The 47,516-nt window shown below is 64.1% G+C and carries 49 protein-coding genes and 1 pseudogene; 24 read left to right on the plus strand and 26 right to left on the minus strand.

Annotation, left to right across the window (positions count from 1 at the left end; translation table 11 throughout):
* The 6 genes from purQ to Q0S16_RS04715 form a co-directional block, all read left to right on the plus strand.
* Positions 1–487 (plus strand): phosphoribosylformylglycinamidine synthase subunit PurQ (gene purQ, locus Q0S16_RS04690; protein WP_295845606.1); only part of this gene is annotated, 487 nt, incomplete at its 5' end.
* 35 nt (positions 488–522) lie between these two features.
* Complete coding sequence (locus Q0S16_RS04695) at positions 523–1,458, plus strand: tripartite tricarboxylate transporter substrate-binding protein (protein ID WP_295845707.1); 936 nt, start codon at positions 523–525, stop codon at positions 1,456–1,458.
* A gap of 358 nt (positions 1,459–1,816) precedes the next feature.
* Positions 1,817–2,857, plus strand: a complete 1,041-nt coding sequence (gene dctP, locus Q0S16_RS04700) for a TRAP transporter substrate-binding protein DctP (protein ID WP_295845609.1) — start codon at positions 1,817–1,819, stop codon at positions 2,855–2,857.
* A 117-nt stretch (positions 2,858–2,974) separates the two neighbouring features.
* Positions 2,975–3,517, plus strand: coding sequence for a TRAP transporter small permease subunit (locus Q0S16_RS04705; RefSeq protein WP_295845612.1), 543 nt, complete (start codon positions 2,975–2,977; stop codon positions 3,515–3,517).
* A gap of 15 nt (positions 3,518–3,532) precedes the next feature.
* Positions 3,533–4,855, plus strand: coding sequence for a TRAP transporter large permease subunit (locus tag Q0S16_RS04710; RefSeq protein WP_295845615.1), 1,323 nt, complete (start codon positions 3,533–3,535; stop codon positions 4,853–4,855).
* 77 nt (positions 4,856–4,932) lie between these two features.
* Positions 4,933–6,531 carry an ABC transporter substrate-binding protein gene (locus Q0S16_RS04715; protein ID WP_295845617.1) on the plus strand — a complete coding sequence of 533 codons (1,599 nt, stop codon included), beginning with the start codon at positions 4,933–4,935 and terminating at the stop codon, positions 6,529–6,531.
* A 154-nt stretch (positions 6,532–6,685) separates the two neighbouring features.
* Here Q0S16_RS04715 and Q0S16_RS04720 read toward each other — a convergent pair whose 3' ends face one another.
* Positions 6,686–7,615: a LysR family transcriptional regulator gene (locus Q0S16_RS04720; protein ID WP_295845619.1), complete on the minus strand. Its 930-nt coding sequence runs from the start codon at positions 7,613–7,615 to the stop codon at positions 6,686–6,688.
* Between the two features lie 93 nt (positions 7,616–7,708).
* Between Q0S16_RS04720 and Q0S16_RS04725 the strand changes: the two genes are divergently transcribed.
* Entirely contained in the window at positions 7,709–8,581 is an 873-nt protein-coding gene (locus Q0S16_RS04725) for an aldo/keto reductase family oxidoreductase (RefSeq protein WP_295845622.1), read from the plus strand.
* A 173-nt stretch (positions 8,582–8,754) separates the two neighbouring features.
* Positions 8,755–9,810 (plus strand): diguanylate cyclase, encoded by a 1,056-nt coding sequence (locus Q0S16_RS04730; protein WP_295845626.1) that lies wholly within the window; start codon positions 8,755–8,757, stop codon positions 9,808–9,810.
* A gap of 17 nt (positions 9,811–9,827) precedes the next feature.
* Here the strand turns inward: Q0S16_RS04730 and Q0S16_RS04735 are convergent, their stop codons facing one another.
* The 3 genes from Q0S16_RS04735 to Q0S16_RS04745 all read right to left on the minus strand — a co-directional run bounded on the left by Q0S16_RS04735 (position 9,828) and on the right by Q0S16_RS04745 (position 13,279).
* A complete protein-coding gene (locus Q0S16_RS04735) occupies positions 9,828–10,988 on the minus strand; it encodes an acyl-CoA dehydrogenase family protein (RefSeq protein WP_295845628.1) in 1,161 nt (386 codons plus the stop codon).
* A 192-nt stretch (positions 10,989–11,180) separates the two neighbouring features.
* Entirely contained in the window at positions 11,181–12,149 is a 969-nt protein-coding gene (locus Q0S16_RS04740; protein ID WP_294940428.1) for a tripartite tricarboxylate transporter substrate-binding protein, read from the minus strand.
* A gap of 56 nt (positions 12,150–12,205) precedes the next feature.
* A complete protein-coding gene (locus Q0S16_RS04745) occupies positions 12,206–13,279 on the minus strand; it encodes a tartrate dehydrogenase (protein ID WP_295845630.1) in 1,074 nt (357 codons plus the stop codon).
* Between the two features lie 134 nt (positions 13,280–13,413).
* On the opposite strand from Q0S16_RS04745, the gene Q0S16_RS04750 reads away from it, so the two are divergent.
* Positions 13,414–14,319, plus strand: coding sequence for a LysR family transcriptional regulator (locus Q0S16_RS04750; protein WP_294940424.1), 906 nt, complete (start codon positions 13,414–13,416; stop codon positions 14,317–14,319).
* A 75-nt stretch (positions 14,320–14,394) separates the two neighbouring features.
* Here Q0S16_RS04750 and Q0S16_RS04755 read toward each other — a convergent pair whose 3' ends face one another.
* Both Q0S16_RS04755 and Q0S16_RS04760 read right to left on the minus strand, forming a co-directional pair.
* Positions 14,395–15,879: a L,D-transpeptidase gene (locus Q0S16_RS04755; RefSeq protein WP_295845709.1), complete on the minus strand. Its 1,485-nt coding sequence runs from the start codon at positions 15,877–15,879 to the stop codon at positions 14,395–14,397.
* Between the two features lie 140 nt (positions 15,880–16,019).
* Positions 16,020–16,505 carry a PaaI family thioesterase gene (locus tag Q0S16_RS04760; RefSeq protein ID WP_294940422.1) on the minus strand — a complete coding sequence of 162 codons (486 nt, stop codon included), beginning with the start codon at positions 16,503–16,505 and terminating at the stop codon, positions 16,020–16,022.
* Between the two features lie 202 nt (positions 16,506–16,707).
* On the opposite strand from Q0S16_RS04760, the gene purL reads away from it, so the two are divergent.
* Positions 16,708–18,927, plus strand: a complete 2,220-nt coding sequence (purL, locus tag Q0S16_RS04765) for a phosphoribosylformylglycinamidine synthase subunit PurL (RefSeq protein WP_295845632.1) — start codon at positions 16,708–16,710, stop codon at positions 18,925–18,927.
* A gap of 143 nt (positions 18,928–19,070) precedes the next feature.
* Here purL and Q0S16_RS04770 read toward each other — a convergent pair whose 3' ends face one another.
* The 3 genes from Q0S16_RS04770 to Q0S16_RS04780 form a co-directional block, all read right to left on the minus strand.
* A complete protein-coding gene (locus Q0S16_RS04770; RefSeq protein ID WP_295845634.1) occupies positions 19,071–20,006 on the minus strand; it encodes a glyoxylate/hydroxypyruvate reductase A in 936 nt (311 codons plus the stop codon).
* Between the two features lie 44 nt (positions 20,007–20,050).
* Entirely contained in the window at positions 20,051–21,226 is a 1,176-nt protein-coding gene (locus tag Q0S16_RS04775; RefSeq protein WP_295845637.1) for an acyltransferase, read from the minus strand.
* Positions 21,227–21,467: 241 nt separating this feature from the next.
* Positions 21,468–21,830 carry a DUF427 domain-containing protein gene (locus Q0S16_RS04780; protein ID WP_295845639.1) on the minus strand — a complete coding sequence of 121 codons (363 nt, stop codon included), beginning with the start codon at positions 21,828–21,830 and terminating at the stop codon, positions 21,468–21,470.
* 179 nt (positions 21,831–22,009) lie between these two features.
* Between Q0S16_RS04780 and Q0S16_RS04785 the strand changes: the two genes are divergently transcribed.
* Positions 22,010–22,246 (plus strand): BolA family transcriptional regulator, encoded by a 237-nt coding sequence (locus Q0S16_RS04785; RefSeq protein WP_295845643.1) that lies wholly within the window; start codon positions 22,010–22,012, stop codon positions 22,244–22,246.
* A 79-nt stretch (positions 22,247–22,325) separates the two neighbouring features.
* On the opposite strand, the gene egtD is transcribed toward Q0S16_RS04785, so the two are convergent.
* Both egtD and egtB read right to left on the minus strand, forming a co-directional pair.
* A complete protein-coding gene (gene egtD, locus Q0S16_RS04790) occupies positions 22,326–23,291 on the minus strand; it encodes an L-histidine N(alpha)-methyltransferase (RefSeq protein ID WP_295845645.1) in 966 nt (321 codons plus the stop codon).
* Positions 23,292–23,327: 36 nt separating this feature from the next.
* Positions 23,328–24,554, minus strand: coding sequence for an ergothioneine biosynthesis protein EgtB (egtB, locus tag Q0S16_RS04795; protein ID WP_295845648.1), 1,227 nt, complete (start codon positions 24,552–24,554; stop codon positions 23,328–23,330).
* 317 nt (positions 24,555–24,871) lie between these two features.
* On the opposite strand from egtB, the gene grxD reads away from it, so the two are divergent.
* From grxD to Q0S16_RS04810, 3 genes are all read left to right on the plus strand, one after another.
* Positions 24,872–25,207, plus strand: a complete 336-nt coding sequence (gene grxD, locus Q0S16_RS04800) for a Grx4 family monothiol glutaredoxin (RefSeq protein WP_295845650.1) — start codon at positions 24,872–24,874, stop codon at positions 25,205–25,207.
* A gap of 260 nt (positions 25,208–25,467) precedes the next feature.
* Entirely contained in the window at positions 25,468–26,763 is a 1,296-nt protein-coding gene (locus Q0S16_RS04805; protein WP_295845651.1) for a serine hydrolase domain-containing protein, read from the plus strand.
* Positions 26,744–28,006, plus strand: coding sequence for a serine hydrolase domain-containing protein (locus Q0S16_RS04810; RefSeq protein WP_295845653.1), 1,263 nt, complete (start codon positions 26,744–26,746; stop codon positions 28,004–28,006). The genes Q0S16_RS04805 and Q0S16_RS04810 overlap by 20 nt, the downstream gene beginning before the upstream one ends.
* Before the next feature lie 65 nt (positions 28,007–28,071).
* Here the strand turns inward: Q0S16_RS04810 and Q0S16_RS04815 are convergent, their stop codons facing one another.
* The 8 genes from Q0S16_RS04815 to murI all read right to left on the minus strand — a co-directional run bounded on the left by Q0S16_RS04815 (position 28,072) and on the right by murI (position 34,178).
* The gene (locus Q0S16_RS04815; RefSeq protein WP_295845654.1) at positions 28,072–29,139 is read right to left on the minus strand and encodes a threonine aldolase family protein; all 1,068 of its coding nucleotides are present in this window, start codon (positions 29,137–29,139) and stop codon (positions 28,072–28,074) included.
* A 215-nt stretch (positions 29,140–29,354) separates the two neighbouring features.
* Positions 29,355–29,972: a 30S ribosomal protein S4 gene (rpsD, locus tag Q0S16_RS04820; protein ID WP_295845657.1), complete on the minus strand. Its 618-nt coding sequence runs from the start codon at positions 29,970–29,972 to the stop codon at positions 29,355–29,357.
* 326 nt (positions 29,973–30,298) lie between these two features.
* Positions 30,299–31,141 carry a LysR family transcriptional regulator gene (locus Q0S16_RS04825; protein ID WP_295845660.1) on the minus strand — a complete coding sequence of 281 codons (843 nt, stop codon included), beginning with the start codon at positions 31,139–31,141 and terminating at the stop codon, positions 30,299–30,301.
* Between the two features lie 259 nt (positions 31,142–31,400).
* Positions 31,401–31,682 (minus strand): preprotein translocase subunit YajC, encoded by a 282-nt coding sequence (gene yajC, locus Q0S16_RS04830; RefSeq protein ID WP_295845662.1) that lies wholly within the window; start codon positions 31,680–31,682, stop codon positions 31,401–31,403.
* A 66-nt stretch (positions 31,683–31,748) separates the two neighbouring features.
* Positions 31,749–32,015: a hypothetical protein gene (locus Q0S16_RS04835; protein WP_295845664.1), complete on the minus strand. Its 267-nt coding sequence runs from the start codon at positions 32,013–32,015 to the stop codon at positions 31,749–31,751.
* Between the two features lie 268 nt (positions 32,016–32,283).
* Entirely contained in the window at positions 32,284–32,544 is a 261-nt protein-coding gene (locus Q0S16_RS04840; RefSeq protein WP_295845666.1) for a hypothetical protein, read from the minus strand.
* Between the two features lie 347 nt (positions 32,545–32,891).
* Positions 32,892–33,275 carry a cupin domain-containing protein gene (locus Q0S16_RS04845; protein WP_295845668.1) on the minus strand — a complete coding sequence of 128 codons (384 nt, stop codon included), beginning with the start codon at positions 33,273–33,275 and terminating at the stop codon, positions 32,892–32,894.
* Positions 33,276–33,377: 102 nt separating this feature from the next.
* Positions 33,378–34,178 carry a glutamate racemase gene (gene murI, locus Q0S16_RS04850; protein ID WP_295845671.1) on the minus strand — a complete coding sequence of 267 codons (801 nt, stop codon included), beginning with the start codon at positions 34,176–34,178 and terminating at the stop codon, positions 33,378–33,380.
* 215 nt (positions 34,179–34,393) lie between these two features.
* Between murI and Q0S16_RS04855 the strand changes: the two genes are divergently transcribed.
* Positions 34,394–34,939, plus strand: a complete 546-nt coding sequence (locus tag Q0S16_RS04855) for a cytochrome b (RefSeq protein ID WP_295845674.1) — start codon at positions 34,394–34,396, stop codon at positions 34,937–34,939.
* Positions 34,940–35,090: 151 nt separating this feature from the next.
* Here the strand turns inward: Q0S16_RS04855 and Q0S16_RS04860 are convergent, their stop codons facing one another.
* Both Q0S16_RS04860 and purB read right to left on the minus strand, forming a co-directional pair.
* Positions 35,091–35,648: an MOSC domain-containing protein gene (locus Q0S16_RS04860; RefSeq protein ID WP_295845677.1), complete on the minus strand. Its 558-nt coding sequence runs from the start codon at positions 35,646–35,648 to the stop codon at positions 35,091–35,093.
* A gap of 109 nt (positions 35,649–35,757) precedes the next feature.
* Positions 35,758–37,065 carry an adenylosuccinate lyase gene (purB, locus tag Q0S16_RS04865; protein WP_295845679.1) on the minus strand — a complete coding sequence of 436 codons (1,308 nt, stop codon included), beginning with the start codon at positions 37,063–37,065 and terminating at the stop codon, positions 35,758–35,760.
* A gap of 275 nt (positions 37,066–37,340) precedes the next feature.
* On the opposite strand from purB, the gene Q0S16_RS04870 reads away from it, so the two are divergent.
* Together Q0S16_RS04870 and Q0S16_RS04875 are read left to right on the plus strand one after the other, a co-directional pair.
* Positions 37,341–37,496: a hypothetical protein gene (locus Q0S16_RS04870; protein WP_295845681.1), complete on the plus strand. Its 156-nt coding sequence runs from the start codon at positions 37,341–37,343 to the stop codon at positions 37,494–37,496.
* 182 nt (positions 37,497–37,678) lie between these two features.
* A complete protein-coding gene (locus Q0S16_RS04875) occupies positions 37,679–38,014 on the plus strand; it encodes a hypothetical protein (protein WP_295845684.1) in 336 nt (111 codons plus the stop codon).
* A gap of 452 nt (positions 38,015–38,466) precedes the next feature.
* On the opposite strand, the gene Q0S16_RS04880 is transcribed toward Q0S16_RS04875, so the two are convergent.
* On the minus strand, positions 38,467–38,649 hold the full coding sequence (locus tag Q0S16_RS04880) for a hypothetical protein (protein WP_295845686.1): 183 nt from the start codon (positions 38,647–38,649) through the stop codon (positions 38,467–38,469).
* A gap of 73 nt (positions 38,650–38,722) precedes the next feature.
* Between Q0S16_RS04880 and Q0S16_RS04885 the strand changes: the two genes are divergently transcribed.
* From Q0S16_RS04885 to Q0S16_RS04895, 3 genes are all read left to right on the plus strand, one after another.
* The gene (locus tag Q0S16_RS04885; RefSeq protein ID WP_295845688.1) at positions 38,723–39,061 is read left to right on the plus strand and encodes a hypothetical protein; all 339 of its coding nucleotides are present in this window, start codon (positions 38,723–38,725) and stop codon (positions 39,059–39,061) included.
* A gap of 383 nt (positions 39,062–39,444) precedes the next feature.
* The gene (locus Q0S16_RS04890; protein ID WP_295845690.1) at positions 39,445–40,185 is read left to right on the plus strand and encodes a metallophosphoesterase family protein; all 741 of its coding nucleotides are present in this window, start codon (positions 39,445–39,447) and stop codon (positions 40,183–40,185) included.
* Positions 40,186–40,187: 2 nt separating this feature from the next.
* Positions 40,188–41,591: a bifunctional serine/threonine-protein kinase/universal stress protein gene (locus Q0S16_RS04895; RefSeq protein ID WP_295845712.1), complete on the plus strand. Its 1,404-nt coding sequence runs from the start codon at positions 40,188–40,190 to the stop codon at positions 41,589–41,591.
* A gap of 125 nt (positions 41,592–41,716) precedes the next feature.
* Here Q0S16_RS04895 and Q0S16_RS04900 read toward each other — a convergent pair whose 3' ends face one another.
* Together Q0S16_RS04900 and rpe are read right to left on the minus strand one after the other, a co-directional pair.
* Complete coding sequence (locus Q0S16_RS04900; RefSeq protein WP_295845693.1) at positions 41,717–41,869, minus strand: type II toxin-antitoxin system MqsR family toxin; 153 nt, start codon at positions 41,867–41,869, stop codon at positions 41,717–41,719.
* A complete protein-coding gene (rpe, locus tag Q0S16_RS04905) occupies positions 41,866–42,564 on the minus strand; it encodes a ribulose-phosphate 3-epimerase (RefSeq protein ID WP_295845694.1) in 699 nt (232 codons plus the stop codon). Before rpe ends, Q0S16_RS04900 begins: the two co-directional genes overlap by 4 nt.
* Positions 42,565–42,813: 249 nt before the next feature.
* Between rpe and Q0S16_RS04910 the strand changes: the two genes are divergently transcribed.
* From Q0S16_RS04910 to Q0S16_RS04920, 4 genes and pseudogenes are all read left to right on the plus strand, one after another.
* Positions 42,814–43,602: an EF-hand domain-containing protein gene (locus Q0S16_RS04910; protein WP_295845696.1), complete on the plus strand. Its 789-nt coding sequence runs from the start codon at positions 42,814–42,816 to the stop codon at positions 43,600–43,602.
* A 497-nt stretch (positions 43,603–44,099) separates the two neighbouring features.
* Positions 44,100–44,267: pseudogene (locus tag Q0S16_RS26390) on the plus strand (VOC family protein); the annotation flags it as partial.
* A gap of 77 nt (positions 44,268–44,344) precedes the next feature.
* Positions 44,345–44,521 (plus strand): hypothetical protein, encoded by a 177-nt coding sequence (locus tag Q0S16_RS26395; protein WP_366517804.1) that lies wholly within the window; start codon positions 44,345–44,347, stop codon positions 44,519–44,521.
* 242 nt (positions 44,522–44,763) lie between these two features.
* Positions 44,764–45,942 (plus strand): outer membrane beta-barrel protein, encoded by a 1,179-nt coding sequence (locus Q0S16_RS04920; RefSeq protein WP_295845700.1) that lies wholly within the window; start codon positions 44,764–44,766, stop codon positions 45,940–45,942.
* Between the two features lie 41 nt (positions 45,943–45,983).
* On the opposite strand, the gene Q0S16_RS04925 is transcribed toward Q0S16_RS04920, so the two are convergent.
* The gene (locus tag Q0S16_RS04925; RefSeq protein ID WP_295845703.1) at positions 45,984–46,262 is read right to left on the minus strand and encodes a hypothetical protein; all 279 of its coding nucleotides are present in this window, start codon (positions 46,260–46,262) and stop codon (positions 45,984–45,986) included.
* A gap of 212 nt (positions 46,263–46,474) precedes the next feature.
* Positions 46,475–47,470, minus strand: coding sequence for a P1 family peptidase (locus Q0S16_RS04930; protein ID WP_295845705.1), 996 nt, complete (start codon positions 47,468–47,470; stop codon positions 46,475–46,477).
* Positions 47,471–47,516: the final 46 nt, after the last annotated feature.

Here is a 47,516-nt window from a genome sequence, read left to right on the forward strand (position 1 = left end):
GGTGCGGGCCTTCGCCGCCGATGGCGGGCTGGTGCTCGGCGTCTGCAACGGCTTCCAGATCCTGTGCGAGAGCGGATTGCTGCCGGGCATCTTGATGCGCAACGCGAAACTGAAATTCATCTGCCACGACGTGCATCTGCGCGTCGAGCGCTCCGACACGGCCTTCACCAGCGGCTACAATGCCGGGCAGGTGATCCGGGTGCCGATCGCGCATGGCGAGGGCAACTACACCGCCGATGCCGAGACCCTGAAGCGTCTCGAGGGCGATGGCCGCGTATTGTACCGCTATTGCAGCCCGACCGGCGAGGTCAGCGACACTCACAATATCAACGGCGCGGCTGCCTCGATCGCCGGCATTGTCAGCGAACACGGCAACGTGCTCGGCATGATGCCGCATCCGGAAAATCACGTCGAGGACATCATGGGCTGCACCGACGGCCGCGGCCTGTTCGCCGGCCTGGTGGCGCAGCTGGCGCGCGCTGCGTGAGCGCGGTGTTCTTCAAGATCGCCGCCGCAGCGGCCATGGCCGCGTTCTCCGCGGTGACGGCGCAGGCGCAGGATTATCCCAAGCGGCCGATCACCATGATCGTGCCGTTCGCGGCCGGCGGCACCTCCGACGTGATCGCCCGCGTGGTCGCCGAGCAGATGGCGGTCACGCTGCACCAGACCATCATCATGGAAAACGTGGTCGGCGCTGGCGGCTCCACCGCGCTGGCCCGCGCGGCGCGCGCCGAGCCGGACGGCTACACCATCGCGATCGGCAATGCCGGGACCAGTGCCGCGACCTACACCATCTATCCGAAACTGCCGTTCACGCCGGATTCCTTCGCGCCGATCGGCATGGTTGCCAAGACCTTCGGCATCGTCGCGCTGCGCAAGGATTTTCCGGGCGCGACGCTGAAGGATTTCGTCGCCTACGCGAAAGCCAACCCCGGCAAGGTCAATCTCGGCCATGCCGGCGTCGGCTCGTCGAACTACCTGATCTGCAAGAGTTTCGTCGCGGCCGCCGGCATCGACGTGACGCTGGTCGGCTATCGTGGCGCGGCGCCCGCGCTGACCGATGCGATCGGCGGCCAGATCGACGGCGTCTGTGACTCCGCCGCCTCGGTCTCGCAAGCGATCGACGACAAGCTCGTGCGCGGCATCGTGGTCGGCTCCACTGTGCGGCTGGGCTCGCTGCCGGATCTGCCGACCTCGGCCGAAGCCGGGCTGCCGGAATTCGAGGCGCAGGGCTGGAACGGATTGTTCGCGCCAAAAGGCACGCCGCCGGAGATCATCGCCAGGCTCAACGCCGCGGCGCGCACGGCCGTCGAAAGCGACTTGGTGAAGAAGCGCTTCGGCGATCTCTCCACGGTCGCGCCGGATGCCAACGAGCATACGCCCGAGATGCTGCAGCAACTGGTGACGCGCGACGTCGCGAAGTACCGCGCGATGCTGGCGGGCGACAAGGCGCAATAACGCGCCGCCTGCATGGTTCCTGACCATGCCTGACTCCGCGTTTCATCCCGCGGTTCCGCGCAGCCATTCGTTCGCAATTTCCGCCCTGCCATATTGCCGCGGTAACACGCGCGACGCCGTGCGATCGAACAGTCCGTGGCCTGCATGCTTTCATGCCAGACATCGCGGCGCAGCTCATATCACAACCGACCACCGTGCGGTGTATCAGCGCATAGTCGCCAAACACCTATTTTCATAGACGTTTCGCGATCGTGACGGTCGAGCCAATGAGGGCCGATCGATTGACCTGCCTGTCCCTCCCGTGGTCTGCTGCCATAGAGAAAAAAATCTTAGCGAGACAAATCTGGGAGCGCGGCGCATGTCGGAAACCAAGACCATCAATCGTCGCAGCCTGGTTGCGGGAACGCTTGCCGCGGCCGTTGCGATGCCAGCCATCATCGGTCCGGCCAACGCGCAGGCCAAAGTGTCGTGGAAAGTGCAGGCGCACTGGCCGAAAGCCTCGAGCTCGTTCAATGACAGTCTGGTGGTGCTGCAGAAGGAACTCGATGAGCGCACCGGCGGTCGGTTCAAGCTCGAATTGTTCGGCGCCGGCGAGATCGCCAAGGATCGCGAGATCTACAACATCGTGCGGCGGGGCGTCGTGCCGATGGGAACCATCTCGCCGGGATATGTGCTCGGCGAGGCGCAGGCGATGGGACTGTATTACGGCGTGCCCGGCGCGTTGCGCGAGAGCTGGGAGATGATGCATCTCGTCAAGAATCTCGGAATCGAGAAGATGGTCAATGACGAGCTTCGGCCGAAGGGCGTGATGATGCTCGGCGACAAGGCCTATCCGACCGAAATCGTGCTGAAACGGAAGATCACCTCGCTGGCCGATCTCGGCTCGCTCAAGGTGCGCTCGGCCGGCACGATGCTGGAATATCTCGCCGCCGCCGGCACGGCGCCGCAGCAGGTCGCGGGGCCCGAGATCTACCAGGCGATTTCGACCGGCGTGGTCGATGGCGCGCATTGGGGCGCCGCCGTGGGCGCGCTGTCGATGAAGTTCTGGGAGGTGGCACCGTTCCACATGAAGCCGGCGCTCGGCTTTACGACCGATGCCTTCATTCTCAATATCGCGGCGCTGGACAAGCTTCCGGCTGATCTCCGTCTGATCCTGCTGGCGTTGCTCGAGGAACGCTATTTCCGACGGTCGGTCGAATACCAGCACCAGGAAGCGCTGGCGCTGACGATTGGGCGGACCAAGATGAATGTCGAAGTCGTGCGCTTCCCCGATGACGTCATGGCGAGGTTCAACGAGGCCTCCAAGGTCATCATGCAGAAGGAAATCGCGAAGGGGCCGGTCGCGGCCGCGGGCGCCGCGACGATCACCAAGCTGATGACCGACCTCGGTTACGTCTGATGCATCCGCCACTTTGCGCGGACGCGGCTGGCGTCTCGATCGTCATTTCAACTGGAGCGCGGCGGATGCGGCATGGCGCTGCGTCGATGCCGCCGTCCAACGAGCGTGGATGACCCTATGCTGAAAATCGCCAGGTCGGTGACCTCCGTGAATTCCTGGGTCGGACGGGCCGCCGCCTGGCTGATCGTTCCGATGTTCGTGCTGCTGCTGGCCGACGTGGTGATGCGCTATCTGGTCGGCAGCGCCGCGATCTGGACCGCCGAGCTCGCGCAATTGATCTTCGCCGTCTATGCCGTCATCGCCGGCGGCTATTTGCTGGTCGAGCGCGCGCATGTCAATGTTGACATCATCTATGGTCGCTTCAACCGCGTGAAGAAGGCGATCGTCGATCTGTCGACGTCGGTGCTGTTCTACATCTTCATGGCCGTGCTGATCTACCAGGGCATCGACATGGCCTGGGAATCGGCGACCAAGCTCGAAACCTCGTCGAGTATCTGGGATCCCCATATCTGGCCGGCCAAGATCGTCATCCCGCTCGCCGGCATCCTGCTGTTGCTGCAGGGCGTCGTTCGCACGGTCTCGGATATCCGCACCGTGTGCGGGCTGCGGAACGATCCGGCGGCGTTCGGCAAGCAGGCCACCGACGATCCCTCTCATTGAACGAACGGACCCATCGTGTCAGTCGAGTTTCTTACGCTGCTGTTCTTCGGCTCTTTGCTGTTCTTCCTGTTCATCGGCACGCCGCTGGTTTTCACCCTTGGCGGCATCTCCAGCATCTTTCTGTATTTCACGATGGGGCCGGTCGGCTTCTACATCGTGGCGTCCAAGTTCTGGGAGTCGATGATGAGCTTCACGCTCATCGCGATCCCGATGTATGTCTATATGGCCATGCTGCTGGAGAAGTCCGGCGTTGCGAACAATCTGTACCGGATGATGCATGTCTGGTTCGGTGGTTTTCGCGGCGGCCTTGCCATCGGCACCGTCGCCATCTGCGCGATCTTCGCGGCGATGAGCGGCATCAGCGCCGCCGCGGTGGTGACGATGGGCACCATCGCCTTGCCGCGGATGCTGGAGCGCGGCTACGACAAGCGGCTCGCGCTCGGCGCGATCAATTGCGGTGGCGGCTGGGGCATCCTGATTCCGCCGTCGATCCTGATGGTGCTGTACGCGATGCTCACCGAAGTCTCGGTGGGACGTCTGTTCGCGTCGGGCATCGGTCCGGGGATGCTGCTGTTCACGCTGGTGACGATCTATATCGGCGTCCGCGCCTGGTGGCAGCCATCGCTGGCGCCGGCGCTGCCGGTCGAGGAGCGCGGTGACTGGAAGCTCAAGCTGCGGTCGCTGAAGGCGGTATTCCTGCCGATGTTCATCATGGTGCTGGTGCTGGGGGCGATCTTCGGCGGCTTCGCGACGCCGACCGAGGCCGCGGCGCTTGGCGTGTTCGGGGCGCTGGTGGCATCCGCCGTGCAGCGCAAGCTGACGTTCCAGATGCTGAGCGAGTCCGGGATCCAGACGCTGCGGCTGACCGCGCTGGTGATGTGGATCCTGTTCGCGGCGCACGCCTTCTCGACCGCCTATACGACGCTCGGCGCCAATGAACTGATGAACGATCTGATGACGCTGATTCCGGGCGGCAAATGGGGCTCGCTCGCGTTCATGCTCGTCGTTCTGCTGGTGCTCGGCATGGTGCTCGATCCGGTCGGGATCATGTTGATCACGCTCCCGGTATTCCTGCCGGTCATTCATGCCTCGGGCTTCGATCCGATCTGGTTCGGCGTGGTCTTCATCATCATGATGGAAATCGGTTACATGACACCGCCATTCGGGTTCAACCTGTTTTATCTGAAGGGCGTGGCGCCGCCGGACGTGACCATGAGCGACATCTACTGGTCGGTCATTCCCTACGTCTTGGTGACCATGTTCGGCGTGTTGCTGATCATCCTGTTTCCGCAGATCGCGCTGTACTTCCCGAACCTGTTCTTCGGGCCCGCCAGATAGCGGGCGGAGCCCCGCCCGCCCGCGCTGGCCCGGAACTTGCTGGTGTCTCCACGCCATTCCTGAACGCTGGAGAGACCATGCTCATCCGTCACGCTTCCAAGGCCCTTGCGATCGCGGCATTGCTGCTGGCGCAACCGGCGGTCGCCGAAACCACGCTGCGCATCGCCATGACCGCCTCCGATATCCCCACCGCGACCGGCCTGCCAAATAACGGTTTCGAGGGCATGCGCTTCATGGGCTACCCGATCTTCGAGGGCCTGGTGCTGTGGGACCTGACCAGGACCGATCAGTTGGCGCCGCTGCGCCCGGGCCTCGCCGAGAGCTGGGAGCAGGCGCCCGACGACAACAAGACCTGGATCTTTCACTTGCGAAAGGGCGTCAAATTTCATGACGGCGGCGATTTCAACGCCGACGCCGTGATCTGGAATCTCGACCGCTTCTTCAAGAACGACAGCCCGCAATTCGAAGTCGCGGCCTCGGCGATCTCGCGCGCGCGCGTGCCGGTGATGGGTAGCTACAAGAAGATCGACGACTTCACCGTCTCGATCTCGACCACTTCGGCGGCGTCGTATTTCCCCTATATGGCGGTGTATCTGCTGTTCACCTCGCCGGCGTCGTTCGCCAAGGCCGGTGACTGGGCCAAGGTCGCGACCTTGCCGGCAGCCGGTACCGGCCCGTTCAGGATCACCAAGGTGGTGCCGCGCGAGCGCGTCGAACTGGCGCGCCATGACGGCTATTGGGATGCCGCTAAAAAGGCCAAGGTCGACACCGTGGTGCTGATGCCGGTGCCGGAGGCCAATGCGCGGCTGGCGGCGTTGCGTTCCGGTCAGGTCGACTGGATCGAGGTGCCGCCGCCCGACGGGCTGGCGTCGCTGAAAGCCGCCGGCTTCACCATCACCACCGGCTCCTATCCGCATGTCTGGCCATGGTTCTACAACATCGGCGCCGCCAACAGCCCGTTCAAGGACGTGAAAGTCCGGCAGGCGCTGAACTATTGCGTCGACCGCGATGGGCTGGTGTCGCTGCTGTCCGGCACCGCGGAGCCGTCGGCCGGCTGGCTGAAGGCCAGCGATCCCAATTTCGGCAGTCCGGTGAACCGCTACAAGTTCGATCCGGCCAAGGGCAAGGCGATGCTCGCCGAGGCTGGCTTCACCGCCGCCAAGCCGCTGTCGTTCAAGGTGCAGATCTCTTCCTCCGGCTCCGGCCAGATGCTGCCGCTGCCGATGAACGAATTCCTGCAGCAGAACCTGAAGGAAGCCTGCGGCGTCAATGTCGAGTTCGACGTGATCGAATGGCAGCTGCTGCTCAACAATGCGCGCGCGGTGCCGGACGCTCCGGGCTTGAAGGGGGCGATGAGCCTCAACATCTCGTCGCCATCTTCCGATGTCGGCGTCATGGCACGCTATTTCGCGGCGGCCAACGCCTCGCCCAAAGGCTTCAACTTCGAACAGTTCAACGATCCGGAGTTCGAAACGGCTCTGCAGACGCTGGCCGAGGCGACAGACCCCAAGGTGATCTCGGCCGCCACGCGCAAGGCGCATGAGCGCCTGGTCGACAACCCGCCCTGGCTCTACATCGTGCACGACCTCAATCCGCGCGCGATGAGCACCAAGGTGAAGGGATTTGTGTCGCCGCAATCCTGGTTCGTCGACCTGACGACGGTGAGCATGCAGTAGCCGCTCTACGTGTCCCGGACGCGATGCAGCGCGCCCGCTTGGGCGTGGTGCTTCGCAGCGTCGGGACCCTACCAAACGCCGGCGTTCGCGACGGTCCCGGCTCTGCGAAGCAGCACTTTGTGCTGCATCGCGTCCGTGACACGTGCGGCTCGGTTCAATCCGTTACGATCCCGCTCGAGCCCTTGCCCGCCTTCGCCTTGACGAAATCGACGAAGGCCCGCAGCGGCGCCGGCACCAGCCGGCGCCCGGGATAATACAGATACGGCCCGTCGAAGCCTGGCCACCATGGTTCGAGGACGCGTTCGAGCGCGCCGCTGTCGAAATGCGGGCGCAGCCAGTCCTCGAACAACGGTACGATGCCGGTGCCGGCGATCGCGACATCGACCAGCAGATCGGTGGCGCCGCTGATGTCCACCAGCAGGGGACCGGTGACGTCGACCTTGACGGTCTCGCCGTCGCGCTCGAACTCCCACGCCATCATCGCGCCGCTGGGAAACCGGCCGCGCAGGCAGCTATGGCCGAGCAGATCGCGCGGATGCGACGGGCGTCCGCGCCGATCGAGATAGGACGGCGCGGCGCCCAGCGCAAAGCGCTGCTGGCGCGGACCGATCGGCACCGCCACCATGTCCTGTTCCAGCCGCTCGCCATAGCGGATGCCGGCATCGCACCCGGCCGCCAGCACATCGACGAAACTCTCCTCGACCACGATCTCCAGCCGGATATCGGGATAGGCCGCCAGGAAGCCGGGCAGGATCGCCGGCAGCACCAGCCGCGCCGCGCTGACCGGGACATTCAGCTTCAGCGTGCCCGCCGGCAGCCCGCGCAGGCCGTGCACCACGTCGATGGCGGCCTCGACCTCGCTGAGCGCCGGGGTCAGGCGCTGCAGCAGTCGTTCGCCGGCCTCGGTCGCAACCACGCTGCGCGTGGTGCGGTTGAGCAGCCGGACGCCCAACTGGGCCTCGAGTCTTCGGACCGCCTCGCTCAGGCCGGAGGCGCTGAGGCCGGTGATGCGCGCGCCATCGCGAAAGCCGCCGGCGCGGGCGACTGCGACAAAGGCCTGGAGGTCGGCGAGGCTGGTTTTCATTGTGCGAATTTTCGTACGAGCTGTGCAGACTGTGCCTATTCTAGCGCATGTCCGCATCGTCTAAGTCAAGCTGGTCACATCAGGGAGATCGACATGACCAGCCTTCGGAATTCCGCCAGCTTCGCGCTCGGCGACCGCCATGTTCACCGCCTCGGCTACGGCGCCATGCAGCTCGCCGGCCCCGGCGTGTTCGGGCCGCCGCGGGACCGCGACGCGGCGCTCGCAGTGCTGCGCGAGGCGGTGGCGCAGGGCGTCAACCACATCGACACCAGCGATTTCTACGGGCCGCATGTCACCAACCAGATCATCCGCGAGGCGCTGCATCCGTACCGGGATGATCTGACCATCGTCACCAAGATCAGCGCCCGGCGCGGCGCCGACGGATCATGGATTCCGGCGATGTCCCGGGAAGAGCTGACGCAGGCGGTGCACGACAATCTGCGCCATCTCGGGCTTGACGCGCTCGACGTCGTCAATCTGCGCAGCATGCTGGACGTGCACGGCCCTGTCGAAGGATCGCTGGAGGCGCCGCTCACGGTGCTGGCGGATCTGCAGCGCCAGGGACTGGTGCGACACATCGGGCTCAGCAATGTGACGCCGACCCAGGTCGCGGACGGCCGCAGGATCTGCGAAATCGTCTGCGTGCAGAACTACTATAATCTGGCGCATCGCGACGATGACGCGCTGATCGACGACCTCGCGCGTGCCGGCACCGCTTTTGTGCCGTTCTTCCCGCTCGGCGGTTTCAACCCGCTGCAATCCTCCAGCCTGTCTGCCGTAGCCCTGCGGCTGGGTGCGACGCCGATGCAGGTCGCGCTGGCCTGGCTGCTGCGCCGGTCGCCCAACATCCTGCTGATCCCCGGTACCGCGTCGGTGGCGCATCTGCGGGAAAACCTGGCGGCGGGGCAGTTGGTATTGCCCGACGATGCGATCCGTGAGCTCGACGGCGTCGCCGTCGCCGCCTGAGGGATCTGCGAGCGATACCGCGTATCGCACCGGGCTGGGGGCGACTGACCCTGCCGAGCGACGGCCACGAGGTGGTGTTCCTATAACCGGTACCGTATTCGTACGTGGTGAAGCTTTAACTGCGGGTTGACGCCGGTCGCACAGGCTGCGGCGGAAAATCTGGTCAGATCTGCATGTTTCCCAGTCATCCCTCGCGCGCGGCACTTTTGGATCATCGACCGGCCGCGCCGGAGGTCGACGATCTTCGACGCGATTTGCGCAAGCGCTCCAGCCAGGAACTGGAGTCGCTTGTGCTGGAGCGGACGGTTGACCTGGTCGAGAGCCAGCAACTGCTGCGTACGACGCTGGAGCAGATGGATCAGGGTCTGGTGCTTCTCGACAAAAGCCAGACCGTGCGTCTGTGCAATCCGCGCGCCCTTGAGCTGCTCCGCCTGCCAGACACTGTGCTGCATGAAAACGCGGCGTTTCTTGATATCCGCGAGTTTCAGAATGGCCGCGGCGATTTTTCGCTGATGCCCGCGGCGACGTTCGAGCTAATCAGGGGGAGCAATTCACGCCTGTTTCCGCTGGTCTATGACTGGCCGCGTCCTGACGGCCTGACCCTGGAAGTGCGCCGGGTGCAATTCGCCGATGGAGGCTCGGTCAATACCTTCACCGACGTCACCGAGCGCCGAGCCGCCGAAGCTGCCGTCCGCGACAGCGAGGCGCGTTACCGGTTGCTGGCCGAACGTATCGAGCGACTGGCGTGCATCGACGAACTGACCGGCGTGTTGAACCGCCGCTACATCATGCGGGCACTGAACGATGAAACGGCGCGGGTGCGGCGGAGCAAGGAACCTTGCTCGGTCGCCATTATCGATCTGGATTTCTTCAAGCGGATCAACGACCGGTTCGGCCATCCGGCTGGCGACGAAGTGCTTCGCAGCTTTGCGATCGCAGTCACTGCGAATGTGCGCGAGGTGGATCAGCTCGGCCGCTACGGCGGCGAGGAGTTTCTTCTCGTACTGCCGCATGTCTCAAACGACCACGCCGCCGCGACCGTGAACCGGTTGCGCAATATCGTCGCCAATCTGGAATGGACCGGCATTTCAGACAGCCTGGTCGTGACGATGTCGGCGGGCCTCACCCAGATACGCACGGATGAAGCGCCCGATGTCACCCTCGCACGGGCCGACGCGGCCCTGTATCGCGCCAAGGATGCAGGGCGGAATTGCGTGATCAGCGCGTAGACGACGCCCCTGGACGATTACTGCTGCGCGGTCTTCCAGTCGCGCTTGATCTTCTTGGCGAGTGACCATTTGTGCACTTCGGTCGGGCCGTCATAGATGCGGAAGGCGCGGACCTCGCGAAACGCCTGCTCGACGATGGTGTCGCCGGACACGCCATTGCCGCCCATCACCTGCACGCAGCGATCGGCGATCCGCATCAAGGCTTCCGACACCGCCACGTTGGCCATCGAGCTCTCGGCGGTGCCGAGCGAGCCGGTGTCGAGCACGCCGGCGCACCAGTCGATCATCAGTTCCGATGCCTTGATGTCGATCAGATTCTCCGCCAGCATGAAGCCGACGCCCTCGTGATCGACCAGCGGCTTGCCGAAGGCGTGGCGGCGGCAGGCATAATCGGTGGCGATCTCGTGGGCGCGGATCACCAGCCCGAGCCAGCGCATGCAATGCGACAGCCGCGCCGGGCTGAGCCGGATCTGGGCATATTTGAAACCATCGCCGGCGGCGCCGAGCATCTGGTCGGCCGGCACGCGCAAATTCTCGATGGCGATCTCGGCATGGCCGCCGGGCATCGAATTGTCGATCGTGTCGAGCACGCGCAGGGTGCGGATGGCGGGGTCGGGCAGGTCGACCAGGAACAGGCAGGCGCCGTCGTCCGACTTCGCCATGATGATGCCGACCTTGGCGCCTTCCGCGCCGGTGATGAATTTCTTCTGCCCGTTGATGACCCAGTGATTGCCGTCGAGCTTGCAGGTGGTCTGCATCATCGACGGATCGGAGCCGGCGCCGCCGGTTTCGGCGGGCTCGGTCATGAAGAACGCCGAGCGCGCGCGGCCGGATACCAGCGGCTCGAGGAAGCGCGCCTTCTGCTCGGCGCTGCCGACCTTGCCGAGCAGGTACATGTTGCCCTCGTCGGGCGCCATCGTGTTGCAGGCCAACGGGCCCAGCGGCGACAGCCCGGATTTGATCAGCACCGTCGCGGTCTCGCATTGGGTGAGGTGGGATCCGTCCGCCAGGATATGCGGCGTCAGCACGCCGGCGAGGCGGGCTTTATCGCGCAATTCCTGCACCAGTTCGTCGCTCGGGCCATGCGGCCCGGTGCGCGGATCCTTCTCATAGGGGATCACGATGCCGCGGACGAACGCCTCGACATTCGCGGCAATGGTGTCGGCTCGATCAGTCATGGTTAGATTACTCCGGTCGATCTCCGCCACAGCGGAATTCGGGCTGGCAGGTCAGCCCCGCGGTCAAGCCCGCTTGGGTGGCAATTGCCCGTGGCGATGGCTGGGTCATACAGCAGGATGGAGCGGATACAAGCACAAGCCATCGTCCCGGGTGGTCCCGGGGCGATGGCCCAATGGCGTCGAGGTGCGCGTTCAATCCGCAAACTGATTGGTGGCGCGAATGATTGGTGCCCAGCGATCGACTTCGCTGAGCAAAGTGGCCTTCAACGCGGCGGGCGTCGCGTCGTTCTGCGACACCGGGTCGGTGTTGATGTCGTTGAAGCGTTTCACCAGATCGGGATCACGCAGCGCCGCCTGCAAGGTCTTCGACAATTTCTGGATGATGTCGTCGGGGGTGCCCTTGGGGGCGTAGATGCCGTGCCATGCGGCGACCTCGAAGCCTTTCAGCCCCGCTTCATCGGCGGTCGGCAAATCGGGCATCGACGACAGCCGCGTCTTCGTCGTGATGGCGTAGCTCTTGACCAGTTTGGCGGCGATCGGGCCGGTTGTATTGGTGGTTTGATCGCAGGTCAGATCGATCTGGCCGGCGATCAGATCGTTCATCACCGGGCCGTTGCCCTTGTAGGGGACCGCCAGGATCTGCTTGTCCACCGCGGTCATGAACAGCATGCCGCACAATTGCGAGGCGGCGCCAAGGCCGGCATTGCCGAACGTCATCTTGTCGCCATTCGCCTTGATGTAGCTGATCAGCTCGGCCAGCGAATTCGGCGGCAGGTCGGGGCGCGCGATAATGGTCATCGGCGCGTTGGTGACGAGGCCGATCGGTGCGAACGCGGTCTTGGTGTCGTAGGACAAATTGCGATACAGCGTCGCGGCCGTCGAGATGCCGATGTGATGGATCAGCAAAGTGTAGCCATCGGGGTCGGCGCGCGCCGCGCGGGCCGCGGCGATGGTGCCGCCGGCCCCGGTGGCATTCTCGATGATGATCGTCTGTCCAAGCAGTTTGGACATCGTCACGGCGGTGACGCGCGCCACCGTATCGGTCGCGCCGCCGGCGGCGAACGGCACCAGCAAAGTGATCGGCTTGCTCGGGTAGTTCTGCGCCCAAGCGGGGCTGGTGACCATGGCGAATGCGATGGCGGCAATGGCTTTCAGCTTCATGTTGGCCTCCCTGTTTTTCGGTTCGATACCCTCGTCATTCTCCGGACGATGGGCCTTCAGACGTTGGAACTATGGATCGCGGCGACGACGGCATCCGTCACTTCCTTGGTCGTCGCGGTACCGCCGACGTCAGGCGTCATGATGCCGGCGCCGGTGACGTGCTCGACGGCCCGCATCAGCCGTGCCGCGGCATCGCCTTCGCCGAGATGCTCCAGCATCTGCGCGGCGGTCCAGAAGCTGGCGACGGGATTGGCAATGCCCTTGCCGGTGATGTCGAAGGCCGAGCCGTGAATCGGCTCGAACATCGAGGGGAAGCGGCGCTCCGGATCGATATTCGCGGTCGGCGCCACGCCGAGGCTGCCGGCCAGCGCGCCGGCGAGGTCCGACAGGATGTCGGCATGCAGGTTGGTGGCGACGATGGTATCCAGGCTCCGCGGCTTCAGCGTCATGCGCACGGTCATCGCATCGACCAGCATCTTGTCCCAGGTGACGTCGGGGAATTCCTTTGAGACTTCCTCGGCGATCTCGTCCCACATCACCATGCCGTGGCGCTGCGCGTTCGACTTGGTGACCACGGTGAGGAATTTGCGCGGCCGCGACTGTGCCAGCTTGAAGGCGTAGCGCATGATGCGCTGGACGCCGACGCGGGTGAAGATCGCCACTTCGGTGCCGACTTCCTCCGGCAGCCCGCGATGCACGCGGCCGCCGCAGCCGGCATATTCGCCTTCGGAGTTTTCGCGCACGATCACCCAGTCGAGATCGCCGATCCCGACATTGCGCAGCGGCGAGGTGATGCCGGGCAGGATCTTGGTCGGGCGCACATTGGCGTATTGGTCAAAACCCTGGCAGATCGGCAGCCGCAGGCCCCACAGCGTGATGTGGTCGGGGACATCGGGCGCACCGACGGCACCGAAATAGATGGCATCGAACTTCCTCAGCCGGGCGAGGCCGTCGGCCGGCATCATGACGCCGTGCTGGCGGTAATAGGCCGAGCCCCAGTCGAACGTCTCGACATTGAATTTCACATCGCCGATGCGCGTCTGCAGGCTTTCCAGCACCGTGATGCCGGCTTCGATGACTTCGGGGCCGATACCATCGGCCGGAATGGCCGCGATGGAATATTCACGCATCAGAGTTCCTCACCTGGTGGTTCTGGTCTTGCGCCGCGCTCGCGGCGGTCGCGGTCACCCTGCGGCCGTGGAAGTCACGGCTCAAGCGCATTGGTTTATACAAAAAAATGATATAATCGGGAATGGGAGTGACCATGGACCTGCATCAGCTACGCTGTTTTGTGGCGGCGGCCGAAGCGCTGCACTTCGGGCGCGCGGCGCAGCAACTCGACATGATGCCGTCGGCGCTGGGCCGCCATGTCCGCATGCTGGAAGACGACCTCGGCACCCGCTTGCTGACGCGGACGACGCGCAGCGTGGCGTTGACCGAAGACGGTGCGGTGCTGCTCAAGCAGGCGCATGAGCTGCTGGCGCAGGCCGATCGGCTGGCGGCCAGTTTTCGGGCCCGGGGCAGGGCCCGGGCGGCGACGATCCGCATCGGCGCGATCGACAGCGCGGCGGCCGGTCTGCTGCCGGCGATCCTGCATGATATCCGTGACCAGCAGCCGGAAGTCAGCGTCAATCTGGTGGAAGACAAGACCATCCGCCTGCTGCCGTGGTTGCTGTCGGGTCGTCTCGACCTCGCTTTCGTGCGGCCGCCGGAGAACGCCGACAAGCGGCTCGAATTGCTGTTCCTGTTTCACGAGACCGCCGTTGTCGCGGTTTGCGAACGGCACGCCTTCGCGGACCGATCGAGCCTGACCATCGCCGATCTCGCCAGCCAGCCGCTGATCGTGCCGGAGCGCCGGTCGCGGCCGCACAGCCATGACCTCACCATGAAGCTGTTTTCGGAAGCCGGCCTGCGGGCCCATGTCGTGCAGATCGCCGACGAGAAGCAGACCATCGTCAATCTGGTGTCGGCTGAAATTGGCGTCGCCATCGTGCCGCGATGGACCTCGCGGATGGCCGCCCGCGGCGTTCGCTACGTGCCGCTGGTGTCGTCCGCCATGAACCGGTTACCGCTCGCAGCCGCCTGGACGCGTGGCACACGCGATCCGGTGCGCGACAGCCTGATCGAGATGCTTCAGATCAATTTGATGCGTTACGCGATTGAAGCCTGATGCGGCCGTTGGCGTGGCGTCAGCGAGCCGCGCCGTGATATCCGCCGACCCGGCTGATGACGCCTTCCGTTCTGCCTACCACCAGCCGCGCTGCATCGGACGAAACGGCTGACCGCCGCGGCGCGGATCGACGGGCTGCGGCCCCCAATTGCGCGGCGAAAACAGATTGAAGCCGTCGTCGTCCTGGTCGTCGCGGCTGGCGACCGCCGTGGGCTGCCGGGTGATGAAACCGCCCTGTGGCTGGTTGGCCAGCACGGCGACGAATTCGGTGCGGTAGTTGGTTTCCTTGCTCAGCGGCTCGTCGGAAATCACGATCGAGGAGCGCGGCCCCGCGGTCGGCGCGATGCGGTCGAGCACGTCCTGCGGAATGGTGATGCGATCGAGCGCGTCCCTCGCGCTGTCGCCGCCGTCAATGCTGACCGCCGTCCAGCGCAGCCCGGCCTCGTTCTTCGCCATCGCCGTGAACACATGGGTGCCGATCGGCCGATCGGGATCGCGGATCGTGACCGGCACCTCAATGCTGGAATCGAACACCTCGCCGCCACCATCGGGCGCGGGCTTGTGGGTGTTGCGGCGGACGTACAGTTTCTGCGTGGCGCGGCTGATGTAGACCGAGACTGGCTCGAGCGCGAGTTTCGCGTCGGTCAAGGCACGGGCGGCGTCGGCCTTGCGGGTCTGCGCGGCCTTGGCGGCTTCCTTGATGGCGGCAGCGCTTGGCTTGGCGGCGGCGGCGGCCGTGGCGGCGTCGAATTGCGTCGCCAGTTCCGCGGCCCTCGCGGCGGCCTTCTGCTGCGACTCCCCGGCGCGCGCCTTGGCGTCGTCGGTCTTCGCGGCGGCGAGCGACTTGTCGGCGCTGGCGAGATCGCGGTCGGCGCGTGTCTTCTGCGCCTGCAGCTTCTTGACGGACGCGGCAAGCGCGTTCGCCTCGCGCGTGGCACCGGCGGCGGCCTGCCTGGCCTCGTCGGCGGCCTTGGCCGCCTCGGTGGCCTCGCGGGCCAGCGTTTCGGCGCGCACGGGGGCCGCGGCAATGGCTTCCGCCTTCGGCATCAACAGCGCCGGGTGGGAGATGTCGATCGGGGCGGCGTCGATCGGCGAGATGATCACCCGCATGCCGATCCGCGTCCGGTCGAACAGCTTTTCCGCAAAGCCGAACGGCATCCGCACGCAGCCATGCGAGGCGGCGTAGCCGGGCAGCGGCCCGCCATGCAGCGCGACGCCGTTCCAGGTGATGCGCTGCATGTTCGGCATGAAGGCATCGTCATACATCGTCGAATGGTGGTCCTTGTCCTTCTCCAGCAGCGCGAACACGCCGGCCGGCGTCTCGCGTCCGGTGGTGCCGGTCGATACCGGCGCGCGAAAGATCCAGCCATCGGCGTCGTAGAGCGTGACCTGCTGCGACTTGATCGACACGATCGCCATGATCGGCTCGCCGGCCTCGCGTGGCGCGGTGGCCTCGACCGGCGCGATGCGTTTCGGCTTCGCTGCGGCGGCACTGGTCAACGTGGTCAGGACGACCATCGCCGCGGCCATGACGACAGCCGTCGGTCCCCTTGGTCGCATCGGCACGTTGGATAGTCCCGTCAAAAACCGTTTGGCCATATCAGTCCCCGGTTGAAATGCGCGCTCGTCAATTGTCATAGCGAAATTCCGTGCGACGAACAGCTTCCATCAGCGATGCGGTCGAGCCGACGATCCCCAAATTATGGATGCACCGCGGCGAGTGGCCTTTCCTTCTTCTTCACCCGCTTGATGGTGCCGGAGAAAGTGAACAGCGGGCGTTCGGCCGATGTCAGGATACCCCGCAAGAAGATCAGGGAGCCGCCGATTCGGGTCATCTCGCCGTCGCAATCGATCCGTTCGCCCTCGCGGGCGGCGTCGAGGAATTCGCAGCCGAACGATACGGTGATGCCGGGGCCCTGCAACTCGCGCGAGGCGAGCGCGAACAGGCAATAATCGGCGAAGGTCATGTAGCAGCCGCCATGGACGGTGCGCAGGCCGTTGAGATGCTTCTTCTCGACCCGGAACGCACAGCGGACTTTGCCGTCGGGCTCGACCTTGTGCCAGAATGGCCCGTTGTTGGATTCGAAGGAATCCCGGGTCCAGGTGGTCCAGCCGGCGAATTCGCCCTCGGTGGCCGTGACCACATGGGACGGGAACGGCAGGATCGGTGGTGTCGCGGTCGTCACGGGTCTGAACTCCTTGGAATGCTTTGGGAATGCTTTTGAAAAGTGTTAAATCCGATCCATCCGCCGGGCGCAAATGCTGGTTCCGGCGGCGATTTCCGTAAAGGCTTGGACAGGGCGGAAGCGGGGGCTAAAAGGCCTATTCCCGCGGCAGCCTTCTCCCTATGAAGAAGCCTCAACCACGCAGAAGTGCCCCAGAGCCCTCATGAATCAGCCCAAAATCTCCCCGGAGATCACCCCCGAACTCGTTGCCTCCCACGGCCTCAAGCCCGACGAGTACGCCCGCATTCTCAAGCTGATCGGAAGGGTCCCGAGCTTCACCGAGCTCGGCATCTTCTCGGCGATGTGGAACGAGCACTGCTCGTATAAATCCTCGCGGCTGCACCTCAAGGGCCTGCCGACCAAGGCGCCATGGGTGCTGCAGGGGCCGGGCGAGAACGCCGGCGTCATCGATATCGGCGACAACCAGGCCATCGTGTTCAAGATGGAGAGCCACAACCACCCGAGCTACATCGAGCCGTACCAGGGCGCCACCACCGGCGTCGGCGGCATTCTGCGCGACGTGTTCACGATGGGCGCGCGGCCGATCGCCTGCCTCAACGCGCTGTCCTTTGGCGCGCCGGAGCATCCGAAGACCAGGCATCTGGTGTCGGGCGTGGTGGCCGGCGTCGGCGGCTACGGCAATTCGTTCGGCGTGCCGACCGTCGGCGGCCAGATGCGCTTCCACACCCGCTATGACGGCAACAACCTGGTCAACGCGATGGCCGTCGGCCTCGCCGATGCCGACAAGATCTTTCTGGCGGCGGCGTCGGGCGTCAACATGCCGATCGTCTATCTCGGCTCCAAGACCGGCCGCGACGGCATCCACGGCGCCTCGATGGCCTCGGCCGAATTCGACGAGGATTCCGCCGAGAAGCGCCCGACCGTGCAGGTCGGCGATCCCTTCGCCGAAAAGCTGCTGCTGGAAGCCTGCCTCGAGATCATGGCCGCCGATTGCGTGATCGCGATCCAGGACATGGGCGCCGCGGGTCTGACCTGCTCGGCGGTCGAGATGGGCGCCAAGGGCAATCTCGGCGTTGAACTCAACCTCGACACCGTGCCGACCCGCGAACCGGGCATGAGCGCCTATGAGATGATGCTGTCGGAAAGCCAGGAGCGCATGCTCATGGTGCTGAAGCCGGAAAAAGAGAAAGAGGCCGAGGCGATCTTCAAGAAGTGGGGCCTCGATTTCGCGATCGTCGGCTACACCACGCCGACCATGCGCTTTGTCGTCAAGCATGGCGGCGAGACCATGGTCGACCTGCCGATCAAGGAATTGGGCGACGAGGCGCCGTTGTATGATCGCCCGCACGTGCCGTCGCCGGTGCTGCCGGTGATTCATGCGCGCGATGTCGCGGCACCGCTGTCGATCGCGGATGCGCTGGAGAAGCTCATCGCCACGCCGGAGCTCTGCTCGAAGCGCTGGGTATGGGAACAATACGACCATGTGATCGGCGGCAACACCGTTCAGCGCCCCGGCGGCGACGCCGCGGTGGTGCGGATCGAGGACGGCCCCAAGGGCCTCGCCATGACCGTCGACGTCACGCCGCGCTATTGCGAGGCCGATCCGGTCGAAGGCGGCAAGCAGGCGGTGGCCGAAGCCTGGCGCAACATCACCGCGGTCGGCGGCAAGCCGATGGCGATCACCGACAACCTCAATTTCGGCAATCCGGAGCGGCCCGAGATCATGGGCCAGCTGGTCGGCTGCCTGAAGGGCATCGCGGAGGCCTGCATCGCGCTCGACTTCCCGATCGTGTCGGGAAATGTCTCGCTGTACAACGAGACCAACGGTCGCGGCATCCTGCCGACGCCGTCGATCGGCGGCGTCGGCCTGCTCGACGATTTCACCAAATCGGCATCTTTGGCGTTCAAGGCCGAGGGCGAAGCGATTTTGTTGATCGGCGACACCCATGGCTGGCTCGGCCAGTCGGTCTATCTGCGCGACATCTGCGGCCGGGAGGAGGGCGCGCCGCCGCCGGTCGACCTCGAAACCGAGAAGCGCAACGGCGACGTCGTCCGCGGCATGATCCATGCCGGCACCGCGACGGCGGTGCATGATCTCTCCGACGGCGGTTTGTTGATCGCGCTGACCGAGATGGCGATCGCGAGCGGTATCGGCGCTAGGCTCGACGCCGCGCCGTCCTCGATCGTGCCGCATGCTTATTGGTACGGCGAGGACCAGGCGCGCTATATCGTCACCGTGCCGGAGAGCGCGCTGCTCGGCGTGCTCACGAAACTGAAGACGGTGGACGTGCCCTGCGTACAGATCGGCATCACCGGCGGTCATGAAGTAGCGGTTGCCGGCGAGCGCGCCGTGCACGTCAAGGCGCTGCTGCATGCGCATGAAGCCTGGTTGCCGAACTACATGAACGCGAAGGCGTCGTAGAGGCTCGGACCGCGTTCCCCGGACGCGACGCGATACGAAGTATCGCTTCGCTGATCCGGGGTCCCGGTACTTTACGCCCGCGAACCGGGATCCCGGCTCTGCGCAGCGGCACAAGAGCGCCGCAGCGCGTCCGGGAAACGCGATCAATAGCTCAGCGTGCGATCCACCACATGCCGCAGTGGTGCGCCGCTTTCTGCCCGCGCAATATTCTCTGCGATATTGTCAGACGCCGATGAAACACGCGTGGCCGCCGCCACGTGCGGCGAGATCGTCACGCCCGGATGCGACCAGAACTTGTGGCCGGGCGGCAGCGGCTCGGTGCGAAACACGTCCAGCGTCGCCTGCTGGACGTGACCGCTGTCGAGCGCCGCGACTAGAGCGTCATCGACGATCAGCGACCCCCGTCCGGCATTGAGGATGCAACAGCCCTCGGGAAGCAGCGCCAGCCGCTCGGCATTCAGCAGATCGATGGTCTGCGGCGTCTCCGGCAGGATCGAGACCAGAATTTCCGCCGCGGCCAGCGCTTCGGGCAGGCGCTCTGACCCTGCGAGGCAGTTCACCCCGGGGATTTCGCGGGCGCCGCGGCTCCAGCCGGTGACGCGGAATCCAAGTCCCGCGAGCGCGGTGGCCGCCGCCGCGCCAAGCTCGCCGAGACCGAGCACCGAGACCGAGCGCTCGGTCGCCAGCGGCGGCACGTGCTGCGTCCAGGCGAGCGACTTCTGGCAGACATAGCGATCCATCCCCAGATGCGCGCGAAGAACGTGGCCAACCACCCATTCAACCATGCCGCGCCGCAGCCCGTCATCGACCATCCGGCACAGAGGCTGTGTCAGCGTCGCATTGCCGACGATCTTCTCGACACCGGCCCACAGGCTCAGCACCGCGCCCGCTTTGGTGAACACGCTGAAATCGATCACGGGGCCGCCGGTGGCGTGGATGATGTAGTCGACCTCATCAGGTGCGAAACCGCCCGGGAGAGCGGCGGTGGCTGCAATATTGCGCCGCTGGAGTGCGGTCAGGATCGGCTCGCGATAGTCCTGGAACAAGGCGGGAGAGACGTTGAATAGAAGTTTGATCACCGTGACCTGTCCATCTGGTTTGAATCCCGTTGCGCCGGGGGGCGCTACAGGACCCGCTTGGCGCCGGGGATGGCGCGCAGGGCCCTTGTCGCGGCCCAGCTTACCGCCAGCGTAGCCGCGAACACGATCAGCGCCTTCGAAACCGCGCCGAGCGCGGTCACGTCGAGCAGCGCATATTGCAGCCACAGCACCGGGATGTAGTGGACTACATAGATGCCATAGGCGTCGTCGCGCACCGGGTCAAAGATACTTTTCTCGCGCTGGCCGAAGCGCACGAACAGCGCCAGCACCGCGAGGCAGATCAGCGTGCAGGCCAGCGCATAGACCACGCCGTAGCTCGATTGCCACCAGAAGGGCGGCGCGCCGGTCAGGTTGGCGAGCTTCATGCGGCGGAAATTGACCAGCTCGATCAGGGCGCCGAACGCGACGGCGGCGGCGATCGACCAGAGATACCAGCGCCGCGCCAGCGCGCCGGATCTGGCCAGCAGGCCCTGATCGATATTGGCCGCGCCAATCCCCATGCCGGCGAAGAAGAACACGCCATAGAGAAGGGTGCGGCTGAGCTGGACCTGCAGCGGCCCCCAGTTGAACCATCTGACCGCGCCGACCTCGAACAGCATCGGCACATAGGCTGCGACCGAGACGATGCCGAGAACGCCGGCGAACAGGGCCGGGCGCTCGAATGATTTTTGCGACAGCCGGTTGATGGCGTCGATCAGCCCCGGCGCCAGATAGAATAGCGGGATCGCCAGCAAATCGAGAAACAGCAGGTACCAGATGAACCAGCCGGGGCCATCGAACCAGACCCCCTGTTTGAGGTTGGCGGCATAGAAGTCGAGGAAGCCGAGGTTGGAGCTGGAGAGCCGGAATGAGGCGTAATAGGCGATCGGCATCAAGACCAGCAGCATCGCCAGGAATGGCAGCCCCAGCCGCAGCGCGCGATCGCGCAGAAAGTCGGCGACGCCCTTGCGCCGCAGCGAGCCTGCGACGAACAGGCCGGACAGCAGGAACATCAGGCACATGAAGAACGCATCGTTGAACAGCGTCAGGATGTTGAAGCCGATCCAGCGCTGGCTGTCGACGACCGGCGCCGACGACCACAGATAATGATTGGGATAGAAGCGGCCGAACGCCGTGTAGGCCACTACCGAATGGTTCACCAGCACCAGCAGCGTGATGAAGGTGCGGGCGCGGTCGAGCGCGGCGTTGCGGTTGGACATGGGGATCGATCGGCCCTGTTGCGTTGTTCGGCCCGCACGACGGCCGACATTTTCAGCAACATAAAGGGAGAGGATGACGGCGGCAAATCAGGCCACTGTCATTCCGGCGCGAGCCGCGCGTGAACCCGCAATCCCGACATGTTCAAAATATTTCCAGATCCCGGGTTCGCGCCTGTCGACTGACGCTGCCAGACGCGCCCCGGGATGACGGGCTGAAGCCGCCATTCCTCGAATGACTGCCTCAGCCCGTCACTTCCTCGATGGTCACCTTATCTGGATAGAATGCCAGATAATCCCTGATCTCTTCCATCGCCGGGAACGGCGTCTCATAGGTCCAGATTGCGTTTTCCAGCGTTTTGCCGCCGGCGTTGATGCTGTAATAGCTGGCATCGCCCTTGTAGGGGCAGTGCGTCACGCGATCGGTGCGGCTGATCAGCCTGGGGTTGGCGTCGGCGCGCGGAATATACAGCACGGCTGGATAGCTGGCCTCCTTCAGGGTCAGCGCGTGGGTGGTCTCGGCGATCACGATGTCGCCAGCCCGCACGCGAATGTGCCGGTCGCTGGGCGCGATGCTGATGGGATGGTCGGGGCCGGGGAGCTTCATGGTCAAACCCTCGTTGCGGAACATCTTCTGCCTTGCAAATGTGCGATCCGGCCGGGGTTTTACAGGGGGCGCTGCGGGATATCTGTTCAGAAGGCCGTGACGCGGTGGGGCGTCCGGGCTAGGCTGGGCAACCGGGCGGCAGGCGATGCCGCCATCAAAATCATACCGGAGAGTTCTGAATGCCGATGGACGCCCACGATATCGAGACCATGATCAAGGCCGCGATTCCCGATGCCGAGGTCACGATCCGCGATCTGGCCGGCGACGGCGACCATTATGCGGCCACCGTGATCGCGGAATCCTTCCGCGGCAAATCGCGCGTCGCCCAACACCAGATCGTCTACCAGTCGCTGAAGGGCCAGATGGGCGGCGTGTTGCACGCGCTGGCACTGCAAACCGGCGTGCCGGAGGCGTAGGCGCGCTGCTTATTCCCTCGCCCCGCGCTTGCGGGGAGAGGGTGGCTTCGCGAAGCGAAGACGGGGAGGGAGCGGAGTTTTACTCCCCCGCCACCAGCGCGTGCACCGAAAACTGCTGCTGCGCGTCGGTCCATGACGCCTTTGGGGTCCAGCCGGAGCCCTTGGCCAGCGCCGCGAACCGATCCAGGCTGTATTTATAGCTGCTCTCGGTGTGGATGCTCTCGCCAGCACGGAAAACAAAACTCCGGCCCAGCACATGCACCGTCTGTGGCTTCCTGGCGATCAGATGCATCTCGATGCGGTGGCGTTCGCGGTTATAGATCGCGCGATGCGAAAACGCCGCGAGGTCGAAATCGCCGCCGAGTTCGCGGTTGATCCGCACCAATACGTTCTTGTTGAACTGCCCGGTGACCCCTGCCGCGTCATTATAGGCGGCGTAGAGCTGCTTCTCGTCCTTCTCCAGATCGATGCCGATCAGCATCAGCGCGCCGGGACCGAGAATGGCGCGGGCGCTGCGCAGGAAGGCCGAGGCTTCATGCGGCTCGAAATTGCCCAGCGTCGAACCGGGGAAGAAGCCGACCTTGGGCATGGCGCGGACCGCGTCGGGCAGCTCGAACGGCGCGGTGAAATCGGCGGTTACCGGAAATACGTGGAGCGCGGGGAAGTCGGCGCGTAATTCAGCCGCCTGCGCGTTCAGGAAGTCGCCGGAAATATCCACTGGTACATAGGCGCCGAATTCGCATTCGTTGAGCAGCAGCCGCACCTTGGTGGTGGCGCCGGCGCCGAACTCGACCAAGGCCGCATGATGCGGAATGATGGCGCGGATATCCGCGCCACGGGCGCGCAGGATATCGAGCTCGGTGCGGGTCGGGTAATATTCCGGCAGCAGCGTGATCTGTTCGAACAGCTCGGAACCGGCCGCGTCGTAGAAATATTTCGGCGAGAGTTTCTTGGGATGTTGCGAGAGGGCTTCGGTGACATCGGCGGCAAAGGCCGAGGTCGCAGCGTCGAGCGGCGCGCGCGCCAGTGGGGCATGAACGTTCATCAAACTCTCCTCAACGCCAGCGCGCTGTGCAATCGATCAGATGCCGTAGTCGGCGAGCCGAAGCCCGGTAAACTGCCAGCGATGATGGGGATAAAAGAAGTTACGATAGGTGATACGGCTGTGGCCCTCAGGAGTTGCAAGCGACGAGCCGCGCAGCACCAATTGGTTGACCATGAATTTGCCATTGTACTCGCCAAGCGCGCCTTCGATGGCGCGGTAGCCGGGATAGGGCGAATACGAGCTGCGGGTCCACTGCCAGACGATGCCGAAGGCGTCGTTGAGGGCGCCGGCGCGGGCGGCGACTTCCCATTCCATCTCCGTCGGCAAATGCTGGCCGCTCCAGCGGGCGAAGGCGTCGGCCTCGTAATAGCTGACATGACAGACCGCGGCGGCGGGATCGACCGGCCGCGGCCCGCCGAGCGTCATGACCTGCCACTCGCCATCGACCTGGCGCCAGTGGCCGGGGGCCTGCCATTCCTCGCGCTCGGCGGCGGCGAAGCCGTCCATCAGCCACAATGTCGGCGATGAATAGCCGCCGGCAGCCATGAACCGCAGCCATTCGCCATTGGTGACCAGGTTGCGCGCCAGTCTGACCGGGCCGACCAGCGCACGGTGCGCCGGCTTTTCATTGTCGAAATGAAAGCTGTCGGCGCTGTGGCCGATGGTGTGGATGCCCTCGGTCAGGGTCAGCCAACGCTCTCCGCTGATGGTGGGTTTTGGACACGTCCAGGACGGATCGTAGGCCGGCGGGATCGGGTTCTGCGCGAAAGCGTGCAGGATGTCGGTGAGCATCAGCTCCTGATGCTGCTGCTCGTGGTTGAAGCCGACTTCCAGCAGCGGCACCAGCGAGGCCAGCTTGGCGTCATCGGCTTCGCTGAAGAATTCCAGCACGGCGGCATCGACATGGCGGCGATAGGCCGTGACCGCGTCGGCGCCGGGCCGGGTCAAGTGGCCGCGCTGGGCGCGGCCATGGCGCGGACCCGCCGAGACGTAATAAGAATTGAACAGATAGGCGTAATCGGGATGGTAGGGCGTATAGCCCGGGGCGTGGTCGCCGAGCAGGAACTGCTCCCAGAACCAGGTGACATGGGCGCGGTGCCACTTCGCCGGTGAGGCGTCGGGCATCGATTGCACCAACTGGTCTTCAGCGGAAAGTGAAGCGGCGCGGCGTTCGGTTTCGTCGCGGACAGCCATGAAGGCTTGGCCCAGCCGCTGGGCCAGGGAGCCGGGTTCGGAGACCCATGACGCAACAGGGGCGGTCATCGGGGCTGCGGCGGATGCTGGATTCGTCACAAAGATCTCCGGTTTTGGAGTGAACGCTTCTCTGGTGTTCAGGTTCCACGCAGGTTCTGTCCTAAATAGGCAATCCGGCCGGCGATGGAAGGCTCATCGTCATATGATTTGGCGAGTGGCCAGACCCGGTAAAAACGGTTGAAAATCAGCCCTATGGCCTGATGTAAGGCCGGCACGGCGCGATTCTGACGCCAGATTGACTTGGGGTGCGAAACAGTTTCGGCTACATATATGAGCAGCTGAAACGGCGCAGGCGCCGGGGACCGGGCTGCAACAGGAACACGATCATGAGCATTGAGCAATTCATCGAGAACGAAGTGAAGACCAACGACGTGGTGCTGTTCATGAAGGGCACGCCGCAGTTTCCGCAGTGTGGCTTCTCGGGCCAGGTGGTGCAGATCCTCGACCACGTCGGCGTTGGCTATAAGGGCCTCAACGTGCTGGAATCCGCCGAACTGCGCGACGGCATCAAGACCTATTCGAACTGGCCGACGATTCCGCAGCTTTACGTCAAGGGCGAGTTCGTCGGCGGCTGCGACATTATCCGCGAGATGTTCCAGGCGGGTGAGTTGCAGACTCTGATGGCCGAAAAGGGCGTCATCGCCGCGGCTCCAGCGGCCTGATTCTGGCTGGCGTTCAGCGCCACTCCCGTTCCCTAGACGCGATGCAGCACATGGTGCTGCGTCGCCGATCGGGGTCGCGGCGACTGGCACCAAGAGACGGTCCGCTTGTCGGTACTGGGCCAAATCAACCTGAGCCCGTCTCGCTTCGCTATCTGCAGCACATGATACCGTCCGATGCAAATAACATGAAGCGGACGCGCGCCACTTGTGTGCCTCCCTGTCGTCGCTAAACTTCCGGCAGACAGGCACAAGGAATGGCGATGATCTGGCGAGTCGGAATGCGCGCGCTGTTATGTGGCGCGCTGTTGCTGGCAGCCCTGCCGGCGCGCGCCGAGGATCGCTTCGCCGCCGAAGGCACCTTTGACATTCCTGCCGGCGCGCATTTTTCGCAGGGCAAACTCGCCAAAATCGGCGAGTTCTTCCGCGACCAGATCGCGGCCGGCAAGATTCCCGGCGCAGTGGTTCTGATTCAGCAGCACGGCAAACCGGTGTATTCCGAAGCCTTTGGCGTGCAGGATGTCGTCAGCAAAAAGCCGATGTCCGACACGACCATCTTCCGTCTGCATTCGATGACCAAGGCGGTCACCAGTGTCGCGGCGATGATGCTGATCGAGCAGGGCAGGCTCCGGCTCGACGATCCCCTCTCGAAATACGTGCCGTCGTTCGCCAATGCCAAGGTCGGTGTCGAGAAGAAGCTGGAGAGCGGCGAGAAGGCGCTCGAGATTGTCGCGCCGAACCGGCCGGTCACCATCCGGGATCTGATGCTGCAGACCTCCGGCATCACCTATGGCTTCTACGGCGAAGGCATGGTGCGCCGCGCCTATGGCAATGCCGACATCTATGCCGGCGACTACGACAATGCGGAATTCGCCGACCGCATCGCGCAGCTGCCGCTGGCGGACCAGCCCGGCACGCTGTGGGATTATGGCCATTCCACCGACGTGCTCGGGCGCGTCATCGAGGTGGCGTCCGGCCAGTCGCTGTTCAACTATGAGCAAAGCGCGCTGCTCGGCCCGCTCGGCATGAAGGATACCGCGTTCTTCGTCACCCATGCCAACAGGCGCCGGCTGGCGCAGCCGGTGCCAGCCGATGCCGATTTTCGCGTCGGCAAGCGCAGCGGTCCCGACGTGTTCAAGAAATGGGAGTCCGGCGGCGGCGGCATGATCTCGACGCTGCATGATTTTTCGCGCTTCGCACAGATGCTGCTGGGTGGCGGCGCGTTCGACGGCCGGCGCTACCTGTCGCCAGAGACGTTTGCCGACATGACCACCGACCATATCGGCAAGGATTCCGGCATCGCCCGCGACTATCTGTATTTTCCCGGTGACGGTTTTGGCTTTGGCTACGGATTTGGCGTCCGTACTGAGGCCGGCAATGCCAGGCCGCCGCCGCCGGGATCGCTGGGCGAGATCAAATGGGACGGCGCCAGCGGCTGCTATTTCATCATCGATCGCAAACAGGATTTCTTCCTGGTGCTGCTGCAGCAGACCCCGTCGGAACGCCAGCGCATCCAGCGCACCGTGAAACTGTTGGTCTATGAAGCGCTGGAGCATTAACCGCCGCGCGCTGCTGCTGGCGCTGATGGCCACAAGCGTGGCGTCCAGCGGACCTAGCCAGGCCGCGGCCACGGCTCGCCCGCTGTCGCCCGACCTCGGCCGCGCGCTGGATTCCTATTTCGGCAACGAGATCTCCGCCGGCAAGATCCCGGGCGCGATCATACTGGTGCAGCAGCACGGCAGACCGGTATATTTCGAGAGCTTCGGCAGACGCGACGTCGCCAGTCCGATGGGCTCCGACGCGATCTTCCGGCTGTATTCGATGACCAAGCCGGTCACCTCGGTGGCGGCGATGATGCTGGTCGACGACGGCGGGCTACGGCTCGACGATCCCGTGTCGAAATACATTCCGGCCTTCGCCGAGGCCAGGGTCGGCATCGACATGAAGACCGGCGACGAGCACGCCACCTCGGCTTTCGTCGCCCCGCGGCGCCCGATCACCATCCTCGATCTGCTGCGCCACACCTCCGGCATCACCTATGGCTTCTATGGCGACGACCCGGCGCGGCGCCGCTACGCGCAACTCGATCTCGCCAACAGCGATCTCGACAGCGCCGAATGGGCCGACCGTCTCGCGCGCCTGCCGCTCGCCGAGCAGCCCGGCACGCTATGGGACTACGGCCACTCCACCGATGTGCTCGGCCGTGTCATCGAGATCATCTCCGGCCAGTCGCTGTACGGCTTCCTGAAGCGCCGGCTGCTCGATCCGCTCGGTATGAAGGATACCTCGTTCTACGTCACCGACGAGAGCAAGCGTCCGCGCATTGCCGAACCCTTCGCCAATGACCGCATGGTCGGCCCGGTGGTCGGCATGCGCGATCCGCTCGAGATCAGGCGCTGGGAGGCCGGCGGCTCCGGCCTGGTCGGCACGCTCGGGGACTATGCGCGATTTGCGCAGATGCTGATCAATGGCGGAACGCTGGACGGTCGGCGCTATCTCGGCGTGACTACCGTCGCGGCGATGACCACCGATCAGATCGGCCCGGACAGTGGGGTGGGACGGGACTATTATTACTTCCCCGGCGACGGCAGCGGGTTTGGCCTCGGTTTTGCGGTGCGCACGAAAGAACTGGCAAACGAGCCCGGGCCGATCGGCGAATATCGCTGGGATGGCGTCGGCGGCACCTTCTTCTGGATCGATCCGAAGGATGACATGTTCGTCATCGTGATGATGCAAGCGCCGTCGCAGCGGGTACGGATCGAGAGCGAGGTGCGCAAGCTGGTCTACGGGGCGATGGAGTAGCTACGTACTGTCATTCCGGGTTCGCTCGAGCTTTCGCTTTCGCGCCCCGGAATGACAGTTAAGAACTACGCCGTCCTGACAATCTCCCGCACCAGTCCGAGCGTTTCCTCGATCATGTCAGCCGTCACATCGAGATGGGTGCAGGCGCGAATCCGGCCGTCCATCGTCGCCAGCAGCACGCCGCGCTGGCGCAGCGCCGCGACCATGTCGGCGCCGGTGACACCGGCCTGCGCCGGATCGAAGAACACCAGATTGGTCTCCGGCGCCTGCACCATTATGCCGGGAATCTGCGACAGCCCGCCAGCCAGCGCGCGGGCATGGGCGTGGTCGTCCGTGAGGCGATCGACATGGTGGTCGAGTGAATACAGGCAACCGGCGGCGCTGAGGCCGGCCTGTCGCATCGAGCCGCCAAGCCGCTGTTTCCAGCGCCAGACCTCGTCGATGAAGTCGCGCGAGCCGGCCATCGCGGCGCCGAGCGGCGCGCCGAGGCCTTTTGTGAAATCGATCCACACCGAATCCCAGCCCTCCGACATGTCGCGCGCGCTGATCCCGGTGGCGACGCAGGCATTGAGCAGTCGGGCGCCGTCCATATGCGTCGCCATGGCATTCTCCCTCGCGATCGCCACGACCTCGTCGAGCGCGATTTTTTTCCAGATCGTGCCGCCGCCGATATTCGCGGTCTGCTCGACGCTGACCACGGTCTGCGGCGGCTCGTAGCGGCTGCGCGGATGCAGCGCGGCGCGCAGCGTCGCCGCCGTGAACTGGCCGCCTTCGCCATCGAGCGCGGTGACCTGAAAACCGCCGAGCGCGGCGTGGGCGCCACCTTCGCGGCTGATCAGATGCGCGCTGCGATGCGCCAGGATTTCATCGCCGCGCCGCGCATGCACCAGGGTGGCGGCGACGTTGCACATGGTGCCGGACGGCATGAATACCGCCGCTTCCTTGCCGAGTAGGTTGGCGACGCGTTCGCACAGCGCGGTGACGGTTGGATCGTCGCCGATCTGCTCGTCGCCGCATTCCGCCTGCGCCATATACGCCCGCATCGCCGGCGTCGGCCGCGTCTGGGTGTCGGACAGCAGGTTGATGCGAACGGGCGTCTGCCTGGGATCGGTGGGCGTCGGTGTGTAGGTCATGCACAGTCCTTTCAGCCGTCATTGCGAGGTCAGGAAAAGCTGCCCCGCAGCTTTCCACTTAGCAAAGCGAAGCGGCAATCCAGTGGGCTGCAATCGCTGTAAGAGCTGGATTGCTTCGTCGCAAGGGCTCCTCGCAATGACGGATAGAAGCCGAAGCCCCAACAAAAAAGGCCCCGGAAAATCCGGGGCCTTGATCTCGTCAACGCTGCTAGCGTTTAGCGCGAATAGAATTCGACGATCAGATGCGGCTCCATCTGCACGGCGAACGGAACGTCCGACAGCAGGGGGATGCGGATGAACTTGGCGGTCATCTTGCCGTGATCGGTTTCGACGTAATCCGGGGTGTCGCGTTCGCCGAGCGTCGAGGCTTCGAGCACGAAAGCGAGCTGCTTCGAGGATTCCTTGAGTTCGATCAGATCACCGATCTTGACCTTGTAGGAGGCGATGTTGACGCGCTTGCCGTTCACCTTGATGTGGCCGTGGTTGATGAACTGACGGGCCGCGAACATGGTGGCGACGAATTTGGCGCGATACACCACGGTGTCGAGCCGGCGCTCGAGCAGGCCGATCAGGTTTTCACCGGTGTCGCCCTTCATGCGGCCGGCTTCCACATAGATCGAGTGGAACTGGCGCTCGGAAATGTTGGCATAATAGCCCTTCAGCTTCTGCTTGGCGCGCAGCTGCACGCCGAAGTCGGAGAGCTTGCCCTTGCGGCGCTGGCCGTGCTGGCCGGGGCCGTATTCGCGCTTGTTGACCGGCGATTTGGGACGACCCCAAATGTTCTGGCCCATGCGGCGGTCGATTTTATACTTGGCTTCACTACGCTTGGTCATCGCGTCCTCGATGTTGATGGTAGGGTGAGGAGACGCGCCCTCCTGTGTACCGGAGAATTCCAGTACCGACAGGTTCATTCCAAAGCTGGGAGGAGAACCACGGGTGCGAAACGCAACGCGGGCCGAAAGCGGCCCGCGAGCAAGCGGGGTTCTAGGAAGAACCGCGGGGGATGTCAATTGAAAGCCCGGTGCCAGGGCACGAAAACAGGCTAATTCAGCGTATCTGGAAGGGGTTAGGTCCGGTCGGCGGTGACGTGCCCCGGGCGTATCCTGTGGCCGGAATACCGTCAGGACGAGTTTCTGCGATTCCCGGGCTCGAATGAAGACTAGGCGGCCGGATCGACGGCTCGTGCGAACAGCAGTTGCGACAGATGCGACAGAATTTCCGCGGTTTCGACACTGCGCTGCGGGTCGGGCCGCGCGCACAGGAACGCCTTCAGCGGCGGCAGCGGCGGCAGATAGTCTTCCTTGGCCTCGACCAGCGTGGCTGGCAACATCCGTCGCGGGATGATCGTCAGTCCGAGTCCGGCCTCGGCGGCCGACAGCTTGGCCTGGTAGTCCGAGCTGTTGAACGCCACCCGATAGGGCAGCCCCTTGCGGGACAGCGCGCTGATCATCAGCGCATCGGTCACCGCGCCGCTCCAGCTCAGGATCGGCAGCGGCACGCCGGGGCTCAGCAGGAAGTCGCTGGCGCGTGCCCAGACAAATTGTTCGTCATGTTCATCGACGATGAAGTCAGCCATGTCATTGGTCAGCTCGGCGGTGCGGAACACACAGGCGATGTCGATGAAGCCGTCGGCGAGCTCCTTGGTGAGCTCGGCGGAGTTGTCGGTGTGAATGGTGACGTCGCCCAGCAGGTCGTGGTCGCGCTTCTTCAGATATTCCTTGACGTAGAGGTTGCTGATCCCGAGCCGGATCCGGGCCGGTGCGTCGACGATGCTGTTGCCGCGCAAGCGCAGCATCTGATCGTTGGCGTCCATCATCCGGCGCGCGTGGTTGAGTACCAGCGACCCCAGCTTGGTCGCGGCCGACCCTCCCGCGCCCTTTTTGAAGATCGAGCCACCGAGCATGGTCTCGATGCGCTTCATCTGCGCGCTGACGGCGGGCTGGGTCAGGCCGAGACGGCTGGCCGCCTTGGTCAGGCTTCCGGTCTCCGAGATGGCAATCAACGTGCGAACGATTTCAATCGGAACGTTAAGTTGACGATATTGTTCTTGCATCGATGATTTACCCCAAGGGATCACCGTCGCATGGAAACCATAGTTTACCTAGCGGACATATGAATTTTTATTATACCCCGCGCGCAGTCTTATGTCTGACGCCGGGCATATAATTACAGTAATTTAGTAGGGGTCGTGTCCTGTGATGGCGAGCCACGGCCCAACGCCGCCTCGCGCTGTGGACAGGGTCGTCAACGGCCTGAACAAGTCACGATGCGTTAACAAATCGTTCTTCGATGCTGCTGCGCCGGGCTAGCACATGGGTGGTGTCGGACAATTTGATATGGACGGTATCGCCGCGGTCGAATTTCGTGATCTGTCCGATCAGGCCGCCGCAGGTGACGATATGGTCACCCAGCATCAGCGACCCCAGGAAGTTCATGTGGCTTTGCTGGCGTTTCAATTGCGGCCTTACAAGAATGAAAAACGTCAGCACGAATACCAGCGCCAGCGCGCCGCCGATTTGCATCAAGCCTGTTGAAATCATCATAGGATCTCACTTTCAAATATTTGTCCCACGAGGCTGTGGTGTCTGTCAGCGGCGACGTCGTCGCGCCTACGGTTCGGTGGCGGCGGGGAGGGGGACGGATTTGGCCTGGGCGCTTTTGAACAGCCAGCCGGTCCCGAATATACCAACCAGCAATAGCACCACGTGAACGGCGACGTATTCCGGCAACCACGCGACGATGCCGGCGCTGACGCAGAAAATCATCGACCAGAACGTGGCGAGCACCGTCATCAACTGGAAGCGGACGATTTTCGGCAGATGCCTCAAGCCGTTTTTGGAGGAATTCATGATGGGATCGAAAATGGCGCGGATCATTGATTTTCCAGTTCGGTCGTAGGAATTGAACGCTTCACGGCAGCGTTCAGTTGATGGGGAGTCGCCAATTGGCGCGGACAGGCAATAGGAAGCTGGAAGGAACCAAGCCAGCTATGATGGTTTGAAAGTGTAGCTTCGGTGAGGGGAGTCGACGCGCGCTTTCAAATCGTGGCTCCGATCTTCGTCATGGTGCGGAACGACCGGCTTATAAAGACGAGAACAAATGGACCGCGCGATACCAGCTCGCTTGAAGTGCGATCGACGTCGGCTAGAGTGGCGGTGTGATCGCCTTGGTCACGGTGGTCGATGTGCTGCTTAAACTCAGGAATTGCGCCCGGGCATCAGCGAGCGCGACGTGCATGCCTTCGAGTTCGGTAAAGGCCAGGCCCTGGCCGACGGTGTCGGAATAGGCTCCCTCGATCTGGACACTTAAAATTACCGTGGCGTTGAGCGAGATATGTTTCCAGGTGATTTGATAGCTGGTCTCATCAACTCCCGCGCTTAGATGTCCTGAGGTCAACTTGATCATTCGTGATTTGCCCGGTTGGTGACTGGTTCCATGCTGATGAAAGAATGTCGCAGTCGTGAAGTTCCCGGGCTTTTTCAATAATTCGAAATAAACATATCGGAGCGAATCCCGACATATCGTCCATTTCGCGGTGCGCATTTATCCGCCGCGAAATCCGGCGCGGTTGCTTTGTCGGGCAGCGGTCGTTCCGGCATTTATTCGGCGAGGCGGTGCCGCCGCGTTGGCCGCGCATGTCCGTAAAATAACGGGGGGTCGTTGCCGCCACGTTGGGTACCTCCCGCGCCCGGGCCTTGGCGACCATGTAGCGCGAGAGGTGTGAGGAGACGCGGCGTATGGTTACGTTCGGCTCACTGTTTCGGCGCCGGCGTGGCTACCGGCTTACCGTCCTCGACGACATAGACCGCCATGATCTTGAGGCCCTTGTCGCCGGTCTTGATATCGTGCGGCACGCCGGCGGGGACCGCGTAGGAATCCCCGGCCTTCAGTTCCTGGTCGGGCTTGCCTTCCACCAGCAAGGTCGCGCCGCCATCAAGCACATAGCCGGTGTCGACGCCGGGATGGGTATGGCGGCCAGCGATCTGGCTCGGGCCGATCTCGGCGATCACGCTGACGATGTGATAGCCGACCGGAAACTTGATGTCCTGCAGCGGCGTTCGCTTGATGCCCTGCGCCGCCGCGGCGCCAGCGGTGATCGCGATGATGAACCCGCCCAGCATGAGTCTCTTCAACATGGTGTTCTCCCTGTCGCTGCCTTCTTGGAGGTCAGACAGCGCAAGGGTAGCAGCCGGATTGGCCGTCGCAAGCGCCGCTTTCGCGGGGGATCCGGCGTTACCTCAGGCCGCGCTGCGGGTACCGAAATATGCCGCGCTCATGCGCAGCAGCGGCGGCGCGGGCGGTTTGCCGGAAGTGTAGAGGATTTTTGGAGGCGCGCCGGCATCGTCTGCCTGGCCGTCGCCGGGCCCGAGCAGATCCACCACCCGCCGCGCGATCGCCGGCGCCGGATCGATCCAGGTCACCGGCCACGGCGCCAGCGCAATGAAGCGCGTCAGCAGCAACGGATAATGCGTGCAGGCCAGCACCACGGTGTCGGTTTTCGCGCTGCCGTCGTCGACGAAACAGGCGGTGATCTCTTTGAGCAAATCATGGTCGCTGATGGTGGCGCCGCCGAGCTCGGCCTCGGCCTGTGACGCGAGATGGGCCGAGCCGACCAGCGTGACGTCGCAGCCGCCGGCGAAATCCCGGATCAACGCCTTGGTATATTCGCGCTTTACCGTGCCCGAGGTGCCGAGCACCGAGACGCGTCGGCTTCGCGAGCCCGCGCAGGCCGGCTTGATCGCCGGCACGGTACCGACGAACGGCACCGGGAAGGCGCGGCGCAGATGGCCCATCACCAGCGTCGAGGCGGTGTTGCAGGCGATCACCACCAGTTCCGGCCGGTGCAGCGCGATCAGTTCGCCGATGACCGGCACTACCCGGGCGACAATGGCGTCCTCGGAATGCTGGCCATAGGGGAAGAAAGCATCATCGGCGACATAGATGTAGCGCGCGTCCGGACGCGCCCGCACGATCTCGCGCAGTACGGTGAGGCCGCCGAGGCCGGAATCGAACACGAGGATGGTGGGGCGGTGGGGCACGGAATCACTGTTGCCGATGTGGGTTACTTTTGAGTTGCCGCGTCTCGTTCCCCGGAGGCATAGCGGCACAAGGCGGCCGCGCCGCGTCCGGGAAACGAGAACGGCAAGTCTGGAGCTATTCCAGCCGCGATCGCGGCTTTCTGAGGGCGCGACGGCTTGCCGCGGCCGCCGCGGCGTGGCCTTTTCGACCCGTTCGTCGCTTCGAAGAGAGTGTCATGATCCGCAATACCACCGCCCGCTGGGGCAATCTGTCCCGAGCTTTGCACTGGGTCCTCGGCCTCGCCATCCTTTTCATGCTGGCCTATGGCTGGTGGTTCAACCACATCGCGGCGCGGCCGGTGCGGTTCTTTCACCGCTCGATCCATGCCGATATCGGCTATTTGATCCTGCTGCTGATGGCGATCCGGCTGATCTGGCGTGCCGTCAACCCGGTGCCGGCGCCGCCGGCCGATTCGCCGACCTGGGAGCGTGTGCTGGCCAAGGCCAATCACTGGGCGCTGTACGGCGTCACCATGCTGGTCGCCGGGCTCGGCTGGGCGCATTCCGGTGCCCACAAGCCGGATTATGCCGATTTCTTCGGCTGGTTCCGGGTGCCGCAATTCACCAGTACCGACAAGGCCATGGCGGACCGCTATGAGGATCTGCACATCTACGCGGCCTATCTGCTGATCGGCCTGGTGGTGCTGCATCTGGTGGCGGCGCTGTTTCATCGCTTCGTCCGGCACGACGACGTGGTGGCAAGGATGACAGCGGGGGAGTGAGCCGGCAGATGTGAGCTGTCATTCCGGGGCGGGAGCGGCGCTAGCCGCGACCGAACCCAAAATCCCGAAATGTTCATCGCCCCATATCGAGATTCCCCACCACTCCAATTGGGGTGGCTGAAGTGCGCTCGCGCCCCGGAATGACGATCAACTACACCGCCTTTAATGCCCGATGCGGCGCTCGCGGCGGTTCCTCGGTGATCGCATCGCCGGGCCGGACGTCGCCATCCGCCACCACGATTGCCATCACGCCAGCCTTGAAGATCGCCTTGCCGTCGGCGGCCTTGTCCAGGGTTGCCGCCTTCAGGCCGTCTTGAAATCTGTCCATCAGTACGCAGGGTTGGCGCAGTCCGGTGATCGCGATCACCGCCTCGTTGCCGAGATGCAGTTTGGTCCCCGCTGACAGGCCGAGCAGGTCGATGCCGGCGGTCGTGATGTTCTCGCCGAGCTCGCCGGGGCCTATGGCAAAGCCCTTGCCGTTGAGTTCATCCAGCAGCTCGGCGGCGATCAGATGCACCTGGCGCAAATTCGGTTGTGTCGGGTCGCGGCGCCGGTCGTAGCGATGCTGGACCCGTGCCCCCAGATGGCCGTCGCCCTCGACGCCGAGCCCAGCCAGCAGGCGAATGCTGAGCGCTGGAATCTTGCTGAAGTGATGGCCGCGGCGGAGCGAGACGGCGAGGACGCGGGGCTGTAATGTCTCGTCCGTCATTGCCAGGAGCCCTTGCGACGAAGCAATCCAGTTCTTGCCGAGCGCGCGGTAATCTGGATTGCCGCGTCGCTTCGCTCCTCGCAATGACGGCCAAGAGCGTGGCGCAGGATCAGCTCGCGCCGAACACGCGGGCAAAGATCGTGTCGACATGCTTGAAGTGATAGCCGAGGTCGAATTGTTCCTCGATCTCGGCGTCCGACAGATGCTTCTTCACATCGGCATCGGCCTTCAGCAGGGTCTGGAAATCGCCTTCGCCGCGCCATACCGGCATCGCGTTGCGCTGCACCAGTTTGTACGCATCCTCGCGCGAGGCGCCCTTTTGCGTCAGCGCGATCAGCAGGCGCTGCGAATGCACCAGGCCGCCGAGGCGATCCAGGTTCTTCTGCATGTTGGCGGGATAGATCAGCAGCTTCTCGATCACGCCGGCCATCCGGTTCAGCGCGAAATCCAGCGTCACCGTCGCATCGGGTCCGAACATCCGCTCGGCCGACGAGTGCGAGATATCGCGCTCGTGCCACAGCACCACGTTCTCCATCGCCGGCGTTACATAGGCGCGGACCATGCGGGCGAGGCCGGTGATGTTCTCGGTGAGCACCGGGTTGCGCTTGTGCGGCATCGCCGAGGAGCCCTTCTGGCCCTCGGAGAAGAACTCTTCCACTTCCAGCACCTCGGTGCGCTGCATGTGGCGCACTTCGGTGGCGAGCCGTTCCATCGACGAGGCGATCACGCCGAGCGTGGCGAAGAACATCGCGTGGCGGTCGCGCGGAATCACCTGGGTCGAGATCGGCTCCGGCGTCAGTCCCATCGCCTTGGCGACATGCTCCTCCACCCGCGGGTCAATCTGCGCGAAGGTGCCGACGGCGCCCGAGATCGCGCAGGTCGCGACCTCTTTTCGCGCGGTGACGAGGCGCTCGCGGGCGCGGGTGAATTCCGCATAGGCATAGGCCAGCTTGAGGCCAAACGTGACCGGCTCGGCATGGATGCCGTGCGAGCGGCCAATGGTCGGCGTCATCTTGTGCTCGAAGGCGCGGGTTTTCAGCGCCGCCAGCAGCCGGTCGACGTCGGCGATCAGCAGGTCGGCGCAGCGGGTGAGCTGCACGTTGAGGCAGGTGTCGAGCACGTCCGACGAGGTCATGCCCTGGTGCACGAAGCGCGCCTCGGGGCCGACGATTTCCGCCAGATGGGTCAGGAACGCGATCACATCATGCTTGGTCTCGCGCTCGATCTCGTCGATCCGCGCCACATCGAAGGTGACGTCGCGGGCCTTGGCCCAGATCGCCTTGGCGGCGTCCTTCGGGATGGTGCCCAGCTCCGCCAGCGCATCGGCCGCATGCGCCTCGATTTCGAACCATATCTTGAAGCGGGTCTGCGGCTCCCAGATGGCAGCCATTTCGGGACGGGTATAGCGCGGAATCATGGGCACTCGCAGCGGTTAGGGGATTACGCCGCGCTTTAGCAGAAATGGCTGGGGGAGGGAACGGGAAGATGAGGGGGAGGGCGGGCGCCGATCTGGGCGCTGTCGCGTGTCCCCGACTGCGCTGCCGATGCCATTGCGTCGCCGACTGTGCCGCTGCGCAGCCGGGAGCCCGGTCGGGTCGTCGGCGAACCGGGGCCCGGACCCGAATATGTCTTGAAACTAGACTTTTAATCTTATAAGAATATTAGCCTAATTTCAATCCGAAGGCAACGGCGATGAAAATCCGAACTGAACTTGACGATATCCGAAGCAATCTGGCGCGGCTGAAATATCAACTGCTGGGCATCAAGTTCGAATTGAAGCTCCGCAAATGCGGTATATCTACCAAAGACGGCTACGATTCCAGCGAGTTGCGCGACGAACTCGGCTAGTGGACGGACGAAGGGACCTCCGTCGCCAGCAACGCAAGCCGAGATGCAGAGTGTGAGGCGCAGTATGCGCGCGACACATTCATTTGCAACGCGTTGAAACTGAGAAGTTGCTGGTAGCGGGCCGCAGAGCGCTACGCTGCTTGTCTCCGCAGAAGTTCAATTCCTGTACTGAGGTTCTAATCATGCCCAATGCCATGCAACGTATTTTAAAACTTCGCGATGGTGCGGCCGTGGCCGACGTCGTCGTGAGCATTCTTGGGCCCGAGCAGCGCGACCATTCGTGGTTCTCGGAGTGGAACATCCGTTGGCCGGACCGCGAGCGGAAAGGCTCGGCGGGCGGAGCGGATGCCATCCAGGCGCTGCTCGTCGCGCTGAATATAGTCGGCACCGAACTCTACTGCAGCGCGGAGCACAACGCTGGCCGGCTGAACTGGGCCGATGACTGGTCCGGTTACGGTTTCCCGGTGCCGAACGGCATGCGCGATGCGTTGAAGGGGGATGACGCAAAGTATCTTTGAGATCGGCGCGTAACCCGGATACGCGAAGCTGTAGCCCTGATATCGCTTGGTTCATTCGGTCTACGCCTGCTAGCGTCGGTACGGATGACCTCAACGAATATCGACAGTCGACGCAGGAACGATACAGGCCCGTCATCCGACAGGCTCTGAGCTTGCTGGAAAATGATCCAGATGGTTTGCGCCCGGTTATTGAAGCCTGGTGCGACAAAAATATCGCGAAGATGGAATTGTCGGCCAGCCTCGCGAATCCAGGACTACGATTGGTGAAGTAGTCTACGATTTGAAGACGGGCGGCGCCGTGGTAAGCTCATCGCGTGCAGACGAATTGCGAAGTCATTTTTCAGCATCGCGCTATGTTCCGGTGATCGAGCTTCATATCCTTCGGGGATCACGTATCAAACATGCGACGCTCGGCCCGCGTTTTCAGCATTATCCAGAAGCAGCTTCCCGGCTCAGTCCTGTATGGTGATTTCCTTGCTGTCGGGAAAACGGATATGTTCCTGCGTGGATTCCGGCTTTTCACCAGCGGCCGGAAGAACCACAACGATCTGCGCCGATGCGTGATGCCTCTGTGGCGACCGCATGATCAGCTGTCCTTTGATTTTGGTGGACGCTATGGTGGCTTGATAAGGCATCCGCCAGACTTATTGGACGATAACCGATCCGCGCGACGATCGGTACTCGGCCGCCGTTGTGCTGGAGCAGATAATGCCGTTCGTAAGCGAGTTCGAAGGCATTCAGACAGTTGCTTCCTTCCTGGATTATTTTGACTTCATGCGCCCGAACGGGACAGTGCCGGTCCAGCTCGATTTTGCGTTGGCCGATTATCTGACAGGTGACATGCGGGGCTACGAGACGGCGCTATCGTATGTCGAAAGCATCCTGGCGAATCACGAGGAGAGCGGTTGGCCTCTTATGGGCCAGTCGTTGCCAGGATTCGCCAACAATTCGATCTGGACCCGGTCGGTCTCGGCGGGCTCATCCAATGTTGGCGCAACGAAAATGTCGTCAGGCTTGGTCTCAAGGTGTCGTAGTGAACCGAAATAGTCGCGGGGTCTGCACAGCGAAGCGTTCCACCGTCGATCCTCGCGCGCCCGGAAATACTGACGATGCGCTCAGGATCACCCATCCCATGGGCGCGGATCTTGACGAGGATGAGTGACCGATGCAGCAGCGTCATATGCCGGTATTTTGCCAGGCTGCATGTGCCAGAGAATGATCCGTCCGGACTTCATAAGATGATCGATTCATGGCGCAATCAAAATATGGAGGAATTCGACTTGTCTGTCAGTGTTGCGGGTGGTGCGATAGTCAAGAGCGTGGCGCGATGATAGCCGTTGTCGAACCGCAGCAGCCCGTCACTGGTTTTGATGTCGGTCAAGCCGACGGCCGGGGCGGGCTGGCAGGATAGCCGAAACGAGGGAGGCAACGTGAAGCTGGCGATCCTTGCGGATATCCATGGCAACCGGCAGGCGTTCAGCGCCTGCCTCGCGGCGGCGCGTGCGCGCGGCGTGGAGCGCATGGTGCTGCTGGGCGATTTCGTCGGCTACGGCGCCGATCCGGAATGGGTGGTTGATACCGTGATGGAACTGGTGGAAGGCGGCGCGCTGGCGGTGCAGGGCAATCACGACCATGCGGTGGGGACGCCGGCGGAGAGCATGAATGATGATGCGCAGGCGGCGATGCAATGGACGCGCGGCCGGCTCGACGTCGCGCAACGGCGTTTTCTCGCCGGCCTGCCTTTGACGCTGGCCGACGACGACCGGCTGTACGTGCACGCCGAGGCGAGCGCGCCGTCGCGGTGGCGTTACGTCCGCGACAGCGCCGATGCGGCGCGCAGCATCGAGGCGACGCCGGCGCTGGTCGGCTTCTGCGGCCACATCCACCAGCCGGCGCTGTATTCGATGTCCGCCGCGGCCAAGATGACGCGCTTCGTCCCGGCCGCCGACCTCGCCGTGCCGCTGTTGCCGGGCCGGCACTGGCTGGCGGTGCTGGGCTCGGTCGGGCAGCCGCGCGACGGCAACCCGGCGGCGGCGTTTGCGATCTACGATACCGAGCAACGGTCGATCAGCTATTGCCGCGTGCCCTATGATGTCGAGGCGGCGGCCGAGCGGATCCGCGCCAACGGCCTGCCGCCATGGCTGGCCGATCGCCTGGCGATGGGCCGCTGACGATGGCGCGGCACGCCTTGCAGCCGGGCTCGGTGATCGATGGCTTCACCACCGGCGAGCGGGTGCATCGCGGCGGCATGGCGACGTTGTGGCAGGTCAGCCGCCCAGATCTCGCCGGCCCGCTGCTGATGAAGATCCCGCGCATCAGTGAGGGCGACGATCCAGCTGCGATCGTCAGCTTCGAGATGGAGCAGATGATCGTGCCGCGACTGTCCGGCCCGCACGTGCCGGCCTGCTTTGCCACCGGTGATTTTGCCACGCAGCCTTATGTGGTGATCGAGCAGATTCCCGGCCAGACGCTGTACCAGCGGCTGCCGGAACTGCCGCTGCCCTATGACGAGGCGGTGGCCATTGCCTGTAAGGTCGCCGTGGCACTGGCCGACTTGCATGCGCAGCACGTCATCCATCACGACATCAAGCCGAGCAGCGTGATGTTTCGCGACAGCGGCGAAGCGGTGCTGATCGATTACGGCCTGTCGCACCACGCGCAACTGCCCGATTTGCTGCAGGAAGAATTCCGGCTGCCGTTCGGCACCGCGCCCTATATGGCGCCGGAGCGCCTGCTCGGCGTCCGCGACGACCCGCGCAGCGACCTGTTTTCGTTTGGCGCGCTGTTGTACTTCTTCACCACCGGCGAGCGGCCGCTCGGCGAGACCGAGACGTTGCGCGGCATGCGTCGCCGGCTGTGGCGTGACGTCCATCCGCCACGCAAGCTGCGCGCCGATTATCCGCCGTGGCTGCAGGAAATCGTGCTGCGCTGCCTGGAGATCGAGCCGGCGCAGCGCTATCCAACCGCGGCGCAACTCGCTTTTGACCTCGGCCATCCCTTTGAGGTCACGCTCACCGCGCGCGCCGACAAGCTGACGCGCGATCCGTGGCGCACGGTGTGGCACCGCCGCTTCAACCGCGGCGCCGGCCTGCCGCAGCCCCGCACCGACGCCGCGGCCAACCTGGCCGCGGCGCCGATCGTGATGGTGGCGCTGGATGTCGGCGAAAGCGCGGCCGAGCTCAACGAGGCGCTGCGGGTAGCGACCGCGCGGTTGCTGTCGACGCTGCCGGCAGCGCGCCTCGCCTGTGTCAACGTGCTGAAGCTCGGCCGCCTGACCATCGACCGTACGCTGGATGAGCACGACAACAACAAGCATGTCGACCGCCTGGTGCAGCTGCGGCACTGGGCCTCACGGCTCGGGCTCGAGGAGGCGCGGTTGACCAGCCACGTGATCGAGGCGATCGATCCGGCCGCCGCGGTGCTGGAATTCGCCGAGGTCAACCGGGTCGATCACATCATCATCGGCGCGCGCCAGCAATCGCTACGCCGGCAATTGCTGGGCAGCGTATCGGCGAAGGTCGCGGCCGAAGCGCGCTGCAGCGTCACAGTGGTGCGGCCGAAGCGGGCTGGGGAGTAGCGTTAGTTCGTCGCAGCACTTGCGCGGCGGACGCGAGCACGTTTCCCGGACGCGCTGCGGCATTCTCATGCCGCTGCGCGGATCCGGGATCCCGGTTTCTTACTAAAGAGAGCCGGGGCCCCGGATCAGCAGCGCACCACGACGCTTCGCGCCGCGTTGCGCAGCACCGACTGCATCGACTTGTAGAAATGGCTGGCTTCGATGGACTGGACCGTTTGAATGATCTCCTCCGACCCGTAGCCCAGCGCCGCTGCATCACGAAGAGGTGTGAACCTCACACCATCTCTCCGCGCGCATGCAGCGCCGCCGCCCGTATCCCGTCGATATTCGCCTTGTAGCTCTCCACCGTTCCGCCCTTGAACACCGCCGAGCCCGCGACGAACGCGTTGGCGCCGGCAGCGGCCAACTGGCCCGACACCGCGGCCGACACCCCGCCATCGACCTCGATGTCGATCGGCCGGCCCGCGGTCATGGCGCGCAGATCCGAGATTTTGCCGAGCGCCGAGGGGATAAACGCCTGGCCGCCAAAACCGGGATTGACCGACATCACCAGGATCAGATCGACCATGTCGATGACGTATTCGATCGCGGTGAGCGGTGTGCCGGGGTTGAGCGAGACGCCGGCCTTCTTGCCGAGCGCGCGGATCGCCTGCAGCGAGCGGTGCAGATGCGGGCCCGCCTCGGCATGGACGGTGATGTGGTCGCAGCCCGCCTTGGCGAAGGCTTCGAGATAGGCGTCGCAGGGCGCGATCATCAGATGGGCATCGAAGATCTTGTTGCTGTGCGGGCGCATCGCCTTGATGACGTCGGGGCCGTAGGAAATGTTCGGCACGAAATGGCCGTCCATGACGTCGAGATGCAGCCAGTCGGCGCCGGCCGCGTCGACCGCGCGGACCTCTTCGCCGAGCCGGGAAAAATCCGCGGCCAGGATCGACGGCGCGATGATGAGGGGGCGGGGCGTGAAAGCGGACATCGGGCGTTCCTGACGGCGAGGGGAGGCCTGCGGTATCATGGCCGCCGGGCAGCGGCAACGCTCGGGCGGGCGTGCCCTGCGGCAGTTCGGTCCCGGCAGATTCTGCCGTCACGGCATGATCTGCCGGGACAGGGTGGCGTCGCCCGACTGCGCGGGCATTGTTCTATAAGGGTTTTTCGCTGGCACGTGGCTTGCTGACTATTGTTCAGGGAATTGCGCCGCGGATGCGGCTTGATCAGGAGCTTTGCGATGTTGCCAGCACTCGCCGCCGCCACGACCGCGATCGATGCGCTTCAGGCGTTGACCGCGTCGAAGGCGAAGTCGAAAACCACCACCGGCGTGACGCAGACCGGGTCGTCGCCCTTTGCCGCGGCGGCGACGACGGCCACCGCCACCCCGGCGCTGCCGATCATCAACAGCAGCTCGAGCACCTCGGGCGCGCTGTCGGCCAACACCATGAGCGCGGTGCTCGCGGCGCAGAGCGACGCCTCCAGCGCCAGCACGACATCCGCGTCGACCTCGGCGTCATCGAGCCAGTCCAGCGCGCTGAAGGACCTGTTCGCGCAGCTTGACAGCGACGGCAGCGGCGGCATCAGCAAGTCGGAATTCGAGAGCAAGCTCGGTGCCGGCGGTACCAACACCGCCAATGCCGATGCGGTGTTCGCCAAGCTCGACAAGAACGGCGACGGCTCGGTCACCCAGAGCGAACTCAGCTCTGCGCTGAAGGGCGCCGGCGGCCAGCATCATCACGCGCCGAAGACAGCGGATTCCAGCACCACATCGGCGGATGGTGCCAGCAGCGATCCGCTGCTGCAGGCACTGAAAGGCGCCTCCTCGACTTCGACCACCAATAGCGACGGCACCACCACCACCTCGATGACCTATGCCGACGGCTCCAAGGTGTCGATGACATCGGCGCCGAAGAGCGCGGCCGCCGCATCGGCGTCCTCGTCGTATAATTTCGTCGAGCAGCTGATCCAGCGTCAGGCCAGCGCATTGTCGGCTTCCGCGACGTCGTCGCTGTCGATCAGCGCCTGATCGACGCCGGAATAGAAGCACACTGTTTCCGGCCCCGGACGCGAGGCGACATGCCGTGTCGCCTCGCATCCGGGGCAGTTATGCGTTCCGGTACCTGATCCGGCCGCGGAGGTGCCGGTCCAGTCCCGTGGGCACGCGTCGCCCATTCCACTGTGACGATCGCGCCCGTGCCGGCGCCACAGCGAAACCGGCCCGCGATCTTTCCCGCGTCCCAACCCTTGATGGCCGCGCTGGGAAGCTCGCCACCGGTTTGGCCTGGTTGTGCAGTGGCCGGCTTCGTTTCATCGGCCGCAGGATTCGTGTATCGGATTTTTCCATTGCATCGTGTTCCGCGGAGCCGGGAGCATCCGTACTTCAATCCTGACGGATAAGACTCGCGGTCGGCTTGCCCGCTGCGCGACAGCGGTGCGGTGTCGGCCCATGTCAATTCGGGCTCGCGTGTCTTAGCCTTCGGCGAAATGAAAAAAGACAGCCCGTTCGAGGAGCCTGCCATGGAAATGAATGGTATCGCTCATGTCTCGCTGACGGCGCGCGATTTAAAACGAAGCGTCGCTTTCTATCGCGAATTGCTGCCATTCCTGGGTCTCACGCCGATCGCTGATACCGACGATGTCTTTTACGGTGTCGGCGGCCGAACGGGCATTGCGCTCCGCCGCCGGACAGCCCCGCTGGACGACATCCGGTTTGATCAAACAGGATTGGCCTGCATCATTTGTGTTTTCGGGCGCGCAGCCGCCAGGACGTGGACGACCTTGATTTGTTTCTGCAAGGTCCGGATGCGAGGATTGTCCGCATCCCGCGCAAGGACGATTTCGTGCCCGGCTACTATTCGATGCTGTTCGAAGACCCGGATGGCATCCGGCTCGAGCTCAATCATGTTCCAGGACACGGTGTGTTCGAAAGCAAATCGGCCGGTTAGCGAAGGTGCGGCTCATCCCGGCAGCCTCGCCGGTTGAGTGACGATCGGTCACTTTCATTGCCGGTTAAATAAATACCCATGCAAATCGCTGCCGCATCGCCCCCGCCGGTACATGCCGGCGCGATCAGGTGTTGCGGTCACAAAAAGGCACTGCGTCACAGCCGTGGCGCCGGTAATTTCATCACTCGCTAACTATAAACCGGCACGCTATCCGCGGTTCTGCAAGTAATCGTGGTGGCGTAATGTGGCGTAGACAAGTATTCATCGGCGCAATCGGTATATTACTGCTCGGCGCTCCGGCGCGCGCCGAGGACGAGTTCCTGGCGTCGCTGCGGCTGCGCGGCGGCTATGACAGCAACGTCCAGTTCTCGTCCGGGCACAACCCGGTCGGCAGCGCCTTCATCGCCACCGACGCCGCGCTCGCCGCCGGCGCCAAGGACGGCGATTCCAGCTGGGCGATCACCGCCGACGGCAGCACCACGCGCTACGCCAACCAGCTGCTGGTGTCGGCCACCACCGGCAAGGTGCTGTTGCGGGGATCGATGGGCGATGACGAGCTGCGGATCAGCTCGGTTTCGTCGATCGTTGACATCAGCACCTATAATCTGCGCGCCACGGATATCCTGCAGGTATTCAAGGTGGAGTCGCTGCAGGATAAGGTCCGGTTGTTCGTCAGCGCCGAAGGCGGTCGCTCGACCATCAATCAGACCAACGCCATCTTTCAGGATTTTTCGCCGCAGCCGCTGCAATATTGGCGCGGCGCCATCATTCCGGGGGTCAGTGTGATCCGCGGCAAGGCCGAGCTCGGCGTGTCGCTGAATGTGTCGGCGCGGCGCTACACCGACGAGCTGGATATTTTCGGCTATCGCCGCGACAATGAACGAGTGCAGCCGTTTTTGTTCGGCAAATATGACGGCGACGAGCTTACCGGCTTTGCCTCGATCTCGCAGCTGTATGCCCGCTTCCACGATGTCGATTTCACGAATGTCGATCGCACGCTGTTCGAGGCCAATGTGGGCTGGCGGCCGAAGGCTGTGAAACAACTCTCTGTCGACCTCGGCGCGCAGCGCCGTGCCGGCGAGACCTCGTTTCCGATCTCGCCGATCACGATCGACACGTTGTACACCGCGAAAGCGGGTTGGCAGGTCGATCCAAAGCTGCTGCTCACCGCGCTGGTCGGCTACGCCGCTACGGAATATCTGGACTCGCCGTTCCGCCAGCAGATCACCACGGTCGGCGTCGGCCTGTCGCGCGAGATCACCAGCGATGTCCGCTGGGGCATGGATCTGTCGCGCACCACGGGCACGCTGATCAATGGCGACAAGGCCAGCGCGATCATCGTCGCATCGTCGTTGACGAAGACGTTTTCGCCGAACGGGGCCAGGCCGGCGTTGGACGGCAAGACCAAACAAATCAAGTAGTAAAACGAGCGGGGTCGAGCCCCGTTCGTTCCTGGAATTTGTTAGCAGCCGCAGCCGCTGCCCGAATGTCCGCCATTGCCGCCACGACCGCCGCCGAGAATGGCGCCGAGGACGCCGCCCTTGCCGGTGGTGACGTTGGCGTTGACGGCAACGACACCATAGCCGCGTCCGCCGCCATTGAGCAGGCCGTGTACGCCGCCGGCGCCGACCAGCACGTTGGCATTGATGGCCAGGCCGCCGCGTCCACCACCACCGCCGGCAAAGGCCGGAGCGCTGATCAGGGCGGTTACCAGAGCGGCAAGAACAACGATGTTCTTCATGACGTTTCTCCTTGTTGCGCGCTTCTGTGTGGAGCGCATCGCCAAGGTGCGGCACGGTCGGGGTGCCGGCAAGTTAAACGCTTTTTTAACCTTGATAGGGTCGCTATCTACTGAACTTAACTGGAATATAAGTATTTAAATACGCTTTTTCGGATTTGTATACCGATGGTTGCTTGATAATATCGAAATGACTTTCGGTCGGGCTTCGAGATTCACCCAAACCGATCCCGCCACGCCGGCAGCGCGCCCGCAAACGGCAGCGCTGCGGCTTCAAAAATCCCGCGCGCGATCGCCCGCGCCACCACATTGCCGGCCAGCATGCCGAGTTCGGTCAGACCGGCCAGCGGATCGATCGGTTTTTCGCCGGTCGCCGCGGCGAACACGATGTCGCCGTCGAGCGGCGCGTGCACCGGATAGATCGCCCGGGCAAAACCGGTCTGCGCCATGATCGCCAGCCGCTTCGCCTGGGTCTTGCTGAGGATCGCATCGGTGACGACCACCGCCAGCGTGGTGTTCTCGATCGCGGTCGCCGCCGCGCCGCCCTTGATCCGCAGCGCCAGCATGTCCGGCGTAAAACCAGCCGGCAGGCCGCGGTCGCCGAATTCGCCATCGATCTCGAACGGCGCGGCCCAGAACCACGGCCCTTCGCCGACGGTGACGCTGCCGATCGCGTTCACGACGGCCAGCGCCGCCACGCGGACGCCGGTGGGCGTGATCGCCGCCGCCGAGCCCAGCCCGCCCTTGAACGTCGCCGTGGTGGCGCCGAGCCCGGCGCCGACGCTACCAAGCGCAAAACGCTCGCCGGCCGCCGCCGCCGCCGCATAGCCCAGCTCGCGATAGGGCGGGTAGCGGCCCCAGCCCTTGTCGCCGCCATTGAGCAGATCGAAGCAGATCGCGCCGGGCACGATCGGGATCACGGCATCGCGAATGCGAAAGCCGCGGCCCTGTTGGGCCAGCCAGGCCTGCACGCCGCCACCGGCCTCCAGGCCGAAGGCCGAGCCGCCGGCCAGCGCGATGCCGTCAATGCCCTCCACGGTGTTGACGGGGTCGAGCAGGGCGCTCTCGCGGGTGCCGGGCCCGCCGCCGCGCACGTCCATGGAGGCGACCGCCGGCCGATCGAACAGGATCGCGGTGACACCGGAGGCCAGCGCCGCGTCGTCGGCGTGGCCGACGCGGACGCCGGGGATGTCGGTGAGGAGGTTTTGCATGGGCGTGATTCCGTTTGCCTTCCCCTCTCCCCCAGCGCTGCGGAGC

The sequence above is a fragment of the Tardiphaga sp. genome, assembly GCF_025356345.1.
Classification (GTDB): domain Bacteria; phylum Pseudomonadota; class Alphaproteobacteria; order Rhizobiales; family Xanthobacteraceae; genus Tardiphaga.

Bases quoted from the DNA above. Each gene is read 5' to 3' on its own strand.
- Q0S16_RS04695 (WP_295845707.1), top strand. From the start codon at position 523: ATGGCCGCGTTCTCCGCGGTGACGGCGCAGGCGCAGGATTATCCCAAG.
- dctP (WP_295845609.1), top strand. From the start codon at position 1,817: ATGTCGGAAACCAAGACCATCAATCGTCGCAGCCTGGTTGCGGGAACG.
- Q0S16_RS04705 (WP_295845612.1), top strand. From the start codon at position 2,975: ATGCTGAAAATCGCCAGGTCGGTGACCTCCGTGAATTCCTGGGTCGGA.
- Q0S16_RS04715 (WP_295845617.1), top strand. From the start codon at position 4,933: ATGCTCATCCGTCACGCTTCCAAGGCCCTTGCGATCGCGGCATTGCTG.
- Q0S16_RS04720 (WP_295845619.1), bottom strand. From the start codon at position 7,615: ATGAAAACCAGCCTCGCCGACCTCCAGGCCTTTGTCGCAGTCGCCCGC.
- Q0S16_RS04725 (WP_295845622.1), top strand. From the start codon at position 7,709: ATGACCAGCCTTCGGAATTCCGCCAGCTTCGCGCTCGGCGACCGCCAT.
- Q0S16_RS04730 (WP_295845626.1), top strand. From the start codon at position 8,755: ATGTTTCCCAGTCATCCCTCGCGCGCGGCACTTTTGGATCATCGACCG.
- Q0S16_RS04735 (WP_295845628.1), bottom strand. From the start codon at position 10,988: ATGACTGATCGAGCCGACACCATTGCCGCGAATGTCGAGGCGTTCGTC.
- Q0S16_RS04740 (WP_294940428.1), bottom strand. From the start codon at position 12,149: ATGAAGCTGAAAGCCATTGCCGCCATCGCATTCGCCATGGTCACCAGC.
- Q0S16_RS04745 (WP_295845630.1), bottom strand. From the start codon at position 13,279: ATGCGTGAATATTCCATCGCGGCCATTCCGGCCGATGGTATCGGCCCC.
- Q0S16_RS04750 (WP_294940424.1), top strand. From the start codon at position 13,414: ATGGACCTGCATCAGCTACGCTGTTTTGTGGCGGCGGCCGAAGCGCTG.
- Q0S16_RS04755 (WP_295845709.1), bottom strand. From the start codon at position 15,879: ATGCGACCAAGGGGACCGACGGCTGTCGTCATGGCCGCGGCGATGGTC.
- purL (WP_295845632.1), top strand. From the start codon at position 16,708: ATGAATCAGCCCAAAATCTCCCCGGAGATCACCCCCGAACTCGTTGCC.
- Q0S16_RS04775 (WP_295845637.1), bottom strand. From the start codon at position 21,226: ATGTCCAACCGCAACGCCGCGCTCGACCGCGCCCGCACCTTCATCACG.
- Q0S16_RS04780 (WP_295845639.1), bottom strand. From the start codon at position 21,830: ATGAAGCTCCCCGGCCCCGACCATCCCATCAGCATCGCGCCCAGCGAC.
- Q0S16_RS04785 (WP_295845643.1), top strand. From the start codon at position 22,010: ATGCCGATGGACGCCCACGATATCGAGACCATGATCAAGGCCGCGATT.
- egtD (WP_295845645.1), bottom strand. From the start codon at position 23,291: ATGAACGTTCATGCCCCACTGGCGCGCGCGCCGCTCGACGCTGCGACC.
- egtB (WP_295845648.1), bottom strand. From the start codon at position 24,554: ATGACCGCCCCTGTTGCGTCATGGGTCTCCGAACCCGGCTCCCTGGCC.
- grxD (WP_295845650.1), top strand. From the start codon at position 24,872: ATGAGCATTGAGCAATTCATCGAGAACGAAGTGAAGACCAACGACGTG.
- Q0S16_RS04805 (WP_295845651.1), top strand. From the start codon at position 25,468: ATGATCTGGCGAGTCGGAATGCGCGCGCTGTTATGTGGCGCGCTGTTG.
- Q0S16_RS04810 (WP_295845653.1), top strand. From the start codon at position 26,744: ATGAAGCGCTGGAGCATTAACCGCCGCGCGCTGCTGCTGGCGCTGATG.
- Q0S16_RS04815 (WP_295845654.1), bottom strand. From the start codon at position 29,139: ATGACCTACACACCGACGCCCACCGATCCCAGGCAGACGCCCGTTCGC.
- rpsD (WP_295845657.1), bottom strand. From the start codon at position 29,972: ATGACCAAGCGTAGTGAAGCCAAGTATAAAATCGACCGCCGCATGGGC.
- yajC (WP_295845662.1), bottom strand. From the start codon at position 31,682: ATGATGATTTCAACAGGCTTGATGCAAATCGGCGGCGCGCTGGCGCTG.
- Q0S16_RS04835 (WP_295845664.1), bottom strand. From the start codon at position 32,015: ATGATCCGCGCCATTTTCGATCCCATCATGAATTCCTCCAAAAACGGC.
- Q0S16_RS04840 (WP_295845666.1), bottom strand. From the start codon at position 32,544: ATGATCAAGTTGACCTCAGGACATCTAAGCGCGGGAGTTGATGAGACC.
- Q0S16_RS04845 (WP_295845668.1), bottom strand. From the start codon at position 33,275: ATGTTGAAGAGACTCATGCTGGGCGGGTTCATCATCGCGATCACCGCT.
- Q0S16_RS04855 (WP_295845674.1), top strand. From the start codon at position 34,394: ATGATCCGCAATACCACCGCCCGCTGGGGCAATCTGTCCCGAGCTTTG.
- Q0S16_RS04860 (WP_295845677.1), bottom strand. From the start codon at position 35,648: ATGACGGACGAGACATTACAGCCCCGCGTCCTCGCCGTCTCGCTCCGC.
- purB (WP_295845679.1), bottom strand. From the start codon at position 37,065: ATGATTCCGCGCTATACCCGTCCCGAAATGGCTGCCATCTGGGAGCCG.
- Q0S16_RS04870 (WP_295845681.1), top strand. From the start codon at position 37,341: ATGAAAATCCGAACTGAACTTGACGATATCCGAAGCAATCTGGCGCGG.
- Q0S16_RS04875 (WP_295845684.1), top strand. From the start codon at position 37,679: ATGCCCAATGCCATGCAACGTATTTTAAAACTTCGCGATGGTGCGGCC.
- Q0S16_RS04880 (WP_295845686.1), bottom strand. From the start codon at position 38,649: ATGCCTTATCAAGCCACCATAGCGTCCACCAAAATCAAAGGACAGCTG.
- Q0S16_RS04885 (WP_295845688.1), top strand. From the start codon at position 38,723: ATGCCGTTCGTAAGCGAGTTCGAAGGCATTCAGACAGTTGCTTCCTTC.
- Q0S16_RS04895 (WP_295845712.1), top strand. From the start codon at position 40,188: ATGGCGCGGCACGCCTTGCAGCCGGGCTCGGTGATCGATGGCTTCACC.
- rpe (WP_295845694.1), bottom strand. From the start codon at position 42,564: ATGTCCGCTTTCACGCCCCGCCCCCTCATCATCGCGCCGTCGATCCTG.
- Q0S16_RS04910 (WP_295845696.1), top strand. From the start codon at position 42,814: ATGTTGCCAGCACTCGCCGCCGCCACGACCGCGATCGATGCGCTTCAG.
- Q0S16_RS04920 (WP_295845700.1), top strand. From the start codon at position 44,764: ATGTGGCGTAGACAAGTATTCATCGGCGCAATCGGTATATTACTGCTC.
- Q0S16_RS04925 (WP_295845703.1), bottom strand. From the start codon at position 46,262: ATGAAGAACATCGTTGTTCTTGCCGCTCTGGTAACCGCCCTGATCAGC.
- Q0S16_RS04930 (WP_295845705.1), bottom strand. From the start codon at position 47,470: ATGCAAAACCTCCTCACCGACATCCCCGGCGTCCGCGTCGGCCACGCC.